The organism is Paenibacillus lycopersici, assembly GCF_010119935.1.
Classification (GTDB): Bacteria; Bacillota; Bacilli; order Paenibacillales; family Paenibacillaceae; genus Paenibacillus_Z; species Paenibacillus_Z lycopersici.
This window is the reverse complement of the sequence record NZ_CP048209.1, coordinates 4,012,360-4,070,030: the sequence shown is the minus strand read 5'-3', so window position 1 is coordinate 4,070,030 and position 57,671 is coordinate 4,012,360. Positions and strand designations below refer to the sequence as shown.

52 protein-coding genes (1 of these 52 running past the window's edge) are annotated in these 57,671 nt (G+C 59.6%); 45 read left to right on the top strand and 7 right to left on the bottom strand.

The window, feature by feature from the left end:
• From lpdA to GXP70_RS17850, 8 genes are all read left to right on the top strand, one after another.
• On the top strand, nucleotides 1-747 hold the 3' portion of the coding sequence (gene lpdA, locus GXP70_RS17885) for a dihydrolipoyl dehydrogenase (RefSeq protein ID WP_162358091.1). The gene continues 669 nt to the left of window position 1, outside the view; the window shows 747 of its 1,416 coding nt (coding positions 670-1,416); its start codon lies beyond the left edge, outside the window; it ends in the stop codon at nucleotides 745-747.
• Between the two features lie 176 nt (nucleotides 748-923).
• Nucleotides 924-1,415: an acyl-CoA thioesterase gene (locus GXP70_RS17880; protein WP_162358090.1), complete on the top strand. Its 492-nt coding sequence runs from the start codon at nucleotides 924-926 to the stop codon at nucleotides 1,413-1,415.
• Nucleotides 1,416-1,475: 60 nt separating this feature from the next.
• Nucleotides 1,476-2,438 carry a thymidylate synthase gene (locus tag GXP70_RS17875; protein WP_162358089.1) on the top strand — a complete coding sequence of 321 codons (963 nt, stop codon included), beginning with the start codon at nucleotides 1,476-1,478 and terminating at the stop codon, nucleotides 2,436-2,438.
• 31 nt (nucleotides 2,439-2,469) lie between these two features.
• Entirely contained in the window at nucleotides 2,470-2,970 is a 501-nt protein-coding gene (gene folA, locus GXP70_RS17870; protein ID WP_162358088.1) for a type 3 dihydrofolate reductase, read from the top strand.
• 203 nt (nucleotides 2,971-3,173) lie between these two features.
• The gene (locus GXP70_RS17865) at nucleotides 3,174-4,661 is read left to right on the top strand and encodes a glutamate synthase subunit beta (protein WP_162358087.1); all 1,488 of its coding nucleotides are present in this window, start codon (nucleotides 3,174-3,176) and stop codon (nucleotides 4,659-4,661) included.
• Between the two features lie 97 nt (nucleotides 4,662-4,758).
• On the top strand, nucleotides 4,759-5,076 hold the full coding sequence (locus GXP70_RS17860) for a hypothetical protein (RefSeq protein ID WP_162358086.1): 318 nt from the start codon (nucleotides 4,759-4,761) through the stop codon (nucleotides 5,074-5,076).
• Between the two features lie 98 nt (nucleotides 5,077-5,174).
• A complete protein-coding gene (locus GXP70_RS17855; RefSeq protein WP_162358085.1) occupies nucleotides 5,175-6,290 on the top strand; it encodes a glucosaminidase domain-containing protein in 1,116 nt (371 codons plus the stop codon).
• A 62-nt stretch (nucleotides 6,291-6,352) separates the two neighbouring features.
• Entirely contained in the window at nucleotides 6,353-8,923 is a 2,571-nt protein-coding gene (locus GXP70_RS17850) for a type IA DNA topoisomerase (RefSeq protein ID WP_263864018.1), read from the top strand.
• Between the two features lie 150 nt (nucleotides 8,924-9,073).
• Here the strand turns inward: GXP70_RS17850 and GXP70_RS17845 are convergent, their stop codons facing one another.
• Nucleotides 9,074-9,814 carry an HAD family hydrolase gene (locus tag GXP70_RS17845; RefSeq protein WP_162358084.1) on the bottom strand — a complete coding sequence of 247 codons (741 nt, stop codon included), beginning with the start codon at nucleotides 9,812-9,814 and terminating at the stop codon, nucleotides 9,074-9,076.
• Nucleotides 9,815-9,939: 125 nt separating this feature from the next.
• Between GXP70_RS17845 and GXP70_RS30080 the strand changes: the two genes are divergently transcribed.
• On the top strand, nucleotides 9,940-10,074 hold the full coding sequence (locus GXP70_RS30080; RefSeq protein ID WP_263864017.1) for a hypothetical protein: 135 nt from the start codon (nucleotides 9,940-9,942) through the stop codon (nucleotides 10,072-10,074).
• Nucleotides 10,075-10,177: 103 nt separating this feature from the next.
• Here the strand turns inward: GXP70_RS30080 and GXP70_RS17840 are convergent, their stop codons facing one another.
• Nucleotides 10,178-10,399, bottom strand: a complete 222-nt coding sequence (locus GXP70_RS17840; protein WP_162358083.1) for a hypothetical protein — start codon at nucleotides 10,397-10,399, stop codon at nucleotides 10,178-10,180.
• A gap of 172 nt (nucleotides 10,400-10,571) precedes the next feature.
• On the opposite strand from GXP70_RS17840, the gene GXP70_RS17835 reads away from it, so the two are divergent.
• From GXP70_RS17835 to GXP70_RS17780, 12 genes are all read left to right on the top strand, one after another.
• Nucleotides 10,572-11,297, top strand: coding sequence for a phosphonate ABC transporter ATP-binding protein (locus GXP70_RS17835; RefSeq protein ID WP_162358082.1), 726 nt, complete (start codon nucleotides 10,572-10,574; stop codon nucleotides 11,295-11,297).
• Nucleotides 11,294-11,806, top strand: coding sequence for a GNAT family N-acetyltransferase (locus GXP70_RS17830; protein ID WP_162358081.1), 513 nt, complete (start codon nucleotides 11,294-11,296; stop codon nucleotides 11,804-11,806). The genes GXP70_RS17835 and GXP70_RS17830 overlap by 4 nt, the downstream gene beginning before the upstream one ends.
• Nucleotides 11,807-11,893: 87 nt before the next feature.
• Nucleotides 11,894-12,511 (top strand): DUF3298 and DUF4163 domain-containing protein, encoded by a 618-nt coding sequence (locus GXP70_RS17825; RefSeq protein WP_162358080.1) that lies wholly within the window; start codon nucleotides 11,894-11,896, stop codon nucleotides 12,509-12,511.
• A 20-nt stretch (nucleotides 12,512-12,531) separates the two neighbouring features.
• The gene (locus GXP70_RS17820; protein ID WP_162358079.1) at nucleotides 12,532-13,134 is read left to right on the top strand and encodes a response regulator; all 603 of its coding nucleotides are present in this window, start codon (nucleotides 12,532-12,534) and stop codon (nucleotides 13,132-13,134) included.
• A 205-nt stretch (nucleotides 13,135-13,339) separates the two neighbouring features.
• Nucleotides 13,340-15,085: an amino acid permease gene (locus GXP70_RS17815; protein WP_162358078.1), complete on the top strand. Its 1,746-nt coding sequence runs from the start codon at nucleotides 13,340-13,342 to the stop codon at nucleotides 15,083-15,085.
• A 329-nt stretch (nucleotides 15,086-15,414) separates the two neighbouring features.
• Nucleotides 15,415-16,086 (top strand): MOSC domain-containing protein, encoded by a 672-nt coding sequence (locus tag GXP70_RS17810; RefSeq protein ID WP_162358077.1) that lies wholly within the window; start codon nucleotides 15,415-15,417, stop codon nucleotides 16,084-16,086.
• A 9-nt stretch (nucleotides 16,087-16,095) separates the two neighbouring features.
• Complete coding sequence (locus GXP70_RS17805; protein WP_162358076.1) at nucleotides 16,096-17,142, top strand: phosphotransferase; 1,047 nt, start codon at nucleotides 16,096-16,098, stop codon at nucleotides 17,140-17,142.
• 135 nt (nucleotides 17,143-17,277) lie between these two features.
• Entirely contained in the window at nucleotides 17,278-18,198 is a 921-nt protein-coding gene (locus GXP70_RS17800) for a polysaccharide deacetylase family protein (protein WP_162358075.1), read from the top strand.
• Between the two features lie 213 nt (nucleotides 18,199-18,411).
• Nucleotides 18,412-19,422, top strand: a complete 1,011-nt coding sequence (locus GXP70_RS17795) for a 2-oxoacid:acceptor oxidoreductase family protein (RefSeq protein WP_162358074.1) — start codon at nucleotides 18,412-18,414, stop codon at nucleotides 19,420-19,422.
• An 87-nt stretch (nucleotides 19,423-19,509) separates the two neighbouring features.
• Complete coding sequence (locus tag GXP70_RS17790; RefSeq protein WP_162358073.1) at nucleotides 19,510-21,816, top strand: thiamine pyrophosphate-dependent enzyme; 2,307 nt, start codon at nucleotides 19,510-19,512, stop codon at nucleotides 21,814-21,816.
• 223 nt (nucleotides 21,817-22,039) lie between these two features.
• Nucleotides 22,040-22,327, top strand: coding sequence for a hypothetical protein (locus GXP70_RS17785; RefSeq protein WP_162358072.1), 288 nt, complete (start codon nucleotides 22,040-22,042; stop codon nucleotides 22,325-22,327).
• 31 nt (nucleotides 22,328-22,358) lie between these two features.
• Entirely contained in the window at nucleotides 22,359-22,889 is a 531-nt protein-coding gene (locus tag GXP70_RS17780; protein ID WP_225442461.1) for a hypothetical protein, read from the top strand.
• Nucleotides 22,890-23,043: 154 nt separating this feature from the next.
• Here GXP70_RS17780 and GXP70_RS17775 read toward each other — a convergent pair whose 3' ends face one another.
• Nucleotides 23,044-24,048, bottom strand: a complete 1,005-nt coding sequence (locus GXP70_RS17775) for a YpdA family putative bacillithiol disulfide reductase (RefSeq protein WP_162360534.1) — start codon at nucleotides 24,046-24,048, stop codon at nucleotides 23,044-23,046.
• 260 nt (nucleotides 24,049-24,308) lie between these two features.
• Between GXP70_RS17775 and GXP70_RS17770 the strand changes: the two genes are divergently transcribed.
• The 11 genes from GXP70_RS17770 to GXP70_RS17720 all read left to right on the top strand — a co-directional run bounded on the left by GXP70_RS17770 (nucleotide 24,309) and on the right by GXP70_RS17720 (nucleotide 36,957).
• Nucleotides 24,309-24,842, top strand: a complete 534-nt coding sequence (locus tag GXP70_RS17770) for an ADP-heptose synthase (protein WP_162358071.1) — start codon at nucleotides 24,309-24,311, stop codon at nucleotides 24,840-24,842.
• A 433-nt stretch (nucleotides 24,843-25,275) separates the two neighbouring features.
• On the top strand, nucleotides 25,276-27,024 hold the full coding sequence (locus GXP70_RS17765) for an ABC transporter ATP-binding protein (RefSeq protein WP_162358070.1): 1,749 nt from the start codon (nucleotides 25,276-25,278) through the stop codon (nucleotides 27,022-27,024).
• 108 nt (nucleotides 27,025-27,132) lie between these two features.
• On the top strand, nucleotides 27,133-28,932 hold the full coding sequence (locus GXP70_RS17760) for an ABC transporter ATP-binding protein (RefSeq protein ID WP_225442877.1): 1,800 nt from the start codon (nucleotides 27,133-27,135) through the stop codon (nucleotides 28,930-28,932).
• 272 nt (nucleotides 28,933-29,204) lie between these two features.
• Nucleotides 29,205-29,477, top strand: coding sequence for a hypothetical protein (locus GXP70_RS17755; RefSeq protein ID WP_162358068.1), 273 nt, complete (start codon nucleotides 29,205-29,207; stop codon nucleotides 29,475-29,477).
• A 303-nt stretch (nucleotides 29,478-29,780) separates the two neighbouring features.
• Nucleotides 29,781-31,064, top strand: coding sequence for a serine--tRNA ligase (gene serS, locus GXP70_RS17750; protein ID WP_162358067.1), 1,284 nt, complete (start codon nucleotides 29,781-29,783; stop codon nucleotides 31,062-31,064).
• A gap of 94 nt (nucleotides 31,065-31,158) precedes the next feature.
• On the top strand, nucleotides 31,159-32,124 hold the full coding sequence (locus GXP70_RS17745; RefSeq protein ID WP_162358066.1) for an AAA family ATPase: 966 nt from the start codon (nucleotides 31,159-31,161) through the stop codon (nucleotides 32,122-32,124).
• A gap of 24 nt (nucleotides 32,125-32,148) precedes the next feature.
• Entirely contained in the window at nucleotides 32,149-33,243 is a 1,095-nt protein-coding gene (locus tag GXP70_RS17740; protein WP_162358065.1) for a DUF58 domain-containing protein, read from the top strand.
• Nucleotides 33,240-34,535: a DUF4129 domain-containing protein gene (locus GXP70_RS17735; protein ID WP_162358064.1), complete on the top strand. Its 1,296-nt coding sequence runs from the start codon at nucleotides 33,240-33,242 to the stop codon at nucleotides 34,533-34,535. The genes GXP70_RS17740 and GXP70_RS17735 overlap by 4 nt, the downstream gene beginning before the upstream one ends.
• Before the next feature lie 117 nt (nucleotides 34,536-34,652).
• Nucleotides 34,653-35,003 (top strand): hypothetical protein, encoded by a 351-nt coding sequence (locus tag GXP70_RS17730; protein ID WP_162358063.1) that lies wholly within the window; start codon nucleotides 34,653-34,655, stop codon nucleotides 35,001-35,003.
• Between the two features lie 262 nt (nucleotides 35,004-35,265).
• Nucleotides 35,266-35,475 (top strand): hypothetical protein, encoded by a 210-nt coding sequence (locus GXP70_RS17725; RefSeq protein WP_162358062.1) that lies wholly within the window; start codon nucleotides 35,266-35,268, stop codon nucleotides 35,473-35,475.
• A gap of 147 nt (nucleotides 35,476-35,622) precedes the next feature.
• Entirely contained in the window at nucleotides 35,623-36,957 is a 1,335-nt protein-coding gene (locus GXP70_RS17720; protein ID WP_162358061.1) for a beta-propeller fold lactonase family protein, read from the top strand.
• A 72-nt stretch (nucleotides 36,958-37,029) separates the two neighbouring features.
• Here the strand turns inward: GXP70_RS17720 and GXP70_RS17715 are convergent, their stop codons facing one another.
• Nucleotides 37,030-37,803, bottom strand: coding sequence for an alpha/beta hydrolase (locus GXP70_RS17715; protein ID WP_162358060.1), 774 nt, complete (start codon nucleotides 37,801-37,803; stop codon nucleotides 37,030-37,032).
• Between the two features lie 141 nt (nucleotides 37,804-37,944).
• Here GXP70_RS17715 and GXP70_RS17710 point away from each other — a divergent pair, with 141 nt between their 5' ends.
• Both GXP70_RS17710 and GXP70_RS17705 read left to right on the top strand, forming a co-directional pair.
• Nucleotides 37,945-38,901: a serine hydrolase domain-containing protein gene (locus tag GXP70_RS17710; RefSeq protein WP_162358059.1), complete on the top strand. Its 957-nt coding sequence runs from the start codon at nucleotides 37,945-37,947 to the stop codon at nucleotides 38,899-38,901.
• 78 nt (nucleotides 38,902-38,979) lie between these two features.
• Nucleotides 38,980-40,884, top strand: a complete 1,905-nt coding sequence (locus GXP70_RS17705; RefSeq protein ID WP_162358058.1) for an ABC transporter ATP-binding protein — start codon at nucleotides 38,980-38,982, stop codon at nucleotides 40,882-40,884.
• A 392-nt stretch (nucleotides 40,885-41,276) separates the two neighbouring features.
• On the opposite strand, the gene GXP70_RS17700 is transcribed toward GXP70_RS17705, so the two are convergent.
• On the bottom strand, nucleotides 41,277-41,432 hold the full coding sequence (locus GXP70_RS17700) for a DUF1540 domain-containing protein (protein ID WP_162358057.1): 156 nt from the start codon (nucleotides 41,430-41,432) through the stop codon (nucleotides 41,277-41,279).
• 163 nt (nucleotides 41,433-41,595) lie between these two features.
• Between GXP70_RS17700 and GXP70_RS17695 the strand changes: the two genes are divergently transcribed.
• A complete protein-coding gene (locus tag GXP70_RS17695) occupies nucleotides 41,596-42,903 on the top strand; it encodes a voltage-gated chloride channel family protein (protein ID WP_162358056.1) in 1,308 nt (435 codons plus the stop codon).
• A 541-nt stretch (nucleotides 42,904-43,444) separates the two neighbouring features.
• Here GXP70_RS17695 and GXP70_RS17690 read toward each other — a convergent pair.
• On the bottom strand, nucleotides 43,445-43,921 hold the full coding sequence (locus tag GXP70_RS17690) for a C40 family peptidase (RefSeq protein ID WP_162358055.1): 477 nt from the start codon (nucleotides 43,919-43,921) through the stop codon (nucleotides 43,445-43,447).
• 256 nt (nucleotides 43,922-44,177) lie between these two features.
• On the opposite strand from GXP70_RS17690, the gene GXP70_RS17685 reads away from it, so the two are divergent.
• The 10 genes from GXP70_RS17685 (at nucleotide 44,178) to GXP70_RS17640 (ending at nucleotide 57,148) form a co-directional block, all read left to right on the top strand.
• Nucleotides 44,178-44,717 (top strand): hypothetical protein, encoded by a 540-nt coding sequence (locus GXP70_RS17685; RefSeq protein WP_162358054.1) that lies wholly within the window; start codon nucleotides 44,178-44,180, stop codon nucleotides 44,715-44,717.
• Between the two features lie 63 nt (nucleotides 44,718-44,780).
• Nucleotides 44,781-45,110, top strand: coding sequence for a metal-sensitive transcriptional regulator (locus tag GXP70_RS17680; protein WP_162358053.1), 330 nt, complete (start codon nucleotides 44,781-44,783; stop codon nucleotides 45,108-45,110).
• A gap of 133 nt (nucleotides 45,111-45,243) precedes the next feature.
• Nucleotides 45,244-47,469 (top strand): heavy metal translocating P-type ATPase, encoded by a 2,226-nt coding sequence (locus GXP70_RS17675; protein WP_318652380.1) that lies wholly within the window; start codon nucleotides 45,244-45,246, stop codon nucleotides 47,467-47,469.
• 71 nt (nucleotides 47,470-47,540) lie between these two features.
• Entirely contained in the window at nucleotides 47,541-47,741 is a 201-nt protein-coding gene (locus GXP70_RS17670; protein ID WP_162358051.1) for a cation transporter, read from the top strand.
• 158 nt (nucleotides 47,742-47,899) lie between these two features.
• The gene (locus GXP70_RS17665; protein WP_162358050.1) at nucleotides 47,900-49,840 is read left to right on the top strand and encodes an ATP-dependent DNA helicase; all 1,941 of its coding nucleotides are present in this window, start codon (nucleotides 47,900-47,902) and stop codon (nucleotides 49,838-49,840) included.
• 133 nt (nucleotides 49,841-49,973) lie between these two features.
• Nucleotides 49,974-50,699: a DsbA family protein gene (locus tag GXP70_RS17660; RefSeq protein ID WP_225442460.1), complete on the top strand. Its 726-nt coding sequence runs from the start codon at nucleotides 49,974-49,976 to the stop codon at nucleotides 50,697-50,699.
• The gene (locus GXP70_RS17655) at nucleotides 50,696-51,178 is read left to right on the top strand and encodes a disulfide oxidoreductase (RefSeq protein ID WP_162358049.1); all 483 of its coding nucleotides are present in this window, start codon (nucleotides 50,696-50,698) and stop codon (nucleotides 51,176-51,178) included. Before GXP70_RS17660 ends, GXP70_RS17655 begins: the two co-directional genes overlap by 4 nt.
• A 281-nt stretch (nucleotides 51,179-51,459) precedes the next feature.
• Entirely contained in the window at nucleotides 51,460-54,354 is a 2,895-nt protein-coding gene (locus GXP70_RS17650) for a 2-oxoglutarate dehydrogenase E1 component (protein ID WP_162358048.1), read from the top strand.
• A gap of 24 nt (nucleotides 54,355-54,378) precedes the next feature.
• Entirely contained in the window at nucleotides 54,379-55,668 is a 1,290-nt protein-coding gene (gene odhB, locus GXP70_RS17645; RefSeq protein ID WP_162358047.1) for a 2-oxoglutarate dehydrogenase complex dihydrolipoyllysine-residue succinyltransferase, read from the top strand.
• Between the two features lie 163 nt (nucleotides 55,669-55,831).
• Nucleotides 55,832-57,148, top strand: coding sequence for a deoxyguanosinetriphosphate triphosphohydrolase family protein (locus tag GXP70_RS17640; RefSeq protein WP_162358046.1), 1,317 nt, complete (start codon nucleotides 55,832-55,834; stop codon nucleotides 57,146-57,148).
• Between the two features lie 30 nt (nucleotides 57,149-57,178).
• Here GXP70_RS17640 and GXP70_RS17635 read toward each other — a convergent pair whose 3' ends face one another.
• A complete protein-coding gene (locus tag GXP70_RS17635; protein WP_263864140.1) occupies nucleotides 57,179-57,541 on the bottom strand; it encodes a transposase in 363 nt (120 codons plus the stop codon).
• Nucleotides 57,542-57,671: the final 130 nt, after the last annotated feature.

The window sequence follows — 57,671 nt, the reverse complement described above, 5'->3', positions numbered from 1 at the left end:
GCGAAGAAGCTGAAAGCGTCGAAGACGGAAATCGTCACGGGCGCGCAAGCGAAGAGCGCCGCGCAAACGGACAAAGACGTTACGGTTACGTACACGGTGAACGGCGAAGACAAGCAAGTAACGGCAGACTACTTGCTCGTAACGGTCGGCCGGCGTCCGAACACGGACGGCGAGCTGGGTCTTGACCTGATCAACCTGAAGATGACGGATCGCGGCCTCATCGAAGTCGACGACCAATGCCGTACGAGCATTCCGCACATCTTCGCGATCGGCGACATCATCGCCGGCCCGGCGCTTGCGCACAAAGCGATGTACGAAGGCCGCGTTGCGGCTGAAGTCATTGCCGGACAGCCAAGCAAGATCGACTACAAGTGCATCCCGCTCGTCGTCTTCTCCGATCCGGAATGCTCCAGCGTCGGTTACAGCGAGAAGGAAGCGAAGGAAAAAGGCCACAACGTCAAAGTGGGCAAATTCCCGTTCAACATCAATGGACGCGCATTGTCGCTCGGCGTCAAGGAAGGCTTCGTGAAAGTGATCGCGGACGCGGACAACGGTCTCGTGCTCGGCGCGCAAATCGCCGGCATCGAAGCGTCCAACATGATCGCCGAGCTTGGCCTGGCCATCGAGATGGGCGCAACGCTCGAAGACATCGCGCTTACGATCCACGCGCATCCGACGCTCGGCGAAATCGTGCTCGATGCAACCGAGATGGCGCTGGGTCACCCGATCCACGCGATTTCGAAGTAATCGTCATCCCGGTAATCCCGTCTTGCGTTTCAATTGCATCATGCACAATGTTAAGAGCGAAGAGGTCACGCCGCAGTTGTTCTGCAGCTGGGCCTCTTTTTTTCATCACGATTGACCGCTAGTCGGCAGCCTTAATAGCATAAATAAAAGCAGTTAACATGAAGGAGGGTAACCGCATGTCCGAGCGCAGCAGCAAACCGATCAGCGAATCCCGTTCCGGCATGATGCAGCTTATTTTTCCGTCGGATACGAATTACCACGGCACGATGTTCGGCGGCAAATTGATGGAGTACATGGACAAGATCGCGGCGATCGCGAGCATGCGCCATGCAAGGGGACCGGTGGTGACGGCGTCGACCGACAGTCTGGATTTCGCCTCACCGATCCGGGTCGGCGATATGATCGACGTCGAGGCGATCGTGACGTGGACGCATCGCAGCTCGATGGAAGTGTACGTCAAGGCGGAGACGGAGAATGTGTACACGGGCGACCGCAAAACGGCGGTTACCGCCTTCTTCTCGTTCGTCGCGCTCGATGAGAACGGCAGGCCGAGACCGGTCGCAGCCATCGTGCCGGAAACGGAAGAAGAATGGGCGCTGCATCGCTCGGCGCCTGCCCGCTATGAGCATCGCATGCAGCGAAAGCAGGACAGGCTGGACAAGAAGTGATAAAATAAACCTACGTGGCTAGGTTGAGATCTGATTATTTTGGGGCAAGGAGGCGTCGGATTGAGTACGAGCGAAGAGCAATATTTGAACTTGCTCCGGCATGTGCTGGAGCATGGCGCGAAGAAGGAAGACCGGACCGGTACGGGGACTTTGTCGGTATTCGGCTATCAGATGCGCTTCGATTTGCAGGCGGGATTCCCGCTGCTGACGACCAAGCGGGTGCCGCTCAAGCTGATCGTCAGCGAGCTGCTGTGGTTCATGAAGGGCGATACGAATATTCGCTACCTTCTTCGGCACAAGAACAATATTTGGAATGAATGGGCGTTCAAGAAGTGGGTCGAAAGCGAGGCGTACGAAGGCCCGGACATGACGAACTTCGGCTTGCGTTCCCAGTGGGACGAGGCGTTCAACTTGCAGTATCAGGAGCAAGAGAAGCTGTTCGTCGAACGCATTCTGAACGACGACGCGTTCGCGGCGGAGTACGGCGATCTCGGCAATGTCTACGGGAAGCAGTGGCGCAGATGGGAAACGTCGCAGGGCGAAACGATCGACCAGCTGAAGAACGTTATCGCGGAGATTAAGCGCAATCCGGATTCGCGCCGGCTGATCGTGACCGCCTGGTCGCCGGAAGACGCGACGCCGCAGCGTTCCGCGCTGCCGCCTTGCCATACGCTGTTCCAGTTCTACGTGGCCGGCGGCAAGCTGTCCTGTCAGCTGTATCAGCGGAGCGGCGATATTTTCCTCGGCATTCCGTTCAATATCGTCAGCTACGCGCTGCTCACGCATATGATCGCGCAGGAATGCGGCCTTGCGGTCGGCGATTTCGTGCATACGATCGGGGACGCGCATATTTATTCGAACCATTTGGAGCAGATCGAGACGCAGCTTGGACGCGAACCGAAACCGCTGCCGTCGCTGAAGCTGAACCCTGACGTCGCCTCCGTATTCGATTTCGAGGTCGGCGATGTGCAAGTGGACGGGTACGATCCGCATCCTTCCATTAAAGCGCCGGTCGCGGTCTAAGCGGCGGAACGAAGAAAGGAGCAGAAGCTTGATGACCATTACGATGATTGCCGCCATGGCCGAAGACCGCGTGATCGGCGTCGATAACGGCATGCCTTGGCATCTGCCGGCGGAAATGGCGCATTTTCGGCGCTCGACGACAGGCAAGACGATCGTGATGGGGCGCAAAACGTTCGAGTCTTTCGGCGGGCCCCTCAAGAACCGGAGAAACGTCGTTCTGACCCGCAGCGCCGATTACCGCCCCGACGGAGCGGAGACGATGCACACGGTGGAGGAAGCATTGGCGGAGCTCGGCAGCGAAGAAGAACTGATAATCATCGGCGGGGCGCAGGTCTATGCGCAGTTTCTCCCTTTCGCGGATAAGCTGCTGCTGACCGAAGTGCATGCCGCCGTCGAAGGCGATGCCCGGTTCCCGGCGTTCGATGCGGCGGAATGGGAAGCGGTTAGCCGCGAGTTCCATGCCAAGGACGAGAAGAACGCCTATGATTTTACGATTATTACTTACATCCGCAAGCAGCGGGACGCTAACTGACGGAAACCGCAAACCTCGAACGTTCCGTCATAAAGTGCAAATGATTGTACGGATAATCCATTTCATGAACGCATCCTAATTGCTACGATATTGTAAATAGTTTATGGGAAAGTTTGATATTGAATCTTAGTTGCTTTCTCTATATAGTTTGAGAGAGATCACGAACATTCGGCAATGGGATAATGGATGGAGGAAAGCGAATCATGTCAACACCTACTGGATTTATGGACTACAAACGCGAGCTGCCCGCTGACCGCGATCCGCTTGAACGGATCAAGGATTGGAATGAATTTCATAAACATTTCAACGATGATCAATTGCGAACGCAAGGCGCGCGCTGCATGGACTGCGGTACGCCGTACTGCCATACGGGCATCGAGCTGCCAGGCGGAACTTCCGGCTGCCCGGTCAATAACCTGATTCCGGAATGGAACAATCTCGTCTACCGCGGATTGTGGCGTGAAGCGCTCGACCGTTTGCATAAAACGAATAATTTCCCCGAGTTTACCGGCCGCGTATGTCCGGCGCCTTGCGAAGGCTCCTGTACGGTCGGCCTGATCGGCGACTCCGTCACGATCAAGACGATCGAATCCGCGATCATCGACAAAGGCTTCGAGGAAGGCTGGGTCGTACCTCAGCCGCCGCTTATGCGGACAGGCAAGAAGGTCGCCGTCGTCGGTTCGGGTCCCGCCGGCCTGGCAACCGCGGCGCAATTGAACAAAGCCGGCCATACGGTGACGGTGTACGAGCGCGCGGACCGCATCGGCGGCTTGCTGACATACGGCATACCGACGATGAAGCTCGAGAAGCACGTCGTTCAGCGCCGCGTGGACCTGCTTGAAGCCGAAGGCATTAACTTCGTGACGAACGCCGAAGTCGGCGGCAACGTTCCGGCGGATCAATTGATGAACGAGTACGACGCGATCGTCCTCTGCGGCGGCGCTACGAAAGCGCGCGACGTCGAAATCGAGGGCCGCGACTTGAACGGCGTTCATATGGCGATGGACTATCTGAACGGCACGATCAAGAGCTACCTGGATTCCAATCTGGAAGACGGCAACTATATCAATGCCGAAGGCAAAGACGTCATCGTCATCGGCGGCGGCGACACGGGCACGGACTGCGTCGCTACGGCGCTCCGTCACGGCTGCAAATCGGTAACGCAGTTCGGCACGCACGCGAAAGCGCCGCTGACGCGCGACAACGACAAGAACCCTTGGCCGCAATTCCCGAACGTGTACACGCTCGACTATGCGCAAGAGGAAGCTCGCGCGCTCTACGGCGAAGACCCTCGCGCATTTTCCGTCCTCACGAAGAAATTCGTCGGCGACGGGAACGGCAATCTGAAAGAGCTGCACACGGTGCAAATCGAGCGTACGGTTGACGAAACAGGCCGCAAGATCTACAAGGAAATTCCGGGCACCGAGAAAGTATGGCCGGCCGATCTCGTGCTGATCGCCGTCGGCTTCGAAGGACCGGAGAATACGCTTATTCAGAAGCTCGGCCTGGAACAGGACCGCCGTTCCAATGTCAAAGCCGCGTACGGCAAATACGCGACGAACGTCGAGAAAGTGTTCGCAGCGGGCGATATGCGCCGCGGACAAAGCCTGGTCGTCTGGGCGATCAACGAAGGCCGCGAGGCTGCCCGCGAAGTGGATCGTTTCCTGATGGGCACGACGATGCTGCCTTAAGCCGAGCCAAACCGGTTCGTTTATGACCTTAAATACGCAAAGCGCCTTCGGGCGCTTTTTATTTCTTTCTATCGCGAACGAAGGGAGAATGGCGATTATGATTCAATACGGTTCCGATACGGTTACGCAGCTGAAGTTCAACGCGTTCAATCCGCGCATGGAGCGCCGCGACGGACAATGGATCGATATCGAGCTGGCCGTCGAAGTCGAAGATGCGACTCCGGTACCGTCGGGGCTGACGGACCTGACGGTGCTTGTCATTACTACGCATGGCGGCGCCATTGCGCAGATCGTGCCGCTCGACGAAGGAACGGATTGCGAATTTCAATTCACGGCGGACGAGAAAGAGCAGATCCGCGCGTATATGGAACGCGATGAAATTCAAGCCGCAATCGCAAATCTGGCCGCGCAATAAGGACAAGCTGTGGTAAAATTGACCTGAGAGCCAGAAACGCGCGGCACCGCGGGAAGACGGGGCAGCCGTTTCGCCTTGTTCGTTCAGGAGGCGGTATCATGAGCGGTCATGCAGCCGGCGTGTTAACGAGAGCGGATATTCATAACATCCGGCATTACGTCCAGCATAAACACGGCGACTTGCCGTTGGAGCGCCGCGCCGAGATCGTCGCGGATGCGATGCAGCGCATCGTGCTGCGCCAGCTGCCCGAGTTCGAAGCGGAACAGCAGCGTGCGGTCATGCACGGGGTGCTGCGCGAGGTCGTGGCCGAGAAAGGGGTACCAGTCGGCGAGGCGCATATCTTCGAAGCGAGCATGAGTTTGGACATCGATCGCCCTGACGTCATCCTCCCCTTGCACAAGTGGACGGAGAAGCGGCTCGGAGCGGCGATCGATTTCCGCCTGTTTCGCGAAGCGGTGAACGAAGGCAAGCGTATCGCGGCGGATCCGAGTCTTGGCTTGACGGCCTGGGATGCCATCGTCGGCGCGGCAGGGCTGCACGTCGAAGCATCGCTGGAAGAACGGGGCGAGATTGCGTTGTCGGGCGTCGTGTCATCGTTGCCCGGTATTAGGCGGAGGCGCAAGGCAGCCGTTTATTTGGCGTTATCCCTGGTAATATGCACGGGCATGCTCTATTACGGATGGCGGCTGCTTCACCCGGAGACGGAAGCCGTGCCGCGCACGCCTGTCGTGTCGCAGCCTCGGCTGCAGCATCCCGAAGCGAAGCCGGTAAACGCGCTGCCGGGCAATTTGCGTTTCGCCGAGGTGGATCGCGGCCGGCTCGTTCATCATTTGCGCGCGAAGGAATCCATGCTCGCCGAAGAGCCTTATCTCAGCGCGATTATTCGCGCCGCGCAGGAATTCGATATCCATCCGCTGCTGCTGTTCGCCATTACGGGACAGGAGCAGGGGTTCGTGCCGAAGACGGCCAAGCGCGCCAAGGAAATCGCGAACAATCCCTTCAATGTCTTCTACAGCTGGGAAGCGTACAATACGACGATCGCCGATTCGGCGAGAATCGCCGGCAGGACGATTAACCGGTTGAGCTTCGAACGGCCGGCGAACGTCGATCCGGTCGAATGGATCAACCGCGAATACGCGGAAGACAAGAACTGGTCGACCGGCGTGAACCGCATCCTGAAATCGATGATGGCGCAAATCATGACGGATCAGTAACCTAGTAACGGAACGAATGAGGGATCATCCTGAAAACATTAATCATTGCGGAAAAACCCGATATGGGCCGGACCATCGCCGCCGTCGTGGAGCCGCGGGCGCAGAATAAACGGACGTATCTGGAGGGCGAGCGCTACATCATTACGTGGGCGATCGGCCATCTGGTCGGCCTCGCGGAGCCCGATCAATACGATCCGAAATATAAACGCTGGAACGCGGCCGATCTCCCGATCATCCCCGACCGGTTCAAGCTATGGCCGAACGCGAGGACGAAAGATCAGCTGAAGATGATCGGGGAGCTGGCGAAGCGCTGCGGCAGGCTGGTCAACGCCTGCGATGCCGGGCGCGAGGGCCAGCTTATTTTTCATCTGATCCGGCAATATTTGAAGCTGATGCAGCCGACCGACAGGCTCTGGATTTCGGATTTGACGCCGGAGACGATCCGCCGCGGCTTCGACGGACTGCGCAGCGATACGGAATATGACGATTTAACGCGCGCGGCGCGGGCCAGGAGCGAAGCGGATTGGCTGGTCGGCATGAATGCCTCCCGGGCGTTCACGATTCGTCACAAGGCGCTGCTGTCCGTCGGACGCGTGCAGACGCCGGTGCTTGCTCTGCTGTACGACCGCCATAGGGAGATTACGGCGTTCAACAGCGAGACGTTCTTTATCGTGCAGGCTTCGTTCGACCAGCTGGATTTCGATTACAAAGGCGTCTGGCAGGGCGACCGGATCACCAAGCGCGAAGAGGCGGAGAAGCTGGCCGCGAAGGTAAAGGACAAGCCGGGGAAGATCGTCAGCTACGACGTGAACGAATCGAAGGAATACCCGTATCGCCTCCACGATCTGACTTTGCTGCAACGCGAAGCGAACGGGAGATACGGCTACCCCGCGAAGAAGACGCTGGATATCGCTCAGGCGCTCTATGAGAAGCACAAAGCGATCACCTATCCGCGGACGAGCTCCAACTACGTGACGGAAGAGAACATTCCCGTCATGGGCAGCGTGCTCCAAATGCTGAAAGGTACGGCGTATGCGGATCTTGCGAACGGCGCCGACCGCAGCCGCGTGCATAAGGGCAACCGGGCGGTATGCAACCCCGCCAAGGTCGAGGATCACCACGCCATTCTGCCGACGCCCAAGAAACCCGGAACGCTCGGCGCGGAGGAGCAGCACATCTACGATATGATCGTGCGGCGCTTCCTGTCGCATTATTATCCGCCTGCCGTCTATAACAACCATGTAGTGATAACGGAAGTCGAAGGCGAACAATTCCGGACGCGGGCGAAAGAGCAGCTGGACATCGGCTGGCGCATCGTGCTCGATAACGGCGACCGCAATGCGCCGAAGGGGAAGAGCAGCAAAGGCGGGAAGAAAGCAGACGATGCCTCTCCGGCCGGGGATGACGGCGATGACGATATGATGGAAACGGACAAACCGTTTGCCGTGAATGCCGACCTGCCCGTGCATTGCAAGCACGCCGAGGCGGTCGAGAAGGAGACGAAGCCGCCGAAGCCGTACACGGAAGGCACGCTGCTCAAGGCGATGGAGAGCGCCGGGAAAGCGATCGAGGACGAAGAGCTGCGCGACGCCATGAAGCAGACGGGCCTCGGCACGCCGGCGACGCGCGCGGCGACGATCGAACGGCTGAAGCAGGTCGGGTATATCCAATCCGCGGGCAAGCGGCTTGATATTACGACGAAGGGCTGCACCGCGATCGAGCTGATTCGCGGTGCCGGCGTCGAGCTGCTCGCATCGCCGGAGATGACCGGGCGATGGGAACAGCGGCTGCATCAAATATCGAAGGGCGAAGCGTCGGACGAACAGTTCATCGCCAAGGTCAAGCAGTTCGCCGAATTGATCGTCGACAAAGTGAAGCTGCAGCAGCCGGCTGCCGCCAGCTTGTTCGAAGAGCCGGAATCCGCGGGCAGAGGCAAAGGCGCGGCGAAAGGAAGAGGCCGCGCCGCGAAGCCTTCCGCGCGGACATCCGGCGGCACAGCCGAGCGAAGCGGCGGTTCGCGCAGCCGCGTTAGCGTCAAAACTGCCGGTGCTGCGTCATCCGGCACAGCGGATGCGATGCCGTTCGGCGGTGCTTCGTCGACAGCCGGGAACGGCAGGGGCGCGAAGCGGGCGCCGTCGGTCGGCGGCGCGGACGCGGCGATTCGCGCAGCGGCAGCGACGCGCGGCGCCGATCGTGCGTGGAACGGTTCAGGCGCTGGTGAAACGGGAAGCGGTTCGGCGCATACCCCGTCCGGCGCAGCGGCGGCAGGCGGAGCAGCAGCCAGCCGCGTCACAGTGGCAAGCGCGGTTGAACGCGCGGGCGGGAAACAGGCAACGCTCGAACAGCCTGCGGTGCGCGGCGCGATCGCCGCTTGTCCGCGTCCGGGCTGCGGCGGTCAACTGGTCGAAGGCAAACGCGGTTACGGCTGCCTGCGCTTCCGGGAAGGCTGCAATTTCGTCATTTGGAAAGAGCAGCAGGGCAAGACGGTAACCGCTGCGATGGCCAAGGCGTTGGCGCAGAAAGGCGAGACGCGCAAGTCGACGGTGAAGCTCGCGAATGGGTCATCCATATCCGGGAAATGGCGCTTAACCGACCCCGCTACCGGAGCGATTATGTTCCAGGCGGAGTCGTAGATGCAGCCACGGAACGAATTTGCTAGCGTCGCAGGCATCATTAATTTCGCTAACGAATTACCGTGCGACCAAATAAACAGGCTTGGCCGATGAACGCGCGATTCGCGCCGCCATCAGTCAAGCCTGTTTCATTGTCATTACATTGTAATCCTATTGCAGCCGCTTGGCGACATAGCTGCGAATGCTATCCGGAATGTCCGACAGCTGTTCGAGCGTGAGGAAAGCGCCTTTCGGCTCGACGTCGACGCCGACGATGTTGTATACCCATTCCGAGTCGGTCTTCATATGGATCGCGTTGATACCGTTCGTCAAGGCAGGGATAACGTCGGTTCGCAGGGAATTGCCGATCATCCATGTCGACCGGCGGTCGAATTGGCCTTCTTGTAGAATGCTCTCCATCGCTTCCGTGTTCTTCTTGGCGCGCACGTATATGCGAGGCCCGAAATAGCGCTCAAGATTCATCTGTTTGATCTTCTTCGTCTGGATGAGCAGTTCTCCGCCCGTGTACAGATGGAGATCATGTCCCTGGCCGCTTAGCTCGTCCAGCGTCTCTTCCATGAACGGGTAGGGTTCGGCTGCGAATTCGTAGACGCTTCGGCCGAGCTTCCATAACAAGTCTTCTTCCAGTACGGATTTCGAACGTCCGAACAGATGGGAGAAATAACGGTAGGTATCGATGAACGACTGTGGAAAGTGATCGCTCTTGAACCCTTCGATATGCACGCCGGCAATATCGAGCTCTGTCTGCTTGTCGCGGATTTCTTCGGGCGTAGCCCCGTATCCGCGAAACCAGTCCATCATGCAGTCCGTAAACTGCTCAATGACGAAGAAGAAGTATTTGTTGCAGTAAATTAGCGTATCATCGAGATCGAATAGAATGGTTTGTTTCATCTTAGGCACGGCTCCTTCCCCAGATGAGTTCGCTGTAGAAATAATCTACCGCAAGTTGGGATTCGCCGTCAAATCGTATACGGTTGGAAGTATCTACAAATACTGAAGCCGGAGGTGAAGAGGACATGGTGCTGAACAAGAACAGCAAAAGGAATCGCAATGACGAGTCCGGCTTGAAGGATTATTATGTAGGGTTGAAGCCTGAGAAAGCGGCTAACCGTCCGCCAAGCATGAACGGCATTAACAAACAACTGCCTTAGGGAACGAAGTCAGCGCTTCGAGGAGTCTCTGAAGGCAGGGCGGCGGTCCGATTGCGGACGGGCTGCCTAGCCTCTAGAGACGCCGGAATCAAGCGGGAAGGAATCAAGCATATTTTTGAATTTTGGCAGTCAGGTTTTGTTTGATAAAGGCGAGCCGCCGCTTCACGTAGAAATCGTAGCTCGCGCCCTTCAGATCGCGGGGGCTGATAATCGTATCTTCACTGTTGTCGATGATGGTCAGCGATCCGTTGGAATAGAACTTGAACGTCAAATCGCGAAAAGGTCGATGCGTCTCGATAAAACGGTAGCTTTCACAGTTAGTCATGATGGTCAGCCTCCTAACGGTCGATGGGGAATTAGAACGTTTGTTCTTGTTTTTATTATAGCAAACATCTGTTCGTATGGAAACTATTATTTTTATCCCTTACACTAGATTGATAGCTTATTCATTACCAATCTGTTTCAGCTGCAATTCAAAGCGGATAAGGAGCCCAGTCATGATCAGAATATCGCAATTATCGAAACAAATTCCGGGCGGGCCGCAAGTGCTCTCCGGCGTGAGCTTCAATATAGAGCCCGGCGAGTTCATCGCCGTCAAAGGGGCGAGCGGAAGCGGGAAATCGATGCTGCTCAAATGTTTGGCGCTGAAGGAGAAGTGGACGAGCGGTACATACACGGTGGACGGGGTCGATATTTTCGCCAAAGGCATTCAAGGCCGCTTGAAGGTTCGCCGCGAGATTGCCTATCTGGAAGAGAAGCCGGCGCTGTACGCGAACAAGACGGCGCTGAAGAACGTCATTATCGGCGCGGTCGGACAGACGCCGTTCTGGCGCCGGATGACCGGCATGGTCCGCAACGACGATTACATGGGCGCCATGGATATGATCGAGAAGATGGGGCTGCTTGACAAAGCGCACCAGAAGGGCGACAAGCTGAGCGGCGGCGAGAAGCAGCGGATCGGAATGGCGAGAGCGCTGGCGCACGGCGCCAAGACGTTGCTCGCGGACGAGCCGGTGTCCGGCCTCGATCCGCACGCGGCCGAGCAAGTGCTCTCCGATTTGAAGCGGATGTGCCGCATTCAAGGGATTTCCGTCGTTGCGGTTCTTCATCAAGGAGACTGGGCGGAGCGGTTCGCGGACCGCATCATCGGGCTTAATAACGGACAGATCGCGCTCGATATCAAAGGCCGCCGAATGACCGAACGGGAGAAGAATCTGCTGTGACGCCGAATGAATCCGCTTCCCCGTTCGAGCTGCGCTTGATGCGCGAGGAAGACCTCCAGGCGGCGCATGCGCTGGAGCTTGCCTGCTATCCCGCCGAAGCGGCCGCGACGCGGGACGCTTTCTCGTATCGGCAGAAACATTTCCCGGGCTATTTCCGGTCCGCATGGCGGAACGGCTCGTTGATCGGACTGGCCTGCGGCGTCCGGACGGCAGAAGACAGCTGCGAATCGGACGCGCTTAAAGGCGCCCACGACGCTGAAGCGGCCGGCCGGCATCTGTGCGTGCTGTCCGTTGCCGTCTCCGAACAGAGCCGCGGGCTCGGCGTCGGCAAGGCGCTCATGGAAGCGTTGATCGGCCAAGCGAAGGCGGACCGGCTGGAATCGATCGTGCTGATGTGCGAAGCCGGGCTGATCCGGTTCTACGAGCGGCTCGGTTTTCGCTACGCAGGCCGTTCGGCGTCGGAGCATGGCGGCCTGCAGTGGCATGAAATGAAGCTGCAGCTGGCCTGACGCCGGCTTCTATGAAATCAACGTGCAATGGAAGCCCGCTTGAAGCATAGAATGGAGCATCAACCTAAAATAGGCAGGTGTTCCGCAATGGCATTCCATTTTCTAAGTCCGGCCGTCGTTCAATCGTCGAAGGTGACGTTTCCGAAAGCCGAGCTGTACGTTCCGGTCGTCAGCGGTCTCCAGAACGCGGCCGCGCGCAACGCCATCAACAATAAAATCCGCCAAACGGAAAGGGAGCTCGTCCACGACCAGGGCGCGCTCGCCGATCCGCGGTCGGAAATGATCGGCTATTTCGAAGTGAAGACGAACGAGAAGAACGTGTTCAGCCTCTCGGTGTTCAACTACGCCTACACCGGCGGGGCGCACGGCCTGACGCTGCAGGAATCGCTCACTTTCGATGCGGGAACGGGCAAGTCGTATACGCTTGCGGAACTGTTCAAGCCCGGAAGCGATTACGTGAAACGGCTGTCGGATATCGTGCGCGCGCAAATCGCCAAGCGGCAGATCGAAACGTTCGAGCCGTTCAAATCGATCCGGCCGGATCAGCCGTTCTATATCGCTGACCGGACGCTGGTCATTTATTTCGCGTTGTATGAGATCACTCCGTACGCTTACGGTTTCCCTTATTTTCCGATTTCGGTGTACGAATTGAGCGACATCGCGAATCCGAACGGCCCGCTCGGCCGGATGGATGTGAACGATTAATCGTCTAGAAGGAGATTGTTATGATAGTTGCTCTCGTTCTGCTGCTTGCTTGCGGCGGATTAGTCATCGGCTTGCTGCGGAGGCGGCGGAGAAGACATCAACCGGTCGTCGTCCCGTATCTCGCCAATGTCCCGCATGGCGCGAATCAGGAACAGCAGCGGCATTCCGCGCCGAACGAACCGAAGCCAACGGTCGTTCCGTTCAAGGCGGATGCCGTTCCGGCCGCCCAAGACGGCAAGTATGCCGTGCTCGTCGCGGACGATCAGCCCTTGATCCGCATGCTGCTCAGGGAGCTGCTGCAGCAGGACGGGGTTACGGTCTACGAAGCGGAGAACGGGACAGCCGCGGTCGAAGCGTTCCGCCGACATCATATCGACTTTGCGCTGCTTGATTTGAACATGCCCGGCATGAACGGTCTCGAGGCGCTCAAGGAGATCCGGCAGCTCGATGCCTCCGTCGAGGCGGCATTCGTAACGGGCTACGGCGATCCCGAGATGCTGAACGAAGCGAAGAAGCTCGGCGTTCTGACCTGCTTCACGAAGCCGTTCGATATCGAGTCGGTCAGACGGCATGTCGCGAACCGCCGGGAATCGGCGGCGCGCAAGGACGGGGTCGTATCCTGAGTCCGGCGGCAGTCGAGAAGCATCCGGCTTCCGGGCGATTGACATTCGGCGAGCATCGGAGCCTGTAGCCAAACCGCATGTTTGTTCCGTCCGCCGGCAGCGATTGCCGGCGGATTTTTGGTTCGGCGGCATGCCGCGACGGCCGTTCATCTGCTTGTGCTGACAAGAACGCCCGCCTCATACAGTCTGATATGGGGGTGTTGGGATGGTCACGCTGTGGTTGGGCTGCACGGTGTTTGCCGCGGTATGCACGCTTGCTCTTCTTCTGGCCCGAGCGGCGGAACGCCGAACGGGGCTTTCGCTGCATCAACCGCTTCACAATCATTCCGAATACGTGCGTTACATGCGCGACAAGCATGATTTGAACGCGTTTGGATTCGCGCAGCAGCTCCCCCGCCATATGGGCTGGCCTTCGGCGGCCGGCATGGCGGCGTCTTCGCTGCCGCTCATCGGCGGAGCCGTCTTTCTGCTCGGCCCGGCCGCGGCGGCCGGAGGGCCGGCGGTCATCGGCATCGGCTGGCCGCTGCTCGGCCTGTTCGGCCTGCTCACGGCCTCTTCCGCCGCCGCCTTCGCATCGACGGTTCCGACGGCAGGCGGCTGTTATCATTGGGCGATGGCTTCCGGGAGCCGGCGCGCCGGACTGTGGTCCGGCTGGCTGCATGCCGCGGGATCGTCGCTCCTGCTGGCGACGACGAATCTGTATCTGGCCGATTGGATGAGCCGTACGGTAGAGCGGCATTTCGGCTATACGGGCGGAGCGGGCTTATTCTACATCATCCTGCTCATGCTGATCATAACGCAGGCTGCGGCCCATATTCGAGCCATTCGCCTGCTCGGCCGCCTGATGGCCTGGACGGCCGCCGCTCAATTGGCGGCCGCCGCCGGCATGATCGCGATCCTGGCTTCGATCGCTTGGCCTGGCATATATCCGTTCGCGATCCTGGCGCACGCGTCGCCGGCCTGGACAGCGTCAGCGCCTCCGGATGGCGGGAGCTCGTCTGCGCTTCTGGGCTTCCTGCTGCTCCAGCGGCTCTTCATCGGCATCTGCGACGGCGCCCAGGCCGGGGAAGAAACGAGAAACCCCCGCATCGCGCTGCCATGGTCGATCTATCTGTCGACCGCCGGACTTGCGATATTCGGCTTCGTTTTGTTCGCCTTCATCATCCTGCACGCGCGGATCGGAGCGTTCGGCTTGACCGCCATGCCGGCGCTCGGCGACTGGCTGACCGACATCTGGGCGCGGTGGGGACAACCGTGCGAAGCGCTCTTCTTCGCGATGATCGTCTTCCTCGCTTGGGCGAACGGAGCGTCGGCGCTGGGAGCGGGCGCGCGGACGCTCTTCGCGATGGCGCGCGATGAATCGCTTCCGTTCGCGGGCAAATTGTCGGGCGTATCCGCGCTCTATCGTTCGCCGGTCATGGCGCTCGTCATTACGGCTGCCGGTGCCGGGACGATCGCGCTGCTTGCGGCAGCGGCTTGCGGGGCCGCGACCGGAGGTTCATCCCTGCAATCGCAGACGCCCCAGCTCGTTCTGCTGAGCATCGCCGCCATGCACGCCGCTTATGCCATTCCGATCGGAGGGAGACTATGGCGGACGCTCAAAGAGAGCAAAGACAGCAAAGACAGCAAGGACAGCAAGGACAGCCGGCTGCGAACCGCCGGCCGCAAGCGTTCCAAGACGCATGGCCCATGGGAGCTCGGGAAATACGCGGGAACCGTGGACGGCGTCACGGTCTGTTGGCTGGCAATAAGCGCAATATCCGCTGTCTGCCTGTTGAAGCCGGCCGCGCTGCTGCTTGCTGCCGTCTGTCTGACCGTAGGCGCCGTCGCCATCGAACGGATGCATCGCAGCCTGCGCCGGAAGTCGCCGTTCAAGGTCGTCGGTTCCATGCGCTTCGGCAAACGGTCGATGGACGAATGTATCAGAATTGAAAGAAAATTTCCTCAATAACGAGCGTCCATCGGATGAAGCCATTAATGGCCCGGGAAATCTCCGATTAGCGAACGAGGAAATAATGATGGCATTTCCCAACGATCATTTCCCGGGCAAACGCAGGAAGCAACACAATCAGCGCCCTTTCGACACGTATTGTAACACCCGGCGTCTCAAAGTCATTTTCGCGCCGCGCAGACCGCCGTCATTGCCATATGGAAAGCAAAACACGTATAATTTCGATAAACGATCGGAGCAATGGCTTACGCATACGCGGCATATAGATGCCGGAATCCCGGCTATGGCCGCGTTCGCAAGGCTGCGCCGGATATGAGGAGGCTTGGGAAATGAAACTGGGGATGCTGCAATCGCTGAACGTGTCGTTGCTGGAATCCGTGCCGTTCGGGAAGAAGGAAGTCGTGACGGGCATCAACAAGAAGCCCTATTCGGGCGCGCTGCTGCTCGGCATGACGGGATTGCCCGGCGATGCGCAAGGCGACACGGTCTTCCACGGAGGTCCGGACAAAGCCGTCTGCGTCTACAGCGCCGTCCACTTCCCTTATTGGGCGGACAGATGGGAGCGTGCCGTATTGCCGGGCGCTTTCGGCGAGAACTTCACGGTTTCGGCGCTGACGGAGCATTCCGTCTGCATCGGCGACACCGTTGCGATCGGACATGCGCTCGTTCAGGTCAGCCAGCCGCGCCAGCCGTGCTTCAAGCTCGGCATGAAGCACGGCTTGCCGGGGCTGCAGCTCGACGTCGAGGAGACCGGGTTCACCGGATTTTATTTTCGCGTCCTGCAGGAAGGCTTCGTAGCCGAAGGCGACGCGCTGACGCTTCAGAAGCGGCATCCGGCGGGCATCACGGTAGCCGAGGCCAATCGCGTCATGCATACGGACAAGCGCGATCGCGACGGCATTGTGCGATTGCTGGCCGTCGGCGAATTGGCCGAGAGCTGGCGGCAGTCGCTGACTAAGCGGCTTGCCAAGCTGGACGAGGAAGCGGAATCGGGAGGATAGACAATCGACATGATCGAGCAAACCCAAACCGAGAGGAACTATTCCGCGATCGTCAGCCGGTACCGGCTGGCGGAGCCGGTCCGGATCGAACGGGAAGAGAGCGGGATGAACAATACGACCCGTATGATATACGCGGGCGCCGAACGCTATGTGCTGCGCGTGTACGAGAATCATAACGATCGGGCGATCGTCAGCCTGGAGCATGCGATACTGCGCGCGCTGGGCGGTTCGGGACTGTCCTTCCATGTACCCGCGCCCGTTCGGAATGCGGCGCAGGACACGGTAACGGAAGCGCCGGACGGCAAGCTCGCCGCGATCTTCGGCTATATCGGCGGCGAGCGTCCGACGGCGTCGTCGCCTTCCCATATCGAAGGCTTGGGGCGGGCCGCCGGCGAACTGACGCGGAAGCTGGGGAGTCTGGAAGCGCTGGCGAAGCTGAAAGCCGTATATCAGCCGTATTACGAATTCGAGGACATCCATGCGGCCATGGACGAGGCAGCGATTCGAACGTTGAGCGCGAAGCTGCAGCTGACGCCGGGGCGGTGCGGACAGGTCGAGGCGCTGCTGGACGTCAAGCACCGGTTAACGGCGTTAATCGATCGGTTCAAGAAGCTGCCGAGGCAATGGATTCACGGCGATATCGTGTTTGCGAACGCCCTTGCCTCCGGCGAGGCGATCGTCGGCCTATTGGATTTCGAATTCTGCACGATCGATGCGCGGGCGATGGAATTGGCGGTCATATGCGCGGAATTTCCTTGCGAGGACGATGCGTTGTCGCTGGAACGGATTTCGCTGCTGTGCAAGGGCTACGGCTCGCGTTCGCGGCTCGACCGCGACGAAATCGCGCTGCTGCCGGATTTGATCCAGCTCCGCATGATCGACGTCTGGCTTCATTTTGCGGGACGTCTGGCGGATGGGCTTGACAGGGAAGACGTATGGGTGCAACAGATCGAACGGGTTTCGTTCGTCTGCGGCTGGGTCGAGCGCAACCGCCCGCGATTGCCGGCGGTTCTCGAAGCGGCTGCCATGCAGCAATCGACAGTCCAGGCGCATTAGGAAGAGCCCGGCGATTCATTCTTTGCGAACAAAGAATGATCGGCCGGGCTTTTGTCATATAAATGCTATGACGGGAGCCTTGACGACGATCGATATTACCGCGTCCGCAGGCGCAGCAGGAGGGGGAACGCACAGATGACAAGCACGGCCGAGCTGCTCGGATACGATCCGATGGACCGCCTCTTGATCATAAACGCCGACGATTTCGGCGTCTGCCATTCGACCAACCGCGGCATACAGATGCTGCTCGAGGAACGGACGGTATCTTCAGCCACGATCATGATGCCCTGCGCCTGGGCCAGGGAAGCGGCGCAGTGGAGCGCGGCGCGCACCCATCTGGACGTGGGCGTTCATCTCACGTTCACGAGCGAATGGGAGCCCATGAAATGGGGACCGGTCTATCGCGGCGGCGCGACGACGTCGATGACGACGTCCGAAGGCTATTTCCACAAGGATGCCAAATCGTTCGAACGGCGCGCCGACGCCGGCCAGGTGAAGCTGGAAATGATCGCCCAGATCGAAATGGCGCTGACGCTCGGCATCGACGTGACGCATGCCGACAATCATATGGGCAGCTTGTACGGGCTGCAGACGGGCCGGGATTTTCTCGGCGACGCGTTCGATGTCTGCGCGATGTACGGCCTGCCGTTCCGGCTGCCGCGGTACTTGCTGCTCGAGAGCGGGGTGCCGGCGCCGCCGGAGCTTGCCGGTCAGGCGATGAAGCAGGCGGAAGCGGCCGCGCGCAAAGGAGTGCTTGTGCTGGATTATTTGGTCGGCCTGCCGTTCCGCGCCGCGCAGCCGGAGACGTACGCGCAGTTCAAGGCGCAGATGATCGGGCTGATCGGGCGGCTGAGGCCGGGCGTGACGGAGCTGATCCTTCATCCGTCGTTCGTGACCGACGAGCTGGCAGCGTTTCACGGCGAACCGGTGCGCAGGGGGATGGAGCTCGACGTGTTCCGCGACCGGGACGTTCAGGATGCGCTCCGCAAAGAAAGGATCATCCAAATCGGCTGGCGCGCGCTTAGGCAGGCACAACGCCGGCAGGCGAAACCATGACGAATGCAGGGCGAGACAGGCATGCACTGTCTCAGCCTTGTTGCTGTATCAAGGACGAGCTGTACTATTACAGCTGGAAGGACAAATAACTGTATTACCCGTTTGAGCCTGGCTGTTATGGAAATAAACGCTATTCGCCGTCCCGTTCTAATGGTATACTGACTGTTGTGAAAATAGAAAGTATTCAGTTAATTCGGGAAGGGAGTGGAGCAAGTGGCAATACTTCCAAAGCAGAATGAGCTTGGATTCTTTGAAATTCGACTGGAATCGATCGGCGGCCTCGGCGCCAATCTGGCGGGGAAAATGCTCGCGGAAGCGGGCGTGGTCGGAAGCGGTTTCAACGGAGTCAGCTTCTCTTCGTACGGTTCGGAGAAGAAGGGATCGCCCGTCAAGGCGCATATCCGTTTCTGCGATCTGACGACGAATATCCGCGACACGACGCCGGTTGAACGACCGCATATCGTAGGCGTATTCCACGAGAACCTGTCCAAAACGATCAACGTTATCAGCGGGATCTATGAAGACAGCGTCGTCATGGTCAACTCCTCCAAAACGCCGGAGCAGCTGAAGGATAAGATCAAATTGTCCGCCGGCACGCTGGCCGTCGTCGATGCAACAGGGATTGCGCTCGAAGAAAACAACCGCGTCAACATGGCGATGCTCGGAGGCTTGTTCCGGCTTTGCGACTTCCTGGATTTCGAACATATGAAAGGCATTATCCGCAAATCGCTGGAGAAGAAGTATCCGCAGGCGGTCGACCCGGCCTTGCGAACGTTCCAGCGCGGCTACGACGAGGTGAAGTTCCAGACATTCGCGCTCCCCGAAGGCGCCGCGATGCCGCAGCCGACGCGCTGGGACGTGCCGACCCTCGGTTACGCGACGCAGCCGATCGGCGGCATGATCGTCAATCCGGGCAACAGCGTGCTGAAGGACCTCAGCATCTCTCGCCAAGGCATGATGCCGCATTTCGACGAGGAGAAATGCATCCACTGCGCGGCTTGCGACACGGCCTGCCCGGATTTCTGCTTCGTCTGGGAAGAGCAGCCGGACAAGAAGGGACGGCCGCAGATGTTCCTGCAGGGCATCGATTACCAATATTGCAAAGGCTGCTTGAAGTGCGTCGTCGCCTGTCCGACCGAGGCGCTCGCCTCGGAACGCGAGACGGACGGTTACGGCGACGATCACCGGGTACCGCATCGATTCGTTTGGGCATCAGCGAATTAACGTCGTCAATGAATGGAATGAAGCCATTCGCGCCGCATGAACGCAGCGTGACCGGTTTCCTTTTGGACGAAAGAGAGGAGCTTTCAAATGGCCATTGAAATCAACAAAGAAGTGAGCACGGGCACGGTCGAGCAGCGGATGGTATACGAATCGGGCAACGAGATGGCTGCCTATGCCGCGCATCAGATCAATTATCACGTCATGGGTTATTTTCCGATATCGCCGTCGACGGAGGTCGCGCAATTCCTCGATCTCATGAAAGCGAACGGCCAGCACGACATCAAGCTGATCCCGGCGGACGGGGAGCACGGCTCCGCGGGTATCTGCTACGGCGCCTCGGCCGCCGGCGGACGTGTATTCAACGCGACGAGTTCGAACGGCTATCTCTATATGCTGGAACAGATGCCGGTCCAGTCGGGGACGCGCTTCCCGATGGTCATGAATCTCGTCTGCCGTTCCGTGTCGGGGCCGCTCGACATTCACGGCGACCACTCGGATCTGTACTTCGCGCTCAACACCGGCTGGCCGATTCTGATGTGCCGCGACCCGCAGGCCGTATACGACATGAACATCATGGCGCTGAAGCTGGCGGAAGACCCGCAGGTCCGCTTGCCGGTGCTCGTCGCGTCGGACGGCTATTTCACCTCCCACCAGAAGCGCCGCGTGCAGACGTTCGCGCACCGCGCGGACGTACATGCCTTCGTCGGCGAGCACTCGCCGGATGGCTTCATGCATGTACTGGACCGCAACAATCCGATCACGGTCGGCCCCTACATGAACGAGCCGGATTATATCAATAACTGCTACCAGCAATCGATGGCCATGTATAAGGCCGCCGACGTGTTCGACCGCATCCGCCAGGAATACGAGGCGCTGACCGGACGCGATTATCCGATTCTCGACCTGTACCGGATGGACGATGCGGAAGTGGCGGTGTTCCTGATGAACTCGGCCTCCGAGATCATCAAGGACGTCGTCGACCAGCTCCGCGCCAAGGGGATCAAGGCCGGCTCGATCGCGCCGAATATGATCCGTCCGTTCCCGGCGAAGCAGATCGCCGAAGCGCTCCGCGGCGTCAAAGCCGTCACGATCGGCGACCGCGCCGATTCCTACGGCGGCCACGGCGGCAACATGACGAACGAGATCAAGGCGGCGCTGTTCACGCACGGCGTCAAGGATACGCTCGTCATTAGCCGTATCTACGGCCTGGGCGGCAAAGACTTCTACGCCGAGGACGGCCATCATCTGTTCGAGCTCGCCATCGAAGCGGCGAACGCGGGCAAGGTCGACGTGCCGTTCGATTATTGGGGCCATACGCCGGGCGATCCGTCCAAAGCGCCGAAGCGCGTGCTGGAGCCGCTGAAGTACGAAGACTTGAAGACGGGCTTGATCACCGTCGACCGCGACGAAGCGACCGGCAAGCTGAAGGTGAAGGTGCCGCCGGTCCGTCAGCTGACGAAGAAGCCGAAGCGGCTCGCTCCGGGTCACGGCGCATGTCCGGGCTGCGGCATTTTCTCCGGACTGGAGCTGTTCTTCAAAGGCATCGAGGGCGATATCGTCGCGCTGTACCAGACAGGCTGCGCGATGGTCGTCACGACGGGCTTCCCGTATTCCTCGCATAAAGCGACGTATATCCATAACCTGTTCCAGAACGGCGCGGCAACGCTGTCCGGGGTCGTGGAGATGTTCTGGGAGCGCAAGCGCCGCGGCGAGCTGGACCAGTACGGCCTGAAGGACGACTTCACGTTCGTCATGATAACGGGCGACGGCGGCATGGACATCGGCATGGGGCCGGCGATCGGCAGCGCGCTTCGCAATCATAAGATGATCATTCTGGAATACGACAACGAAGGCTATATGAACACGGGCGCGCAGCTGTCTTACTCGACGCCGCTCGGCCACCGCACGTCGACGTCGAACGTCGGCAAGCATCAAGGCGGCAAGCTGTTCCATCACAAGGATACGGCGCAAATTATGGCGGCTACGAACATTCCGTACGTCTTCACCGGATCGGAATCGCTGCCGCAGGACTTGCTCCGCAAGGCGGCCAAGGCGCAGTATTACGCCCAGAACGTCGGCCTCGTGTACGGCAAAATTCTCATTACATGCCCGCTCAACTGGCTGTCCGAGGAGAAGATCGGCCAGACGCTGATCGACGACGCCGTGAACAGCTGTTTCTTCCCGCTCTATGACGTGGAGGAAGGGATCACGACGATCACGTACAACCCGGAAGACAAGGGCAAGCGGATTCCGCTCGGCGACTGGCTGAAGAACATGGGCAAAACGAAGCATATGACCCGCCCGGAATACGCGGAAGCGCTGCAGAGCTTCGAGAACGAAGTCGAGCGCCGCTGGCAGCGGCTGAAAGCGAAGCACGAGAACGCGTACCTGTAACCGACGGTAGAGGTGACGGGCCGTCGGCCGGACCGTGACGGCAGCTCCGAACGAGGTTCGGCTCGAAAGCGCCGGGCCTTGTTCGTTTTGCACGACAGGATGAAGGCGATGCGTGCCGGCAGGCACTCGTACGAGTACGCGCGCAACACGCGCGCAACAATTCGGGAACGAACGGGCAAGCGAACAGGCTGGCCCGGAATTCCCAGGGAAAGGAGCGGCGCCGATGCCGACCGTATTGCGTCACCGCGCATCCGGCGAAATCGCGTGCGGGATGTTGAAGAACGTGTATCAATTCGCATATTATGGCGCGCTTTGGTGGGACGATAACGAGACGGCGGAGCGCGAGGCCGCCGAGGCGCTCGCGCTTGCCGGCTATGAGGACGACGGCGGCTGGGACGCGCTCGATATCAAGGAGGAGCGGCTGAAGCTGTTCAACGTCAAGCTGAACAACGACGGCAGGCGGAAGCTGCTGCTGCAGCCGGACGGCTCGATCCTCGTCGTCAAGAACTGACAACTGTCAAGCGCGGGAGGTCGGATAGGACATGAACCCTACGAGCGTGCACGATTATTTCGCACAATTGAAAGAACTGCGGTCCGGCGCGGAGATCGAGCCGTTCGGAAAGGCGCTGCGGGAGGCCGGGTTTACGCCGGTGCGCAAATTTCTGGACGAGTTCCGGCAGTATCTCCGAACCTACGAGGATGCGGAAATCGCAACGGCTTCGGAGCTGCTGGAGCGCGCCATGAAAGCCGTCCCGGAGCCCGGGCGGATCAGTCCGTCCTGGGCGTACATCTGGCGCGAATTCAAAGGCATCATCCGTACCAAAGCGCAAATCTTCAAGGATGTGCCGGCGTCGCGGCGGGACGGCGAATGGCAGGTGCTGCTGGACAATCCGTTCTCCAATCAGAACATCGCCGTCTATCCGGGGCTGACGTTCATCGAAGCGGCCTACATGTTCGCGTATTTCCGGACGGAGCTTGCCAACAACGAGTACGTCCGGCTGCAGAAGATCGCGACGGTCATGACGATTTCCGGCGCGGATTCGGACGGCTTGCAGCCGATCGCGAGCTTGTGAATCGCCGAAACGCCGGCAAAAAGGCTTTGATCCCCGCCTTCTGTTCATTGGCGGGAATCAAAGCCTTTCTGTTGTTGGACGGCAGCCGCGGCATCTGCCGCAGCTGCGAAGGCTCGGCAGCTCCGGCTAGGCCGCAATCTTGATCAGCGTTGTTTCATTGCTGCCGTGCCGCCGGCCGGATCCTGCCGGTCTGCAGCAAGTGCGCGGCGATTTTGCGGCCGTGGAACCGGCCCGACTCGATGAAGATCTCGTTCGCCTGATGGCGCGAGGCGACGACGCCCGCCAGATAGACGCCCGGCACGCTGCTCGCCATCGTGTCGTCGTCGAAGGCCGGATAGCCTTCGTCCTCCATGGCGACGCCGAACGACTGCAGGAACGCGCGGTCGGGATGGAAGCCGGTGAGCGCGAGCACGAAATCGTTCGCGAGCTCTTCGCGCTCGCCCGCATGCTCGATCGTGACGCTGCCCGGGCCGATGGCGACGATCCGCGAGGCGAAACGCATGCCGATCCGCTCTTTGCCGACCAGCGCTTCGAAGGTCGGACGCACCCACGGCTTGATGCTGGACGAATAGGTCTCGCCGCGATAGACGACCGTAACGCGGGCGCCGGCCCGTTCCAGCTCAAGCGCCGCGTCGATCGCGGAGTTGCTGCCGCCGATAATGGCGACATTCATGCCCGTGTACGGATGCGCTTCGCGGAAGAAGTGGGACACCTTGTCCAGCTGCTCGCCGGGGATGCCAAGCATGTTGGGATGGTCGAAATACCCCGTCGCGACGATGACCGCGTTCGCGCGGTACTGCCGCGTCTCGCCGTCGCGGCGCTCGCTGCGGAGCGAGAAACGCCCGTCCGCCTGCGGCTCCACGGCCGTTACTTTCTCGTAGGCATGGACGCGAACGCCGCGCCGGAGCGCGACGGTGCGGTAATAATTGAGCGCTTCCAGCCGCGACGGCTTCTCGCTTGCCGTCGTGAACGGGATATCGGCGATTTCCAGATTGACCGGCGTGCTGAAGAAGCTCATGTATGTCGGATATTGCGTGATGGAGTGAACGATGTTCTCTTTCTCGATGATCAGCGACGAAATTCCGGCTGCCTGCAGCTCGATCGCGGCGGCAAGCCCGCAAGGGCCGGCTCCGATTATAATGACTTGTTCGTCTGGCATTTGCATGGCGCAATCAACTCCAATACTTATTTAGGACGTTAAACAGCATACTTCCTAGTGTACCATATTGGGCGGCGGTGCGCGTATTCGGAAGCATGTTCTCAGCCAAGCCGTATTGCCGGGCCGTGCCGGGGGATGCTTGAAAACGCCGGGTTCGTACGCACGCAGAAGGGATGCCGCAATCAATCGAGCATTTGGCTCTGTGTGGAGCGGGCAATATGTTGTATAATAAGCTAACGCTGCTTGAAAGGGGAGATAGAATGCGACGGCGATTCGTTATTGAAGCCGTAATGGTTGCTACTTATGGTCAATTGCTCGTGCCAAGCCGGCCGGTCGATTTTGTCTTGCCATATTCGACAATTATGGAACTTTACGATATGAAGGACGGCCAGGAGCCCGTCATGGACGATCCGGAAGACGATAAGCACGTGAAAGGCAAGATTCAGGAGCTGATTGCCTTCTTCGAGGATCCGTTCAACCGCAAGAAAATCGAACGCTCGCTGCAAATGCCTTGGCGAGAAAGCCCGCCGCTGCTGCTGAACGACCTGGTGCAGTTTACGGTCGTGCACGCGGTCGACAACGCCCAGTACGGCGAATATTTCGATCCGGTCGAGACGGAGCTGCTGCTCACTTCGATGAAGCTGAACGTGCCGCTGTTGTCGGATCAGTTCGAGTTTCAGGATAAGCTGCTGGAAGCGGAAGTGCCGGTGCAGGTGTACGACATCGAGGATTACGACTTCGCGGTCGAACAGGGCATCTCGGCGTCCGATTTCGAATCGATGCGCGACCTGTAAGCGCGGGAAGGCCCGCGGTATTACGAGATCTTAACAAATAGAACGCCGGAAACGGACCGTTTTTTTCTGCAATGCCTCTTGCGCTTCGCTTGGAAGTGATGATAAGATTTGGATGTTCCTACGAATGATTACAATGAAAGGAGGGCGATGGATATGATTCACTTCGAGAATGACGCGCTGCAAGGCCAGTTTCAATTCCAAGCGGAATCCGTCCATCGGCCCGACTTCTTACGCATGAGACAGCTGTAGGCGGATGCCCTGTTTCGCGCGTACAAGGAGACTTTGAGCCATGGTGCTCGAGGTCTCCTTTTTTGTTGTCGTCCTGACGGAGCCGGTTGTTCACAAGCGTATGCTTACGAAGTCGTTTTACTCTTTCATGCCGGCTGACCGGCTGCGAGCTGCGCTCGTAAAACGTTTAGGAGGAATGCAGGCAATGAATGTGTTACTGCGCTTGCTGAAGTATTTGCGGCCAAGCTGGAAATGGGTCGTGTTCTCGGGGCTGCTCCTCGTGCTCGGGACGGTCGTCGACCTGGTGGCGCCTTGGCTGCTCAAGGAAGTGTTCGATAAGGGGATCGGAGACAGAAACACGAAGATGATTATCGTCTTCACGCTGGCGCTGGCAGGCATACAAGTCGCCAAAAGCATCGCGATGTTCTTCCAGGGGCGGTCGCAGGAGCTGGTCGGGCAGAACGTCGTGTTCAAGCTGCGGGAAGAGATGTACGCGCACTTGCAGCGGCTGTCGTTCAGCTACTATGACAAGGCGCAGACCGGCCAGCTGATGTCGAGAATGACCGGGGACATCGAATCGGTCAAGAACTTCATCGGGTTCGGCGCGATGGCGATGTTTACCGGCGTCTTGACCTTCGCGGGGACGATCGCGTTCATGCTGTTCATGCAGTGGCAGGTAACGCTGCTCAGCATGGCGACCGTGCCGCTGCTGATGTACGCGCTCTACCGCTTCAACAAGAAGGTCGGTCCGGCATGGGGCCAGGTCCGGGAGCAGATGGGGAAATTGACGACGACGCTCCAGGAGAACATTTCCGGCATCCGGGTCGTCAAGGCGTTCGCGCGGGAGAAGGTCGAACAGCGCAAGTTCGAGGACCGCAACGCCGATAATTTCACGACGAACATGGAACGCGCGAAGCTGGAGGCGAAGGCTTTTCCGCTCATGAACTTTTACGGCGGCATCGTGTTCGTGACAATGGCCTGGTTCGGGGCGCTGTATGTCGCGAACGATCAGATGTCCTTCGGTACGTTCATGGCGTTTCAATGGTACACCTTCGGCATCATCTGGCCGCTCAATATGCTGGGATGGCAGATCAACATCCTGCAGCAGGCGATGAAAGCGGCGCCGCGCGTGTTCGAAGTGCTGGATACGCCGGTCGACATCGCCCAAGAAGAAGCGAAGAGCGTCGACGTGAAGCGGATCGAAGGCAATGTACGCTTCAACGACGTTGCGTTCCACTTCGCGGATCAGGATCCGGAGAACGAGGAAGGCGTGCTTGAAGGCATCACGCTCGACGTGAAGCAAGGCGAAGTCATCGCCGTGCTCGGAGCGACGGGATCGGGCAAAAGCAGCCTGATCGCGCTCATGTCGCGGTTCTACGATGTCAGCCGCGGCACGCTTACGATCGACGGCGTCGATGTCAAAGATTACGAGCTGGAAGGGCTGCGCCGGAAGATCGGCATCGTGCCGCAGGAGACGTTCCTGTTCTCGGCGACGATCCGCGAGAACATCGCATACGGCGTGCCCGAGGCGACGCAGGAACAAATCGAATGGGCGGCCGGCAAAGCGCAAATCCATTCGTTCATCGAAGGGATGCCGTTCGGCTACGACACGATCATCGGCGAACGCGGCGTCGGGTTGTCCGGCGGCCAGCGGCAGCGCGTCGCGCTGGCGCGCGCGATTCTGATGGATCCGCCGATACTCGTACTCGACGAGGCGACGGCCAGCGTAGACACGGCGACGGAATCGGCCATCCACGAGGAGCTGCTGGAGATCATGAAAGGACGCACGACGTTCATCATCGCGCAGCGGCTGTCGTCCGTGAAGCGGGCGGACCGCATCATCGTGCTCGATCGCGGACGAATCGTGCAGCAGGGCACGCACCGCGACCTGTTCGCGCAGGAAGGGTTCTTCCGCAATTTGTTCCAGATGCAGGAAGCCGCGGCTTCCAGATAGGCCATGAATGACCGTAATCTGTTAATGACCGTAATCTTTCATACAGATAATCGATACCGGCAACTATGCCCCATGAACGGATAAAGGAGGGAGAAGGACTTGAGTCAAGTGGAATGGGATTCCGGCGAAGAGATCGAAGAAAAGCCGTTTAACCGCGCTTATCTGAAGCGGTTGTTCCGCTACGTGCTTCCCTATCGGAAGGTGCTCGCCTTCGTTATCGTCATCGTCTTGATCAATATGGTGCTCAGCCTAGCGGAGCCGCTGCTGGTCAGGTACATGATCGACGACGGCATCATGAAGAAGGACTTCATGGTCATCAATATCCTTGGCGCCGCGATGCTCGGATCCAAGGCAATCGGCTGGCTGCTCGGCTACCTGCACACGAAGATGATCAATTTCACCGGCCAGCGCATTCTGTACGATTTGCGCCAGCAGCTGTTCAATCATCTGCAGACGTTGTCGTTCCGGTTCTTCGACGGGCGGCCGGCGGGGAAAATCATGTCCCGCATCACGAACGACACGAACGCGATCGGAGAATTGGTCAACGGCGGCCTTATTACGATGGTCATGGAATTCACGCATTTGATCGGCATCGTCGCGATTCTGCTCTGGATGGACTGGAAGCTGGCGCTGCTGTCGTTCATCACGCTGCCGCTGCTCTATCTCATCGTCGGCTTGATGCAGCCGAAGATCGAAGGCTCCTGGTCGCACTCGCGCAAGACGATGTCGGCCATCAACGGCAATTTGAACGAAACGATCCAGGGGATCCGCGTCATTCAGGCGTTCTCCCGGCAGCGGGAGAACGATCGCCGGTTCGAGCAGCTTAACCTGCGCAACAAGAACGCCTTCATGCGCGCGATCACGCTGGAATCGATGGTATGGCCTTCCGTCGAGATGATCGGCATGATCGGCACGTGCATCGTGCTGTGGTTCGGCGCGCAAGCCGTCATGGACGGCGATCTGACGCTTGGCTTCATCATGGCATTCATCAACTACTTATGGCGCTTCTGGGGACCGCTCAGCGCGCTGTCCAAAGTATACAGCCAGGTGCTGTCGGCGATGGCTTCCGCGGAACGGATCTTCGAGATTCTCGATACCGAGCCGGAAGTGAAGGACCGCGCGGACGCCAAGGCCATGAAGCCGATTCAGGGCGAAGTCGTCTTCGACGACGTCTCGTTCCGCTACGCGGCGGATAAGCCGGACGTGCTGCGCAGCGTGAACCTGCGCATCAAGCCGGGACAGCGGGTCGCGCTGGTCGGTCCGACGGGCGCCGGCAAGAGCACGATCGTGAACCTGCTCATGCGGTTCTACGACGCGACCGGAGGCAGAATCCTGATCGACGGCCAGGAAGTCACGTCGGTGACGCTGGAATCGCTGCGGCGTCAGATGGGCATCGTGCTGCAGGACTCGTTTATATTCTCCGGCACGATCGAAGACAACTTGCGCTACGGCAACGAGGACGCGTCGGACGAGGCGCTGCGCCGGGCGGCGGAGAGCGTCCGCATCGACAAGTTCGCGTCGCAGTTCGCGGACGGGTTCGACACGCAGGTCGAAGAGCGCGGCTCCAAGCTGTCCGTCGGCCAGCGCCAGCTGCTGGCGTTCGGGCGCGTGCTGCTGTCCGATCCGCGCATCCTGATCCTCGACGAAGCGACGTCGAGCGTCGATACCGAGACGGAGCAGCATATCCAGGCGGCGCTGCAGACGGTGCTGGAAGGCCGGACCGCGTTCATCATCGCGCACCGGCTGTCGACGATCCGGGACGCGGACGTCATTCTCGTCGTCAGGGACGGCCAAATCGCCGAGCAGGGCACGCATGACGAGCTGATCCAGCAGGGCGGATTATATAAGAAGCTTTATATGACGCAGTACGAAATGCAGCAGTCGCTTGCGCTGCAAACGGGCGCGTAAGGTATGAGGGCAGTTCTCTTCCTTGATAGGAAGGGGGCTGCTTTTCTGCGTGATTAGACAGTTTCCGGCTGTTGCAAGCAAGCGCGCGGCGATTCGTTATGCTAGAGCGGATTGCAAGTAGCAGCGCTGCGGCAAGAGCGGGGAACGTCCTTTTCCTTCAGGGGGTTGAGCGGCTGCCGATCGGGGTAAACTGTATAAATGAATTGACATTCAGTCGCAAATTTTATAAGCTTACAAAGAATTTTCAAATCTACAAAACAGGAGATTGATTTATGAAATTCAACATCAAATTTAAAGATTTTGCAGCGGCTGATATTAATCCGGCAGCAGGTCTATATCATTTCGTCGTAACGATGTCCGATAACACCCAAATCCGCCTGATCTTCACGAAGAATCCGGATTGGAAGCTGATCGGCGTCAACCGTCTTCTGACGGTGCCTTGCCCGATCTGCCGCAGAGATTACTACTGCAACTGCATGACGAAATACACGGAAGCGTTCGAGCGTGAAGTATTGGACAACGAACTGATTTCGTCCGTTCTTTAAATGATGATACCCGACCGGGGCGATGCCGCTTGCGCGGCGGCGGAAGCTCTGTTATACTCACAAGAATAAGCAAACAGGCCGATGATGAGTATCCAACTCGGAGGCGCTGCGTACAGACCCGGCATGACGAATGCCGCGCTCTCCAAGCAGTCCGGCACCGTGCCGTTATCCGCGGAACCGAGAGAGTCAATCCGGCGATTGGCTAATTTGGGTGGCACCGCGAACGCGTTCTTCGTCCCATTACGATGGGATAGGAACGCGTTTTTTGGTTTCCCAAATAATGACAATCGAGGAGTGTTGGACATGTTGGACATCGGTATGATCCGGGAACGGGCGGCGGACTTCCAGGAGGCGGCGGACCGGAAAGGGATCGCGGTCGCGATCGGGGAGCTGCTGGCGGTCGACGACCGGAGGCGCGCGCTGCAGCGCGAGACGGAGGAGCTGCGCGCAGCCCGCAACCGCAGCTCGAAGGCGGTCGAAGGGCTGATGCGGGAAGGCAAGCGGAATGAAGCGGAGGAAGAGAAACGGCGGGCGGCGGCGTATCTCGGGAAGCTGAAAGGGCTGGAGGAGCAGTACAGGGAGGCGGAGCGGGAGTTCCATGCATTCATGCTGCTCGTGCCGAACCTGATCTCGCCCGACACGCCGCACGGCGCGAGCGACCGCGATAACGTGGCGCTGCGGCACGTCGGCTTGCCTCCGGCGTTCGCGTTCGAGCCGCGCAGCCATGTGGAGCTGGGCGAGTCGCTCGGCATCGTCGATATCCCGCGCGGGGTCAAAATCGGCGGCACGCGGCAGTACGTGCTTAAGAACGGCGGCTTGCTGCTGCACCGCGCCGTGCAGCAGCTGGCGCTCGATCTGCTGCTGAGCAAAGGCTACGACCTGCTGGACGTACCGGTCATGGTCAAGGAGGAAACGATGGTGGCGACCGGGTATTTCCCCGGGAACCGCGATCAGAGCTACGCGATCGCAGGCGAGGACAAATGGCTCGCCGGCACGTCGGAAGTGCCGCTCGTCTCGTATTACGGCGGCGAAATCGTCGATCTGGCCGCGCCGAAGCTGCTTGGCGCGGTCAGCGCCTGTTACCGCAGCGAGGTCGGATCGGCCGGCAGGGACGTTCACGGCCTGTACCGCGTCCATCAATTCGCCAAGGTGGAGCAGGTCGTCATCTGCAGGGCCGACCCGGCGGAAGCGCTGGAGCATCTCGAGCGGATGACGGCCTGCGGCGAGGAGCTGCTCCGGCTGCTCGAATTGCCTTACCGCGTCGTAGCCGTGTGCAGCGGCGATCTGTCGCAGAAGAACTACAAGCAGTACGACATCGAGACGTGGATGCCGAGCAGGGACGGCTACGGCGAGACGCATTCGGCTTCGCTGCTGCTCGATTTTCAGGCGAGACGCTCGAATATCCGGTACCGGGACGCGGATGGACGGTTACGGTACGCCTATACGCTGAACAACACGATGGTCGCGACCCCGCGCATCCTCATTCCGCTGCTCGAGAACCATCAGCGCGAAGACGGCTCGGTCTGCGTTCCGCCGGCGCTCCGGCCGTACTTGCGGGGGATGGACGCCCTGCAGCCGCTCGCATGAGCGGCGCAAAAAATGGATAGCTCTCCGCTTCGAATGCAGGTATACTACTAAAGTAAGCACTTACATTCGCTGGGAACGAGAGGAGCAAGGTAAGATGAACGTGGGGAACATCGCACAGACGGCAAACGCTATACGCTCGAACGTAAGTAAAGTTATCGTCGGTAAAGAAGAAATCGTGGATCAATTGATCATAGCGATATTGGCTTCCGGCCATGTGCTGCTCGAAGACGTGCCCGGCACGGGGAAGACGCTGCTCGCCAAAGCGGTCGCGAAATCGATCAGCGGCGAGTTCAAGCGGATCCAGTTCACGCCGGACTTGCTGCCGTCGGACTTGACGGGCATCCATTTCTATAATCAGAAGCTGGGCGAATTCGAGTTCCGCCCGGGCCCGCTGTTCGCCAACATCGTGCTGGCCGACGAAATCAACCGCGCCACGCCGCGTACCCAGTCCAGCTTGCTGGAATGCATGGAAGAGCGCCAGGTGAGCATCGACGGCACGACGCACGAGCTGGGCCGGCCGTTTCTCGTCATCGCGACGCAGAACCCGGTCGAGCAGCAGGGCACGTTCCCGCTGCCCGAAGCGCAGCTTGACCGGTTCTTGTTCAAGCTGAAGATGGGCTATCCGACGACCGATGAAGGCATCGCGATCATGAAGCGGTTCATGGCGGACAGCCCGCTGGAGCAGCTTGTTCCGGTCGTGACAACGGCCCAAATCGAGGAAGCGAAGCAGCAATACACGAGCGTGCAGGTGTCCGACGATCTGCTCGGATACATGCTCGCGATCGTGGAAGCGACGAGGAAACATCCCGACGCGGCGCTCGGCGCGAGCCCGCGGAGCAGCCAGGCGCTGCTGCGCGCCTGCCAGGCGAAAGCGGCGATCCAGGGACGCGACCATGTGCTGCCGGACGATATCAAAGCGATGGCGGTGCCGGTGCTCGCTCACCGGGTCGCGCTGCGCAGCTTGCAGCGTCTGCGTCCCGAAGCGGCGGAGAACGTCATTCAAAGCATTTTGTCCACCATTCCCGTTCCTGCAGACGAGCCGCTGATCAGCCGGGCGTAAGCGGCCTGCAGAGGGAGGGAAGCCATGGGCATACAATGGTATATTATAAGCGCCGTTATCGTCATCGTGCTGCAGCGTTACTTGTTTCGTTATTTCGGCATGCGCAAGGTCAGCTACTCGCGTACGTTCAATGTGAAGACCTGTTTCGAAGGCGATGCGATCGAGATGGTGGAGAAGGTCGCGAACGGCAAAATGCTGCCGGTTCCTTGGCTGCGCGTGGAATCGCTGCTTAATGCGGGACTGAAGTTCGAGAGCGACGCCAATTTCGCAGTCAGCAACGGGGAGCTGTTTCAGAATCACCGGAGCTTGTTCAGCTTGATGGGGAACAAGCAGCTGACAAGGCGGCATACCGTGCATGCGGCCCAGCGGGGCTGCTACCGGATTACGGGCGCCTCGCTTACGTTCGGCGATCTGTTCGGGTTGTTCAGCACATGGCAGTCCGTTCCGCTCGAGGTGGAGTTGCTCGTCTATCCGCTGCCGGTCGATCGCAGCCTTATTCAGCTGCCGTCCCGGAGCTGGCAAGGGGATATCGCCGTGCGGCGATGGATCGTGGAGGATCCGTTCGCCATCAGCGGCGTGCGGGAATACCGTCCGGGAGATCCGCTCAAGATGATCAACTGGAACGCGACGGCGCGGGCGGGCAATCTGCAAGTTCACCGCCGCGACTACACCGCGGACTTTCGGCTGATCGTGCTGCTGAACGTCGAGGATCATGCCGGCATGTGGCATGCCGTCAACGATACGTCCGTCATCGAGTACGGCATCCGGCTTGCCGCGGGCATCCTGCAGATGGCGACGGAGCAAGGGCTTGAAACGGCTTTCGCCTGCAACGGGCACGACATGGACGTTCCGGGAACCTGCATGGTCACCGAGCGGGGCGGAGGCGGCGAGCATTTGAATTACGTGTTCGGGCAGATGTCCAAGCTGGTCATCGCGCGCACGCTGCCGTTCCATACCATGATCGAACAGCTTGCGCCGGAGTGGAGCGAGCGCAGCGACATCGTGATTATTTCCGCGTTCATGAGCGAAGACATTAGCGAGGCCATGGCGCAGCTGCGCCTGGATGGCCACGCCGTCGATTGGCTGCCGATCGCGGAGAAGGAGGCGGAAGCGGTATGAGCATCGGTCTTCGCCGTCTGGGCGGCAGCCTGTTATTGGCGAGCGTGTTGGAGCTCCTGCTCTACTTCCCGGTCACGCTTGCATGCTATGCGATCGCGCCTCCGGGTCCGATATCGCTGGCCGTCGACCAGCTGCTCCTGCTGGCGTTCTATTGGATAGGGTACGGCATCAATGTACGCCTGAAGTTCAAGCATCCGTTTCCGAAAGTGATCATCAGCCTGCTGATCGCCGGCGTCGGCGGATTTCTGCTGTTCGGCATCTCGGGCGGGAGCGTCGCGATGATCCTGCTTGGCACGACGGCCGTATACCGCGGAGGGCGATTAACGGGTATGCCGTTATCGGTGCGGCTGCTGCCGCAGGATTATATCGTCGGGGTGGTCTTCTATTTCGCCGGTGCGATCATGGACAGCTTTAATCATGCGTATGACGGTTACAAGCCGTTGTACCTGGCGGCCGGCATCGTGACGCTGTTCGCGGCGCTCTTCCTGACCAATCGCAACATGGTCGGCCGCGAGACGCTGTCCGGCGCGGAGCGGCCGGCGGTCGAGCCTTCCGTCAGACGCAATAACCGGATATTCGTCGGCGTCGCGATGGGGATTACCGTGCTCATCGCCTTGGCTTTCCAGCTGCAGAAGCTGTTAAGCGAAGCATGGCATGCGATCGGCAGCTGGCTGATGGGCTTGTTCAAGTATCACGGCAAGCACAGGGACATACCGGACCAAACCGCCCAGCAGCAGCCATTCACGCCGCAGTTCGATAAGTCGGGATCGCATCCGGCTTGGTTGGATTACATCATGTACGTCCTGGCCGCCATCATCGTGCTGGTCCTCCTGTACTTCATCGCCCGCAGGCTGCTTCTGCTGCCCGGTTGGCTGAAGGGGCTGCCGAAACGGTTCCTCCAGCTGTTTCAGCGGGACAGAAGCCAGGCGGCGCGCGGCTATGTCGATGAAATCGAGCGGATCAAGAAGAGCGAGAACCCGTTCCGCAGGCTGTTCTCCAGATCGAAGGAAGAGCGGCTGAAGTGGAAGGATCTGAACGACAACGAATCCCGGCTCCGCTATCTGTATCGCCGCTGGATCGGGAATGCCGTCAAGAAAGGGTTCGCGCATCAGCCGCATTTGACGCCTCGGGAAATTCGGCGCAAGCTGGATGACGAACGCGTCGGACAAGTGCCGCTTGACGTGTCGGAAGCGCTGATCGAGCATTATCAGCAGGTGCGCTACGGCGGCGGGACGCTGAGCGACGAGCAGCTGCAGGCGCTGGCGGCCAAACTGGGACAGGCGAAGCCGTAAGCTTCGCCTGTCGTCTCTATAGCAGGGCGGTCCGAACGAATGGGCCATACATATTTATCCATGGACGGGGCAACCTGTAACGGAATTGAATTCGTTGCAAGACAAGGAGCGATGTTCATGAATAATGAGATGTCAGGCCAGACGATCAACAGCCAGCAGCTGACGTACGAACAGTTTCAAGAGCAGGTGAAGCTGAAGCAGGAGCAAGAAGCCCAGCGCGCCAAAGAAGCGCTCAAGAGCGCCGGCCTGGACCAGCAATCGCAGCAGGTGCAAGCGGTCGTTCAAGCGCTGTACAGCGTTGAGAACGAGCTGAAGCACGCGGAGAACCAAATCCAAATGCAGATGGACGCGCAGAAGCGCCAAATCCAGCTGATCCAACAGAAGATCACGCAGGCCATGGCTCAAATTCAAGGCTCTGCGCCTAACGGCGGCACCCAGCAGTACATGGGACAGAACTACACGCAGTAATCGCAATAGGCAGCGGCGCGCATGCATCGATGTTACTTATAACGGTGCTGCGCACCGTGTACGGTTATTCGCCGCGCGAACGAAATCCCTCCTGCATCCCGATCGGGACGAGCAGGAGGGATTTTTCATCATGCCCGCAGCTTGGCTGTCCTTCGGGGCTGCGCCGCTTCCGGCCGCGCGTCCGCTTTACAGACTTCGCTCCGGAATGCTAGAGTAGAGCTAATTTGCATCGCAACGATGCCCCGAGGAGAGGAATGGACCTGTGAGCAATCCGAGTTCGACGAACATACATCCCTATTATGCGCATGCGGAAGAAGCGTTCCGCGAGCTGCCTGCCGCGATCGGGCAATTGGAACGGCTGCGCGACGCGTTCCGCCAAGCCGACGAGGATTTCCTCGCCATCGAGCTGAAGACGATGATCGCCCGGCTGGATGAAATCCGGTCGCTGCTGGCGGAAGGGCCGCAAGGCTGAAGCGAAGCCGTGTCTGACCGCACAGACACTTCGATTTCGCGCCGCAGGCGTTTGCAATCTACCAAACGGCTTTGGGAGGATGCCCCTCTCCATTCGTTTCTTCGGCACATAGAATAGAGGAATGGAAGAGTCGAGGAGGTCTGCCCTTTGCCAATATTGGACACAGGACTTCTGTATAATCTGGAGAAGCGGCGTACGGCGAGTTTGAACATCAGCATCGTGAATCGGGGCAGGCAGCGGGCAAGGGTGGTCGTCCAGCTGTACTCCGTATCGGAAGGCGCTAACGGAGAAGGGGAGGCGGCGCTGGACAAAGGGTTCGGCACGCTTCAGACGGAAACGCTCGCGAACGTAGCGCTCAGCCCTGCCGGACGCCCTAGAAGCTTGTTCTCCGTCACGCGCGACGTGCTGCTGCTGTCCGTGTACGGCATTCGCGTAACGGTCGGCGGCTTGGCCGCGGGCGAGATTACCGCTTCGTTCGCGGAGCTGGACGAAGCGGGAGGCGTAATCGCGCAGCATGTGCTGGAGCCGCAGGCGGCGAACGCCGACGATCTGCTGCACGCCTACGTGGCCAATCATACGCAGCATACGCTGACGGTCATACAGACCGATACGAGCGCCAGGGTGGCGACGATCAAGCTTCCGGCCGGGAGCAGCCCGCGCATGCTGGAGTTCTCGCCGGACGGCAGGGAAGTCTACGTCGTCTGTCAAGGGGATAAAACCGTCCGAATCATCGATACGCTCACGCACGAAACGAGCGGCGAATTGTCGTTCCCGCAGGATGCCGTACCGCTCGCGCTAGCGGCTGCTCCCATCGGGGCGAGGGCGTACGTGACGACCGTCATTCAGGACTACGTCGCCGTATTCGACATGGACGCCCGTTCGCTGATCAAGCTCGTTCCGCTGCCGCGCGGGAGCGATCCGGCGGCGATCGCCGTCTCGCCGGACGGCAAGAAGGCGTACTGCTGCCTGATCAACCGCGGCACGATCGCCGTCATCGACACGGAGAAGCTTGCCGTCACGGTAACCGTCAAGCTGCCGCTCGGCGCGCAGCCGTCGGCGGTCGCGCTTACGCCGGACGGCATGTACGCGTACATTACCGATATTCATCACGACCGCGTCTATTGCCTGCAAACCTCGAACCATGCCATCGTCGCAGTAGTGCAGCTGGATGCCGGCAGCGAGCCGCAGCAGCTGATCGTGACGCCGGACGGCGCGCTCGCGTACTTGGTATGCCGAGGATCCGACGAGATCGTAGCGGTCAACGTCGCCCGCAACGAAATTCTGACGAAGATCGAGCTGCCGAAAGGGAGCAATGCCAGCAGCATCGCCATTACCTCCGACGGACTCAAGATTTACGTCACGATTCTTACTTTCGGATACGTTGCCGTCATCGAGGTGGCCAGCCAGCTGCCGATCGCGATCCTGCCGACGGGGAGCTTCCCTTCCGGCGTCGCGATATCGCCGATCCTGCTGCAAGGCTAGCGCCGGACAGCACAAAGCCGCAGATTGCGGGCGCGAGCCTGCCGTCTGCGGCTTTGTTGCGATAGGTCCGACCTACTGCTCGTCGAGCGGCAGCCATTCCAGCACATGCTGGATGTACGTATCCCAGTAGCCCCAGCTATGATCGCCGGGCGCTTCGGTATAGGTTAGCGGAAGTCCGAGCTGCTGCGCGTGGTTGCGGAATTTAATGTTATCCGCGTACAGGAAATCTTCCGTGCCGCAGTACTGGTACAGATTCGGGATCGGCTGGCCGGAAGCTTTCAGCTTCTCCGAGGCGAGGAACAGGTTGTTCGGCAGCGCATTGACATTCTCGGACGTGCCGTAGATCAGCTTGAAATCCTGCGGCGCCCGTTCCTCGAACGTCGATACGTCGAGCGCGCCGGACAGGCTTGCGGCCGCCGCGTATTGCTCCGGCTTATTGAGGGCAAGCTTGAACGCGCCGTAACCGCCCATCGACAAGCCGGCGACGAAATTGTCCTCGCGGCGGTCCGACAGCGGGAAGAACGAGCGGGCAATCGCCGGCAGCTCTTCGCTGATGAACGTCCAATAATCGGCGCCGCTCGCCATGTTCGAATAGAAGCTGCGGTTGACCGCGGGCATAACGACCGCAAGGCCGAGCGGGGCGACGTACCGTTCGATGGACGTGCGGCGAAGCCAAATGGTATGATCGTCGGACAAGCCGTGCAGCAGCAGCAGCGTCTTATGCTTCTTAGGCGCCGCTTTCGACGTCATGCCGATTTGCGATTGCGCGTTTTGCGGCAGAATAACGTACATCGAGCTGGAGATGCCGAGCACATCGGAGAAAAAGTCGCATTGAATGAATGCCATGGTTGGGAAAGCCTCCTCAAGGATATGTAATGTGAGCGGCCTTGCGATGCGAATCAAGCCCGGCCGACAAAGGTTCACTCTTCTTATTGTACACGTCCTGGCGGGAACTTAAAGTCGAAATCAACCGAAAGAGGTATTTTTATGAACGCATCTGCTGCCCTGCAACAACCGCCGTTCGTCACGGACGCGCTTCTGCGCCGGATGGCGGAGTGGAAAATCAAAGACGTCGTTGCCCTGAAGGACGGCAAACGGATCTGGGCGTGGCATGACAAAGGCGCCGACCGCATCGGCGCGGTCTACTCCGCCACGAAGAGCATCGTTTCGGCGCTCGTCGGCATCGCGATCGGCGAAGGCCGCATACCGGACGTCGAAGAGCCGCTGACTACCTATTTCCCTTCGCTGGCGGACGCGTCCGATCCGCGGTACGGGCGGATTACGCTGCGCCATCTGTTGACGATGACGTCCGGCCTCGACTGGCCGGATTTCGATAAGCCGTACTGGCAGATGAAGCGCCGCAACGATTGGATCGCTTTCGTCCTGGCGCAGCCGATGGCGCATGAGCCCGGCGCCGCGTTCGCGTACAACACCGGCGGCTCGCATCTGCTGTCGGCCATACTGACCCAAGCGACGGGCATGCCGACGTACGATTACGCGCACGAGACGTTGTTCCGCAAGCTTCGCTTCCGCAAGCCGCGCTGGAACAGCGGCGGGGGCATTTACGAAGGGGGAGCCGGGCTGCATCTGACGACGGCGGACATGGCGAAGTTCGGCCAGCTGTACTTGCAGGGCGGCGAGTGGGAAGGGGAACAGATCGTTCCGCGGCAATGGGTCGAGACGTCGACGATCTCCCATCACAAAGGGCTTCAGCATTACGACCCGCCCATCTTCGGCGAATACGGCTATCATTGGTGGGTTTCCGGCGCGCCGCATAACGGATCGGTCGATTGCTACTTCGCCAAAGGCTTCGGCGGCCAATTCATCTTCGTCGTACCGTCGCTCGGGCTCGTCGCGGCGATCCGCAAGGAACCCGACGGCCGGCGCAACGCGCTGCTGGCCAAACGGCTGTTGTTCGAGCATATCGTTCCATTCTGTTCATAATCCGTTCAAAAACCGTTGGTATCTTAAGTGCAAGGCACGAACCAACGATAGTTGAACGATAGGAAGGATGGAATCCATATGGAAAATTCACGCCGATTTGCACAAGACGCGCCGCAAGCGCAGCAGAAGCGGCAAGCGCAGCGAGCCAATCGCGCGCAAGGCGCGCAAGACGATAAGCAGCCGTCGAAAGGAAGCTGGAAGCTGCTCCTGAAGCTGCTCGGCCGGACGAAGCCGTCCGCCGGCCTGATCGTGACCGCTGTTGTCCTGAGCCTCGCGGGTACGCTCATCTCGCTCATCATCCCGATGTTCACGAAGAAGCTGGTCGACGGCTTCGATCTCAGCAGCTTGTCGTTCGGACAGATCGCGACGTTCGCCGGCGTCTTCATTCTGCAGGCGGTCGTCAGCGGGTTGTCGATGTATATGCTGAACGTCGCCGGCCAGCGGGTCGTCGCCAACTTAAGGGATCAGCTGTGGAAGAAGCTGCTGAAATTGCCGGTGTCCTACTATGACAGCAACCGGACGGGAGAAACGATCAGCCGGATGACGAACGATACCGGCGTCGTCAAGCAGCTCATCGCCGAGAATTTCACGGGGTTTCTGACCGGTATTATCTCGGTCGTCGGTTCGATCGTCGTCCTGTTCTATATGGATTGGCAGATGACGACCGTCATGCTGGCGGTCATCCCGGTCGCGGCGCTGTTCATGGTGCCGCTCGGCCGGCAGATGTACCTCGTGTCCAAAGGGCTGCAGACGGAGACGGCGTCGTTCACCGCGACGTTGACGCAGGTGCTCTCGGAAATCCGGCTCGTGAAATCGATGAACGCCGAGCCGCGCGAGTACGAGGCAGGGGAGAAAGGCATTACGGGCTTGTTCCGATTCGGCCGCAAGGAAGCGCGGATTCAGGCGATGATCGCGCCGCTGATGTTCCTCGTCGTGATGATGCTGCTCGCGGTCATCGTCGGCTACGGCGGCATGCGCGTATCGTCCGGAGCGCTGTCGGCCGGCGAGCTCGTCGCATTCATTCTGTACCTCATGCAGATCGTCATGCCGTTGTCGCAAATCTCCACGTTCTTCACGCAGTTCAAGAAGACGGTCGGCGCGACGGAGCGGATCGTGCACATTCTCGACGCGCCGGAAGAGGATCATGATGCAGGCAAGCCGGTCGAACGGGCCGATCTGGCCATTCGTTTCGAGCAATTGAGCTTTGGCTATAAGGACGGCGAACCGGTACTGAAGGAGCTGACCTTCGACGTGCAGCCGGGCACCGTTACGGCAATCGTCGGCCCGAGCGGCGGCGGGAAGACGACGCTGTTCTCGCTGCTGGAGCGCTATTATGAGCCGACGGGCGGTTCGATCAAGCTCGGCGGCGATGACATCCATGCCTACTCGCTGCGTTCCTGGCGGAAACAAATCGGCTACGTATCGCAGGAGAGTCCGCTTATCGCGGGCACGATCCGCGACAATATATGCTACGGCATGGACCGCCAAGTAAGTCAAGAGGAGCTCGAACGCGCGGCGACGATGGCGTATGCGAATCACTTCATCGGCGAGCTTCCGGACGGGTACGACACGGAGGTAGGCGAGCGGGGGATCAAGCTGTCCGGCGGCCAGCGCCAGCGGATCGCGATTGCAAGAGCCTTGCTGCGCGACCCCGAGATCCTCATGCTCGACGAAGCGACCTCCAGCCTGGACAGCAAATCGGAAGTCGTCGTGCAGGAGGCGCTCGCGAATCTGATGGCAGGCAGAACGACGCTCGTCATCGCGCACCGGCTGTCCACCGTCGTGGACGCGGATCAGATCGTCTTCGTGGAGAAGGGCCGGCTGACCGGCAAGGGGACGCACGAGGAGCTGCTCGGAGAGCATGAGATGTATCGCGAGTTCGCAACGCAGCAGCTTCGGCTGCAGGAGAAGGATGCAGCGGTCGTATCGGCCACGGCGGCTGCAGAGGCTGCAGCTAATGCCGCAGCATCAACGGCAACTTAAGCATTAAACTACGCATTGATTAAATGAAGCATCAAATCAAGCTTAAAGCATCATATAAGCATCAAATAAGAGTCGACAGCAAATTCAACATCTTCAGCGGTTTAAGCATCTTCAGCAGTTTAAGCATCTTTAGCGATTTAAGCATCGAGCATCGACGGTCAAATAACATCATATCAAGCAGTTTCAACAGCCTTAACAACCGCAGCAGCTTCAATGGCGGCATCGGCAGCTAACCGGGCCATCTTGCGGCTCAGGAAGGAAGCGCGGCGTTCCCGACACGGAACGCTGCGATTTTTTTTGTGTTCTCACTGATAATTATTATCACCGTTGGCTATACTACCGGATAGAAAGAGAACGGGCCGCCTTCTGGCAAAGGCAGCCCGCTGGAACGCTTATATTTTCGGTTCGAAGGTTTTGCAATCCGTTTCTTCGGAGTTGTTCGCTTGCTTGCCGCGATTGCTGACGACGTAAATCGAAGATGCGTTGCAGTTGTTGCCCGCTGCCCAATACTTGCAGGAATTCACTTCGCACAAGACGTCTTTTGCCATAGCCTATCACCTCCATCCTTTGTTTAGGATGGACGTTTTTGCATGCTTTTTATACCCTGTCCCTCGAAGAAATATTGCCGAATGAACGCTGCTGCCGTTATGATGATGGAGATTCTTGGTCGCTGCAAGCGACGATCGGAAATGGCGGAACGGGGTAGGATGGATGTTAAGCTTGAAGACGATGGTGAAATGGCTCGGATACGGCCTTGTTATGGGCGGATTGACGGGAAGCGCGTCGGCGCTGTTCCTGGCAGGCTTGGAATGGCTCACGGATACGAGAGTGGATCATCCGTGGCTGCTGTGGCTGCTGCCCGCAGGCGGAGCGCTCGTAAGCTGGGTTTATATGAAGTACGGCACCAACGCCGGTAAAGGAAACAATCTGATCGTGGAACAGATTCGCGCGGGCGACGAACCGGCAGAGCGGTTCGAGCGGGTTCCGGCGATCATGGCGCCTTTCGTGCTGCTCGGCACGTGGATTACGCATCTGTTCGGCGGCTCCGCCGGGCGCGAAGGCACGGCGGTGCAGATGGGCGGCAGCCTTGGAGACGCCTTCGGCCGGCTCGTCAGGGCGGAAGGCGCCGACCGGCGGGTCCTGCTCGTATGCGGCGTCAGCGGCGGCTTCGCCTCCGTATTCGGCACGCCGCTTGCGGGAGCGGTATTCGCGCTCGAAGTCGTCACGATGGGCAGGCGGATATCGGCCCGCATGATCGTGCCGTGCGCGGTAGCGGCGTACGCGGGCGATTACGTGACGCGCGCCTGGGGCATCCGCCATCTGCATTACGCGATGGGCGCCGCGCCGGCATTCTCGGCGCTCGTCCTGCTGAAGGTGATTGCGGCGGCGATCCTGTTCGGGCTGATGAGCCTGGCCTTCACGCTCGGCATTCAATACGCGAAGCGAGGCATGGCCCTCGTCGCTTCGCATCCGTCCGCGCGAAGCTTCATCGGCGCCCTGGTCGTCATCGCGCTGGTCTATGCGGCCGGAACGCGCGATTATTTGGGCCTCAGCCTGCCGCTGCTCGTGCAGTCGTTTCAGGAGCCGCTGTCCTCGCTCGCCTTCCTATGGAAGACGATTTTCACGGTCATTACCCTCGGCAGTGGATTCATGGGCGGGGAAGTGACGCCGCTATTCGTCATCGGAGGCACGCTAGGGAATGCCTTGTCGCCACTGCTGCATCTGAGCGTCCCGTTCCTTGCCGCGCTCGGCTTGATCGGCATCTTCAGCGGCGCCGCCAATGCGCCGCTGGCCTGCTTCTTCCTGGGCTTGGAGCTGTTCGGCCTGCATGGCGCCGGCTATATGGCCGTCGTCTGCCTGGTCAGCTACATGTTCTCCGGCCATGCCGGCATCTACAGCGCGCAGCTGGCAGGCGTGCGAAAGCCGCGGTATTTTGTTCGTATTCCCGGTTACCGCGTCTGGGCAGCGAACGGCAGGGAGAAGTCGCATACGCCTTCGAAGGAGCGGGAGACCCGCTAGCATTCGGGGCTACCCGCGGCCGCGTCCGTCCGCGGGCGAAGACGAAGAAGCCTCGTCCCGTATCGGGGAACGAGGCTTAGGCTGCCGTGAGAAAAGTCGAAGCTCCACATCGCATAGCTTGAACCGGACAGCCTCCATAGGCAACGCGACAGCGCGGACGCAGAATCCGTTATTTGTATTGAAATCGGTGTTTTGAGCTGACGATCGGACACAGGACCCGTTATTGACTCCGGGATGTTCCGAATGTCTGGATTCGGGGCGAAATAGCGCATCTCCTGTCCGCGAGCACTCGAAAATTACGTTAAAACCGGTCAATAGCGCATCTCCTGTATCTCCTGTCCGCTTCATGCCGCTCACGAATTTCCGTTTGTTGGCGTTAGACGAATGCATGTGGTGTGAGAGCAGATTCGCTCCAATCCGAATGTTCAAATTCGATGTTCTAATTCGATGTTCATATCGCCGAGAGTTCCCAACAGGCTGAAGAAGCCTCGTCCCATTTCTGGAACGAGGCTTCTCGATGTCGTTTAAGCGGCAGACGCGACTATACGCGGCGTGCGAAAGCATAGTGGGATTTCCACCAGCCGGAGTTGATCGTAGAGACCGTCACGCCCGGTTTTCCGTAGGTGTGGATGATTTTGCCGCCGCCGATGTAGATGCCGACGTGATGAACGGGGCTGTAGAAGAACACGAGATCCCCTGGCTTCAAGTTGCTCTTGCTGACGTACTTGCCGACCTTGGACTGCGCTTTCGAGGTGCGCGGCAGCGAGACGCCGTGCATCGCGAAGACGCGTTTCGTGAACGACGAGCAGTCGAAATAACGGGTCGTGGACGTCGAGACGCCGAATTTATAAGGCGTGCCCATATAATGTTTCGCGGAGGCGATAATGCCCGATGCGGTCGAAGACGAGATCGCCGCGTGCGCCGGCGTCGCTTGGAGTACCGCCGTGCCGCCCATAAGCAGCGAGAAGCTGATCGTAACGCTCATCATCAATTTGCCGAATTTGTTTTTGTTGGTCATCATTAGTTCCCCCTTGGTGTGCGTTGTATATAGGAATGTTGGCGATTAGGCCGTTTGTCGCGAACTGGTTCGTTTGACCTAGTCCAACTATACCACAGGTTTTTTTGCCATCATTTGCATGAAACCTTTTGGATTCAGGCGTCGTCAGGGTTTCCGGCGTTTCATGAGAATTCGATTAGAAAATATTCATTTGCGAATATTGACAGCGCTTTACGAATACGATCATAGATACAGTCGCGAAAAGGAGCCGGTAGCGATGAACGTCTTCTATCTCGTAAGCATGGCCGCGGTGGCGGGCTTGTCCGGCCGCTCGATCGTAGCTGCCTATCGCGGGCGCGCCGCCATCAGCTGCATGGCCGGCATGATGATCGCCATGACGATCAGCATGATGCTGAGCGTCGCCGCCGGTACGATCATCGGCGTTCTCATTCCGCAAAACCTGGCGATCTCCACGGCTGCCGGGGTGCTTCTCGGCATCGTCAGCGGCTATCTGGCCGGCAAGCCGGTCAGTACGATGGCGGCGCTCGACGGGATGATGGCCGGCATCATGGGCGGCATGATGGGCGCGATGCTGGGCGTCATGCTGGGAAGCCATGCGGGGATGATGGTGTTGTTCCTCGATGCGATCTTCGTCTTCATACATATCGTGCTGCATCAGCTCATTCGGGAAGAGACGGTCTCGCTCGAAGCTCCGGAGAAGAAGGAGAGCGCCCAGACGGGGACGGTGCTGCTTCATCCGTACGTATTCGGGCTTGCCGTCTTCGTCATGGCCGCCGTATTCCTGTATCAGGGCTGATGGACCGGATTGTATACCCCCCTCAGGTATGATATAGTGAGTAGCAAAAGGAAGGTGTCGGGAATGGAACAGTCGTGTCATAGCGGAACGGACGTTCATGAAGACCATGCGTCCGCGCGCAAAAGCTCGCACAGCCAGGAGACGAAGAACAACCTGATCTCGCGGCTGAACCGGATAGAAGGGCAAATTCGCGGTATCAAAGGCTTGATCGATAAGGATACGTACTGCGACGACGTGCTGAATCAGATCGCGGCGGCGCAATCGGCGCTGAACAGCGTAGGAAAGCTGCTGCTGGAGCATCATATGAACAGCTGCGTCATCGACCGGATCAGGGAAGGCGACCACGAGGTGGTCAAAGAATTGATGGTCACGATGAACAAACTGATCAAATAACGGAGACCCGGCGGCTGAACGAGTTGCCCGGTCTTTTTTTTAGCTATTGAAATACCCCCATGGGGTATGTTATAGTGAAATTGTTAACGGATACCCCATGGAGGTATATATCGCAAGAAAGGATTTGTTGGCGATGGCGAAACAGACGACGACGCTTCAGATCACCGGCATGACCTGCGCATCCTGCGCGTCCCGGATCGAGAAAGGGCTCGGCCGCATGGATGGCGTGGCGAGCGCCGCCGTGAACCTGACGATGGAGACGGCGCGCGTGGAGTACGACGGCGACGTGACGGGACCTTCGGCGTTCATGGATCGGATCGACGCGCTCGGCTTCAAGGCGGCGCTTCGGCGGGAATCCGGGCTCCCCGGCAAGTCGGCCGAACTGAATCGGCTGCGGATGCGTTTCTATATAGCAGCGGTTCTCTCGCTGCCGCTTATCGCGTCGATGGCGGGGCACTTCGAATTCCTGTCCTTCCTGGCGCTGCCGGATTGGCTGATGAATCCGTGGTTCCAGCTGGCGCTGGCGACGCCGGTGCAGTTCTGGATCGGCGGACCGTACTATGTCGGCGCCTACAAGGCGCTTCGCGGCGGCAGCCCGAACATGGAGGTGCTCGTCGCGATAGGGACGTCGGCCGCGTATTTCTACAGCCTCTACGAGACGATTGCATTCGCGTCCGACCCGATGCATAGGCTGGAACTGTATTATGAAACGAGCGCGCTGCTCATCACCTTCGTACTGCTCGGCAAGCTGCTGGAAACGCTGGCCAAAGGCCGCACCTCGCAGGCGATCGGCGCGCTGGTGGGCTTGCAGGCGAAGCATGCTTCCGTCGTTCGCGACGGGCAGGAGCTGCGGCTCGCGATCGACGACGTGCTGCCAGGCGATCTGGTGCTCGTCAAGCCCGGCGAGAAAATCCCCGTGGACGGCACGATCGAGACCGGCAGCTCCTACGTCGACGAATCGATGCTGACCGGCGAGAGCGTGCCCGTGCGGAAGCAGGCGAACGACCGCGTCATCGGGGCGACGCTGAACGGCAAGGGAGCGCTGACGGTGCGCGCCGGGGGCGTCGGCCGGGATTCCGTGCTGGCGCAGATCATTCGCGTCGTCGAGGAAGCGCAGGGCGCGAAGGCGCCGATCCAGCGGGTCGCCGACGTCATCTCGGGCGTGTTCGTGCCGATCGTCATCGGGCTTGCCGTCGTCACGTTCCTGCTCTGGTACTTCGCGTTCAGCCCGGGGCATTTCGCGGATGCGCTCCGCACGGCCATCGCGGTGCTCGTCATCGCCTGCCCCTGCGCCCTCGGCCTGGCGACGCCGACCTCGATCATGGCCGGCTCCGGCCGCGCCGCCGAGCTCGGCATTCTGTTCAAGAGCGGCGAGCATCTCGAGCGGGCGCATGCGATCGACGTCATCTTGCTCGATAAGACCGGTACGGTGACGGAAGGCAAGCCGCGGCTGACCGATGCCGCGCTCGAGCCGGCATTCGAGGCCGATCGGCTGCTTGGCTGGATCATGGCGGCGGAGGGCAGCTCCGAGCATCCGCTCGCGGAAGCGATCGTCGCCGGCCTGCGGGCGAGGGGCGTCGTTCCCGCCGCCGAGCCGGATGCATTCGAGGCCGTGCCGGGCTTCGGCATCTCGGCCGTCGTCGAGGGCCGCGCGCTCGTGATCGGCACAAGGCGGCTGCTCTTGCAGCGCGGCGTCGCGTTGAGCGAAGCGGTGCTGGCGCGCCAAGCCGCACAGGAAGGCGAAGCCAAGACCGTCGTTCTGGCGGCGGTTGACGGCGTCTTCGCCGGAAGCCTTGCCGTCGCGGATACGATCAAGCCGACTTCCCGGGCGGCGATCTCCGCATTGAAGGCGCTCGGCTTGGAGGTTATGATGGTGACAGGCGATAACGAAGCGACCGCGCTCGCGGTTGCCCGGCAAGCCGGTATCGAGCGGACGCTCGCGGAGGTGCTGCCGGAAGGCAAGGCGGCGGAAGTGAAGCGGCTGCAAGCGCAGGGCAAGAAAGTCGCCATGGTGGGCGACGGGATCAACGATGCGCCTGCGCTCGCGGCGGCGGATATCGGCATCGCGATGGGCACGGGAACCGACGTGGCGATGGAGACGGCGGACATTACGCTGATGCGCGGCGATTTGAACGGCCTTGCCGACGCGATGGATTTGAGCCGCAGAACGATGGCTGCGATTAAGCAAAACTTGTTCTGGGCGCTTGCCTATAACGCGATCGGCATTCCGATCGCCGCGGCCGGCCTGCTGGCGCCGTGGGTAGCCGGCGCCGCGATGGCGCTGAGCTCGGTGTCGGTCGTGCTGAACGCGCTCCGGCTGCAGCGGTATCGCAAGCAGGGGAAGCGGGCGGCGGCATAGCGCGATCTGTCGCTGCAAGGATAAGAACGGATTATATGCAACGCCTACTATACAATGGGAGATGATCGAACATGACAACCGTAATCGAAGTAAGAGGCATGTCCTGCCAGCATTGCGTGAACAGCATCGAGGGCGCGCTCAAGAAGAAGGGCGTATCGGCTAAGGTCGACCTTCCGGGCAACCGCGTGACGGTGGATTTCGAAGAGAAGGCGATTACGATCGCCCAGATCAAATCGACGATCGAGGACCAAGGCTTCGACGTCGTCTCTTGATCGGCGGCGCGGCGGCCGAGACGAAGACGAAGGCCAAGCCAAGGCCAAGCCAAGGCCAAGCCAAGGCCAAGGAAAGCCGGGGGCTAATCCGCAAAACGGGTTAGCCTTTTCTTGCGCTGTCGTGCTATGATTAAGGTTCGATTGGAGGCTTTTGAGACGTGACTAAGTACCCCTTTGATTTTGACCCGAAAACGCCGTTCGTCCAGCAGGCGAGCGACTGGATCGCGGACGTGTTCTACGAACGGCTGCCCGAAGCCGGCTTCGAGCTGCGGGACGAGCAGATTTACATGGCGTTTCAGCTGGAACGCGCCTATCACGAGAAACGGACGATTTTCGCCGAAGCCGGCGTCGGAACGGGGAAGACGTTCGTATATTTGCTGTATGCCATCCTGTATGCGCGGTATACCCGCAAGCCGGCCATCATCGCCTGCGCGGACGAATCGCTGATCGAGCAGCTGGTGAAGCCGGAGGGCGATATCGCCAAGCTGGCCCGTTACCTGGACCTGACGATCGATGCCCGGCTGGGCAAATCGATGGATCAATACTTGTGCTTGAATAAGCTGGACGACGCGCGCGGCAGCCTGGACAACCTGGAGGCGATCGGCGAAGTGTACGCCTCGCTGCCGGATTTCGTGAACAGCCCGGGCACGATGCAGGCGTTCCATCCTTACGGCAACCGGAAGGATTATCCTCATCTGACGGACGAGCAGTGGAATGCGATCTCGTGGGACGTCTTCCAGGACTGCCTCGTGTGCAGCCGACGCCACCGCTGCGGCCAGACGCTGTCGCGCGAGCATTACCGCAAAGCGGCGGACATCATCATCTGCTCGCACGACTTCTACATGGAGCATGTGTGGACGTACGAGGCGCGCAAGCGCGAAGGGCAGCTCCCGCTGCTGCCGGAGCACAGCTCGGTCGTCTTCGACGAGGGCCACCTGCTGGAGACGGCCGCGCAGAGCGCGCTGACGTACAAGCTGAAGCATAGCGTGTTCGAGTCGATCATCACCCGCCTCCTGCAGAGCGATATCCGCGAATCGCTGGCGCTTGTCATCGAAGACGCGATCGCGCAGAGCGAGCTGCTGTTCGACGTCCTCGATGAAGGCAGCGTCGCCGTCGAAGCGTCGGACCGGCGGGAAGTTCCGATGACGGGACAGCTGTTGCGCGAAGTGGACCGGTTCAGCGCGCTGCTGTCCGCCATCGAGGAAGAGCTTGTGTTCGAGAGCGGCATGTTCACCATCGATGCGTATCAGCTGACGATCGTGGAGGAGCATCTGGAGATGCTGCAGCTGGCGCTCCGCCTGTTCAAGCAGCCGGAAGGGCTGATCACCTGGGTGGAGCGGGACAGGGACGGGACGACGCTCGTCATCATGCCGAAGATGGTCAAGGAGATTTTGCGGGAGCGCGTATTCGCCAAGCAGATGCCTGTGGCGTTCTCGTCCGCGACGCTCTCCGTCGGCGGTTCGTTCCAATACGTCGCGGACAGCCTCGGGATCGAAGACGCGCTCAGCTTCTCCGTGGCTTCGCCCTACGAGTACGAAGAGCGCATGCGGGTCGCCGTATCGAGCGAGCCGGACCGCGCGGCCAAGCTCGATCTGGCGCTCGAACGGCTGCGCCGGTCGGAAGGCAGAGCGCTCGTTCTGTTCCCGTCGAAGGAAGAGCTGAGCCGGTTCCGGGACGATATCGCCGGCCGGGCCGAGTTCGCGGAGTTCCGCTTCTTGTTCGAAGGAACGGCGGAGATCAGCCATCTGATCGCGGCGTTTCAGAACGACGAGCACAGCGTGCTCTGCGCCGTCACCTTATGGGAAGGACTCGATATCCCCGGTCCGGCCTTGTCGCATGTCATGATGTGGGCGCTGCCTTTCCCGCCGCATGATCCCGTGTTCGCCGCCAGGCGCCGGGAATCCGCCGATCCGTTCGGCCAGGTGGACATGCCCTATATGCTGCTCCGCCTCCGTCAAGGCGTGGGCCGCTTGATCCGCAAGCGCGACGACGAAGGGATCGTTACGATCTTCGGCCGCGAGCTGGAGGACGACGCGATCGCGGCGCAAGTCAGGGCCGTGCTCCCGCAAGGAGTCGAATGGACGCTGCTGGGGAACTGACGCGCGCCGCTGCATGAATGCGTGCCGCCTTTCTCCCGTCAGTACGGCGGCAGCCGTATCTTCGCCCCGAATTGACATCGGCGTTGGAGGCTCATACAATTCAAATAGATTGATAGAAAAGGAAGGGAAGCCAATGTCGCAACCGGTTAAGAAGTCGACGTACAAAAGCCAGCGCAAAGCCGAGCAGGAACGGCTGGAGAAGCAGCGCAAGACGATGCGGAAATTGATCTGGGGGACGGCTGTCGTCGTCGTGCTCGGCATCATCGCGGCGGTTATCTTCACGCCCAAATCGAATCCGACCGATTTCGATTACGCCAGCCTTCCGGTTCTCGGCAAGACCGACGCGCCGGTCAAGATCGTCGAGTTCGGCGATTACAAATGCCCGTCGTGCCAATATTTCAGCCAGCAGGTGAAGCCGCAGCTGGAGAAGGAATATATCGATACGGGCAAAGCCGCGATGTATTTCATGGATTTCCCGTTCATCGGACCGGATTCCACGACGGCGGCGCTGGCCGCGCATGCCGTATTCCATCAGAGCAACGACGCCTTCTGGAAGTATTATGATTTGCTCTACAAGAACCAGCCGGACGAGAAGACGCTCTGGGCGACGACGGATTACCTCGTGCAGCTGGCGAAGGACAACAAGCTGGACGTCGATTACGACAAAATGAAGACGGATATCGATAAACAGACGTATATCAAAGAAATCGACAAGGGCGAATCGACCGCGCATAAGGCCAACGTGCAGTCGACGCCGACGCTGTTCATTAACGGCAAGGAGTACACCGGCGACTTCTCGAATTACGGCCAGCTGAAGGAAGCCGTCGAGAAAGCGCTGGCGGCAGGTAAGGCCGAATGACGGCGAAATCGCCGTTCCTCGCGTTTTTCGGGCGGTACGCGCTTTATCTCGCCTGGGTCGTAGCCATCGTCGCGACGGGCAGCAGCTTGTATTTAAGCGAAATCATGAAGTTTATTCCATGCAATCTATGCTGGTACCAGCGGATATTCATGTACCCGATCGTCATTCTGCTGGGCATCGCCTGCTATTGCCAGGATCGCAAAATCATCCGGTACGTGCTGCCGCTCTCCATCCTGGGAGGCTGCGTTTCCTTGTATCACTACCTGGAGCAGCAAGTCCCGGCGCTGGCCCGCGCGCTGCCGTGCACGGTCGGCGTTCCTTGCAGCGAGGATTACCTGGACTGGTTCGGCGGACGCGTTACGATCCCGTTCCTGGCGCTGATCGCGTTCATTCTCATTACCGCGCTGCTTGTGAACGGCCTTCGGCGCGAAGAGGGCGCGCATGCGGAAGACGAAGAAACCGAAGCCGCGGGGGCATAGCCCGTTCGCTATGGCAGGATAGACAACCGAATCGTCTGATCTTGGGCGGCGTTCCTTACACGGGACGCCGTCTATGCTGCGTTCGGCGGCTATTTTGCGACTTTCTCCCAGCGCTGCCGAATGAAGGGACATGTAATTATGAAGATTATGAGGACATTTGCCGCATTATTTGTTCCTCCCAATTAGTTCTGTTATCATGGATTGATGGAACGCTACGGCGGGGTAATGGAAAACAGGCAGATGAAGCCCCGTTGTACAATTATTGATGGAGGTAGCCGTTAATGACAGCAGAGAGTAATGACCGCAAGTCGCCATGGGAGCTCTATTACGGTCCGAACCTTGGGTACATCGAAGAGATGTACGAGCGCTTCTTGCGCAATCCGAATGACGTAGACGCCGCCGTTCGAGAATCTTTCGAGAAGTGGGGACCGCCGCCGTCTGTAGCCGCAGGCGGCAACGCGAACGTGGTTCCGCCTTTGAGGGTAACGAACGACGGTTCCAATAGCATTAGAACGATCGACCCCAACTTCTTGAAGAAAATCGTCGATGCCGGCAAACTGGTCCGCAACATCCGTACGTTCGGCCATCTGGCCGCGGACAACGATCCGCTCGGCTTCGCTCCGGCGCCCGATACGCGCTTGATCGAGCCGTCCACGTTCAATTTGACAGCCGAAGACCTTGAAGCGATCCCGGCTTCGCTGATTTGGGAAGAAGCCCCGGCTTCGATCAAGACCGGCAAGCAAGCGATCAATCATTTGAAGAACGTGTACACGAAGTCGTTCGGCTTCGAATTCGCGCATATCCATGAGCAGGACGAACGGTACTGGCTGCACCGCCAAGCCGAGCTCGGCATGGCGAGCAAGCCGATGACCGCGAAGGAGCGCATTGCGCTGCTGCAGCGGCTGGTCGACGTCGAGCAATTCGAGACGTTCCTGCACCGCTCTTTCGTCGGGCAGAAGCGATTCTCCATCGAAGGAACCGATACGCTTGTACCTATGCTGGACGAAGTCGTGAGAGAAGTGGCTCATGACGGCGCACGGCATATTCTGATGGGCATGGCGCATCGTGGGCGTCTGAACGTGCTCACGCATGTGCTCGGGAAGTCGTACGCGGCCATCTTCTCCGAGTTCCACCACTCGCCGAACAAGGACAAGGACCTGTTCCCGTCCGAAGGCGCGATGGGCATCAACATCGGCTGGACCGGCGACGTGAAATACCATCTGGGCGCGCATCGTTCCGTCAAGGAAGGCGAGACCGTCGAGACGCGGATCACGCTGGCGAACAACCCGAGCCATCTGGAGTACGTCAATCCGATCGTCGAGGGCTTCACGCGCGCGGCGCAGGACGACCGCTCCAAGCCGGGCTATCCGGCTGCGAATTTCGGCAGCGCGGCAGCCATTCTGATCCACGGCGACGCGGCCTTCGCCGGCGAAGGCATCGTGGCGGAAGCGCTCAACTTCAAGAAGCTGCCGGGTTACGAGAACGGCGGCACGATCCATATCATCGTCAACAACCGCATCGGCTTTACGACCGAGAGCCGCGACTCCCGGTCGACGTACTACGCGAGCGACTTGGCCAAAGGCTTCGAGATTCCGATCGTGCACGTCAGCGCGGACGATCCGGAAGCGTGCATCGCGGCCGTTCGCATCGCGTGCGAATATCGTCAGAAGTTCCGCAAGGACTTCCTGATCGACATGATCGGTTACCGCCGCCACGGCCATAATGAAACGGACGATCCGGAAACGACCCAGCCGCTGCTGTACCAGAAGCTGCGCAAGCATCCGGTCGTCAGCCGCATCTACAGCCAGAAGCTGCAAGAGAACGGGCTGCTGAGCGTGGAGCAGGACCAGACCATTCGCCAAGAAGGACTTGCGAAACTGCAAGCCGCCTTGGATGAAGTGAAGGCAAATGATAAAGCCTATAAACAGCCGAAAATGGACGAAGCCGGCAAGCGCCGCAAGAAGGACGTCGTGACGGCGGTTCCGCTGAAGAAGCTGGCCGCCATCAACGAGGCGCTGCTGAAATGGCCGGAGGGCTTCAAGGTGTACGAGAAGCTGGAGCGGATCCTGATGCGCCGCGCGAATGCGCTGGAGGCAGGCGGCAAAGTCGATTGGGGCCATGCGGAGGCGCTCGCGTACGCGACGATTCTGTCCGACGGCACGCCGATCCGCCTGAGCGGCCAGGATTCCGAGCGCGCGACGTTCGCATTCCGGAACCTCGTGCTTCATGACGTCGAGACGAACAAGACCTTCTCGCCGATGCACACGCTGCCGCAGGCGAAAGCTTCCTTCGGGATCTACAACAGTCCGCTTGCGGAAGCGTCCGTTCTCGGCTTCGATTACGGATATAACGTCTTCTCGCCGGAAACGCTCGTTCTGTGGGAAGCCCAATACGGCGACTTCGCGAACTGCGCGCAAGTCATCATCGACCAGTTCATTACCGCCGGACGCGTCAAATGGTCGCAGAAGTCCGGTCTGGTCATGCTGCTTCCGCACGGCTACGAAGGCCAAGGGCCGGAGCACTCGAGCGCGAAGCTCGAGCGGTACTTGCAGCTGGCGGCGGAAGACAACCTGACGATCGTCAACATGTCGTCGGCCGCGCAATATTTCCACCTGCTGCGCCGCCAAGCGGCGATACTGAACACGGACGAAGCGCGTCCGCTGATCGTCATGGCGCCGAAGAGCTTGATCCGGAACCCAAGCGTCGCATCGGTTCCGTCCGAGCTCAGCGAAGGCTCGTTCAAGCTGGTGCTTGAACAGCCGGGGCTTGGCAAGCAAGCAGACAAAGTGGAGCGCCTGATCCTGTGCTCGGGTAAAATGGCGATCGATCTGGAAGCGGCGCTGGAGCTCAAGGACGGTCAAGCTTCCGATGCCTTGGATTGGCTGCACATCGTCCGCGTGGAACAGCTGTACCCGTTCCCTAAGACGGATGTCGAACAAATCATCGCGCGCTATCCGAACATCAAAGAGGTGCTGTGGGTTCAAGAAGAGCCGCAGAACATGGGGGCCTGGAACTACATCGAGCCGCGGATTCGCGCGCGCGTCAACGGCGACGTGTCCGTGCGTTACATCGGCCGTCCGAAACGGTCAAGCCCGGCGAGCGGCTTCCAATACATTCACAACATGGAGCAGCAGCGGATCATCTCCGTTGCGCTTAACCGCGGCAAGCTAAATTAGATTCGATTAAGGAGAGAAACAGCCATGAGCGATATTAAAGTACCCGCAATGGGCGAATCCATCGTAGAAGGCACCATTTCCAAATGGCATGTCAAAGTCGGCGACAGCGTCAATGTCGGCGACGTGCTGGCAGAGCTTGAAACGGATAAGGTCAACATTGAAATCAGCGCCGAAGAAGCAGGTACCGTGGCATCCTTGCTGCGTGCCGAAGGTGATACGGTCGCCGTCGGCGAAACGATCGGCGCGATCGGCGCCGGCGGCGGAGCAGCCGCTCCTGCAAGCCAGCCGGCTGCCGCCGCTCCGGCAGCGCCTCCGGTTGCGCCTGCCGCGCCGGAAGCCGCAACGCCGGAGATGAAGCCTGCGACGCCGCCGTCGCCGCCGATCGCGGCTGCGCCTGCGGCTGAAGCCAATACGGCCGCTGCGTCGGCTACGCCCGCGGCCCGCAAGCTGGCAAGAGAGCGCGGCATCGATCTGAACCAAGTGCAGTCGCTTGATCCGCTGGGCCGCATTCGCCAATCGGATATCGAAGCGCATGGCACGAATCCGGCAGCCCCGGCAGCGCCTGTCGCATCGCCGGCCCCCGCGGCGCCTGCAGCGGCATCCGAGCCGGGCAAACCGGCCGAGCGCCGCAAAATGTCCCGCCGCCGCATCACGATCGCGAAGCGCCTAGTGGAAGCGCAGCACAACGCGGCGATGCTGACGACGTTCAACGAAGTCGACATGACGGCGATCCTGGACGTTCGCAAGCGCCGCAAGGATGCGTTCAAAGACAAGCACGAGGTCGGCCTTGGCTTCATGTCCTTCTTCACGAAAGCCGTCATCGGCGCGTTGAAGGCATTCCCGCTGTTGAACGCGGAAATCCAGGGCGATGAAATTCTCGTGAAGCAGTACTACGATATCGGCATCGCGGTGTCGGCGAAGGAAGGCTTGGTCGTGCCTGTCGTACGCGATGCGGACCGTCTGGGCTTCGCGCAAATCGAGAAGCAGATCGTCGACCTGGCTGGCAAGGCGCGTACAAACTCGCTGTCTCTGAACGACCTGCAAGGCGGCACGTTCACGATTACGAACGGCGGCGTCTTCGGTTCGCTGCTGTCCACGCCGATCCTGAACGCTCCGCAAGTCGGCATCCTCGGCATGCACAAGATTCAGGTGCGACCGGTCGCGATCAACGCGACGGAGATGGAGAACCGCCCGATGATGTACATCGCGCTTTCGTACGATCACCGGATCGTCGACGGTTCGGAAGCGGTACGCTTCCTCGTCACGGTCAAGGAATTGCTCGAAGATCCGGAATCGCTGCTGCTCGAAGGCTAAGCTTCCCCGGACACCACATAGCTGTTGATAGAAACCTCACAAGCCGACGTCAGGCCATCTACCCTGATCCGTCAGCTTGCGGGGTTTTTCTATTTGCTAAACCCGAACAATCGCCATAAAATAGAATCAACACACGTAATAACGCAGACGGAGGCGGATGACCATGAATGTACGTAAAATGCGGCTGTTCGATTACGAGAACATCCACTCCAGCGAAGATCGGGACGAATTCGAGAAGGATTACGCCAGGCTAATTCAATCGCCGGCTTTCCGGCGGCTGCAGGGGAAATCGCAGGTGTTCGGGGCGGGCTCCGGCGACTACTACCGGACGCGCTTGACGCATTCGCTGGAAGTGTCCCAAATCGCCCGCGAAGTGGCGCGGAAGCTGTGCAAGACGACGCCGTTTCTGGCCAAACGGGAGCATCCGGGCCTGATGATGGACCCGGAGGTTGTCGAATGCGCTTCGCTGGCCCATGATTTGGGGCATCCCCCTTTCGGACATAAGGGCGAAGAGGTGTTGAACGATATCCTGCTGAAGGAATGCGGGCTCAAGTACGAGGGCAACGCCCAGAACTTCCGAATACTGATGTTCCTGGAGAAGCGCGCGGGCAGCGACAGCGGTCTCGATCTGACGGCCGCCGTGCTGCTGGCGATCAATAAATATCCTTACAACCTGGAAGACCCCGGCCGGCTGAAGGGCGTCTACGGGATGGAATGGGAAGGCATCGGCTCCCTGCGCAGCGCGTGGGGCATGCCGGACGGCTGCGCGACGCTGGAAGCGCAGCTGATGGACCTGTGCGACGACATCGCGTATTCAACGCATGATATCGAAGACGGCATCCGCGCCGGCAAAATCCAGATGAACCCGAGTCTGTTCGAGGACGACCGGCTGGTCGCGGGCGTCATGCAGGAGATCATCGACGATCCGGGCAATGCCGTCATGCATTGGGAGCAGGTCGACATGAAGCAGATGGTGAAGCAAGCGCTGCATCATTATTTGCAGCAGTGGGAGAGCATCTACGTCGAATGCGGCAGGGAGCCGTCCCGGACGCGGCGCGAGATGAAGGCGCGCTGGGTCCGGAAATTCGTCAGCGGCGTCGGCATCATCGACGATCCCGCGACGGGCTGGAAGCGGGTCACGTTCATCCGCGACGGCGTGCAGGATCTGGAGCTGCTGCGCACGATGGAAATCTTGAAGAAGCTCGCCTGGGTGACGCTGATCAAGGACTTCCGCGTGCAGCGCCTGCATAAGCGGAGCGAAATCATGATTACGCGGCTGTGGGACAGCTTCAGGACGCAGGAGACGGGCCGGCTGATCATTCCCCCGGACTGGCTGGAGAGCTACGAGCGCCAGCGGAGCCGCTGGCCGTGGGAGCGGATGGTGGCGGATTACATCGCCGGAATGACGGACGCCTATGCCGAGAAGGTGTATGCGGAATTTTACGCCAGCCGCTCCGGTTCGATCTACGAGCGGGACTAGTAGGGGCGGGCTAGTCCCGTCAACGATCACTCATTTATTGGTAAGGGGCTGGCCCTTAAGCAAGTTAGGGGGCAGATCTATACCGTAAAACCGCAAAACACCCAAGATGGGCAGAGCTAGCTCTGCCCATCTTGGGTGTTTTGCATCGACCGCTGCACTCTTGAGCAGATTGTGCGCGATAGCAAGCCATCCGACCTCCAAGCCGCCTCTCCGTAAGCTTCGAAGCAGGAACCGCCGGAATCCCCTGTTGCTCATCAGTTGTCCGATTACACTTTCCGGCTCATGCATCCTCCGGATTGCAAGGGCGTAGCCCTCCTCGCCGGAGAGCTTTTCCCTTACCGCTTTCTTCTGCGCCATGTCCCGCGAACGGACGCTGATTTCGCGATCGGCGATGATTTTGGGAATATCTTCATAGATCCGTTGGCAGGGTTTGGGAAACGGACAGGAGAAGCTTTATTGGCTCGTATGCATCGATTTTTCGCTCGCTGCCGGACAGGAGATGCGCTATTTCTGCCGAAAGCCG

What these genes read in the sequence shown, in the direction of transcription:
- GXP70_RS17770 (WP_162358071.1), top strand. Translation starts at nt 24,309, where the DNA reads ATGCGACGGCGATTCGTTATTGAAGCCGTAATGGTTGCTACTTATGGT.
- GXP70_RS17690 (WP_162358055.1), bottom strand. Translation starts at nt 43,921, where the DNA reads ATGACCAACAAAAACAAATTCGGCAAATTGATGATGAGCGTTACGATC.
- GXP70_RS17880 (WP_162358090.1), top strand. Translation starts at nt 924, where the DNA reads ATGTCCGAGCGCAGCAGCAAACCGATCAGCGAATCCCGTTCCGGCATG.
- GXP70_RS17710 (WP_162358059.1), top strand. Translation starts at nt 37,945, where the DNA reads ATGAACGCATCTGCTGCCCTGCAACAACCGCCGTTCGTCACGGACGCG.
- GXP70_RS17845 (WP_162358084.1), bottom strand. Translation starts at nt 9,814, where the DNA reads ATGAAACAAACCATTCTATTCGATCTCGATGATACGCTAATTTACTGC.
- GXP70_RS17790 (WP_162358073.1), top strand. Translation starts at nt 19,510, where the DNA reads ATGGCCATTGAAATCAACAAAGAAGTGAGCACGGGCACGGTCGAGCAG.
- GXP70_RS17675 (WP_318652380.1), top strand. Translation starts at nt 45,244, where the DNA reads ATGGCGAAACAGACGACGACGCTTCAGATCACCGGCATGACCTGCGCA.
- GXP70_RS17835 (WP_162358082.1), top strand. Translation starts at nt 10,572, where the DNA reads ATGATCAGAATATCGCAATTATCGAAACAAATTCCGGGCGGGCCGCAA.
- GXP70_RS17850 (WP_263864018.1), top strand. Translation starts at nt 6,353, where the DNA reads ATGGGCCGGACCATCGCCGCCGTCGTGGAGCCGCGGGCGCAGAATAAA.
- GXP70_RS17700 (WP_162358057.1), bottom strand. Translation starts at nt 41,432, where the DNA reads ATGGCAAAAGACGTCTTGTGCGAAGTGAATTCCTGCAAGTATTGGGCA.
- GXP70_RS17715 (WP_162358060.1), bottom strand. Translation starts at nt 37,803, where the DNA reads ATGGCATTCATTCAATGCGACTTTTTCTCCGATGTGCTCGGCATCTCC.
- GXP70_RS17670 (WP_162358051.1), top strand. Translation starts at nt 47,541, where the DNA reads ATGACAACCGTAATCGAAGTAAGAGGCATGTCCTGCCAGCATTGCGTG.
- GXP70_RS17865 (WP_162358087.1), top strand. Translation starts at nt 3,174, where the DNA reads ATGTCAACACCTACTGGATTTATGGACTACAAACGCGAGCTGCCCGCT.
- GXP70_RS17825 (WP_162358080.1), top strand. Translation starts at nt 11,894, where the DNA reads ATGGCATTCCATTTTCTAAGTCCGGCCGTCGTTCAATCGTCGAAGGTG.
- GXP70_RS17745 (WP_162358066.1), top strand. Translation starts at nt 31,159, where the DNA reads ATGAACGTGGGGAACATCGCACAGACGGCAAACGCTATACGCTCGAAC.
- odhB (WP_162358047.1), top strand. Translation starts at nt 54,379, where the DNA reads ATGAGCGATATTAAAGTACCCGCAATGGGCGAATCCATCGTAGAAGGC.
- GXP70_RS17860 (WP_162358086.1), top strand. Translation starts at nt 4,759, where the DNA reads ATGATTCAATACGGTTCCGATACGGTTACGCAGCTGAAGTTCAACGCG.
- GXP70_RS30080 (WP_263864017.1), top strand. Translation starts at nt 9,940, where the DNA reads ATGGTGCTGAACAAGAACAGCAAAAGGAATCGCAATGACGAGTCCGGC.
- GXP70_RS17735 (WP_162358064.1), top strand. Translation starts at nt 33,240, where the DNA reads ATGAGCATCGGTCTTCGCCGTCTGGGCGGCAGCCTGTTATTGGCGAGC.
- GXP70_RS17785 (WP_162358072.1), top strand. Translation starts at nt 22,040, where the DNA reads ATGCCGACCGTATTGCGTCACCGCGCATCCGGCGAAATCGCGTGCGGG.
- GXP70_RS17780 (WP_225442461.1), top strand. Translation starts at nt 22,359, where the DNA reads ATGAACCCTACGAGCGTGCACGATTATTTCGCACAATTGAAAGAACTG.
- GXP70_RS17820 (WP_162358079.1), top strand. Translation starts at nt 12,532, where the DNA reads ATGATAGTTGCTCTCGTTCTGCTGCTTGCTTGCGGCGGATTAGTCATC.
- GXP70_RS17660 (WP_225442460.1), top strand. Translation starts at nt 49,974, where the DNA reads ATGTCGCAACCGGTTAAGAAGTCGACGTACAAAAGCCAGCGCAAAGCC.
- GXP70_RS17680 (WP_162358053.1), top strand. Translation starts at nt 44,781, where the DNA reads ATGGAACAGTCGTGTCATAGCGGAACGGACGTTCATGAAGACCATGCG.
- GXP70_RS17650 (WP_162358048.1), top strand. Translation starts at nt 51,460, where the DNA reads ATGACAGCAGAGAGTAATGACCGCAAGTCGCCATGGGAGCTCTATTAC.
- GXP70_RS17730 (WP_162358063.1), top strand. Translation starts at nt 34,653, where the DNA reads ATGAATAATGAGATGTCAGGCCAGACGATCAACAGCCAGCAGCTGACG.
- serS (WP_162358067.1), top strand. Translation starts at nt 29,781, where the DNA reads ATGTTGGACATCGGTATGATCCGGGAACGGGCGGCGGACTTCCAGGAG.
- GXP70_RS17840 (WP_162358083.1), bottom strand. Translation starts at nt 10,399, where the DNA reads ATGACTAACTGTGAAAGCTACCGTTTTATCGAGACGCATCGACCTTTT.
- folA (WP_162358088.1), top strand. Translation starts at nt 2,470, where the DNA reads ATGACCATTACGATGATTGCCGCCATGGCCGAAGACCGCGTGATCGGC.
- GXP70_RS17765 (WP_162358070.1), top strand. Translation starts at nt 25,276, where the DNA reads ATGAATGTGTTACTGCGCTTGCTGAAGTATTTGCGGCCAAGCTGGAAA.
- GXP70_RS17800 (WP_162358075.1), top strand. Translation starts at nt 17,278, where the DNA reads ATGACAAGCACGGCCGAGCTGCTCGGATACGATCCGATGGACCGCCTC.
- GXP70_RS17810 (WP_162358077.1), top strand. Translation starts at nt 15,415, where the DNA reads ATGAAACTGGGGATGCTGCAATCGCTGAACGTGTCGTTGCTGGAATCC.
- GXP70_RS17685 (WP_162358054.1), top strand. Translation starts at nt 44,178, where the DNA reads ATGAACGTCTTCTATCTCGTAAGCATGGCCGCGGTGGCGGGCTTGTCC.
- GXP70_RS17815 (WP_162358078.1), top strand. Translation starts at nt 13,340, where the DNA reads ATGGTCACGCTGTGGTTGGGCTGCACGGTGTTTGCCGCGGTATGCACG.
- GXP70_RS17775 (WP_162360534.1), bottom strand. Translation starts at nt 24,048, where the DNA reads ATGCCAGACGAACAAGTCATTATAATCGGAGCCGGCCCTTGCGGGCTT.
- GXP70_RS17805 (WP_162358076.1), top strand. Translation starts at nt 16,096, where the DNA reads ATGATCGAGCAAACCCAAACCGAGAGGAACTATTCCGCGATCGTCAGC.
- GXP70_RS17655 (WP_162358049.1), top strand. Translation starts at nt 50,696, where the DNA reads ATGACGGCGAAATCGCCGTTCCTCGCGTTTTTCGGGCGGTACGCGCTT.
- GXP70_RS17755 (WP_162358068.1), top strand. Translation starts at nt 29,205, where the DNA reads ATGAAATTCAACATCAAATTTAAAGATTTTGCAGCGGCTGATATTAAT.
- GXP70_RS17705 (WP_162358058.1), top strand. Translation starts at nt 38,980, where the DNA reads ATGGAAAATTCACGCCGATTTGCACAAGACGCGCCGCAAGCGCAGCAG.
- GXP70_RS17640 (WP_162358046.1), top strand. Translation starts at nt 55,832, where the DNA reads ATGAATGTACGTAAAATGCGGCTGTTCGATTACGAGAACATCCACTCC.
- GXP70_RS17855 (WP_162358085.1), top strand. Translation starts at nt 5,175, where the DNA reads ATGAGCGGTCATGCAGCCGGCGTGTTAACGAGAGCGGATATTCATAAC.
- GXP70_RS17695 (WP_162358056.1), top strand. Translation starts at nt 41,596, where the DNA reads ATGTTAAGCTTGAAGACGATGGTGAAATGGCTCGGATACGGCCTTGTT.
- GXP70_RS17740 (WP_162358065.1), top strand. Translation starts at nt 32,149, where the DNA reads ATGGGCATACAATGGTATATTATAAGCGCCGTTATCGTCATCGTGCTG.